The sequence below is a fragment of the Bacillus sp. NTK071 genome (assembly GCF_017303315.1).
Taxonomy (GTDB): Bacteria; Bacillota; Bacilli; order Bacillales; family Guptibacillaceae; genus Guptibacillus.
In genome coordinates this window covers 1-57,671 of record NZ_JAFKOI010000002.1, presented here as the reverse complement: position 1 = coordinate 57,671, position 57,671 = coordinate 1, and the positions used below count along the sequence as shown (strand labels likewise).

Below are 57,671 nucleotides of genomic sequence, written 5' to 3'. Positions count from 1 at the left end.
TAGGTCTGTAATACGCATATGTACACTTCCTTTAAAAATACGATTATCTTAACTGTAGCGAATATTAGAATCTCAATCAATCAGAAACAGAAATTCACAAAAAGCATCATTGCTCAATAAAAGTAAAAAAAGATAAATTTAAATTTGGTTGTGTGTTTTTTTAGTGAGATTATGATAGGATATCTGCAACATTAATCGAAATTTTAATAATCGTTACACTAATTTTATTCGATATGATATAGTAGTACGTAAAAGCGTCAAAGCATATGGAGGAGATAGGATGAGATACTTAACAGCAGGAGAATCACACGGACCACAATTAACGACAATACTAGAAGGACTTCCGTCAGGGCTTGAGCTAGTAGCGGAGGATATAAATACAGAACTAGCGAGGCGTCAACTTGGTTATGGTCGTGGACGTCGCATGCAAATTGAGAAAGATCAAGTTCAAATCTTAAGCGGTGTACGACATGCTAAATCAACTGGAGCCCCCATTGCACTAGTTGTTGAAAATAAAGATTGGACGCACTGGAAGAATTATATGGGTGCTGAGCCGTTAACCAAAGAACAGGAAGACAATATGAAGCGACAGATCTCGCGTCCTCGTCCAGGGCATGCTGATTTAAATGGTGCTATTAAATACGGTCATCGTGATATGAGAAATGTACTGGAGCGTTCTTCAGCCAGAGAAACAACGGTTAGAGTTGCAGCTGGAGCAGTAGCAAAGAAATTGCTTAAGACACTTGGCATTCAAGTAGCAGGGCATGTACGAATGATTGGTGGCGTTGAAAGCAACTATGATGGCGGCATGTCGCTTGAAGAAATGCAACGTGTTTCAGAAGAATCTCCAGTTCGTAGTCTTGATGATGAAGCAGGAAAGAAAATGATGACAGCCATTGATGATGCAAAAAGCAATGGTGATTCTATAGGTGGGATTGTAGAGGTTGTTGTTGAAGGTTTACCGGTTGGACTTGGCAGTCATGTTCATTATGATCGTAAACTAGATTTCAAAATAGCTGGAGCAATCATGAGTATCAATGCGTTTAAAGGTGTTGAATTTGGTATTGGATTTGAAGCTGCTAAGAAGCCAGGAAGTGAAGTTCATGATGAAATTCAATGGTCAAAGGAAGAGGGCTATACGCGTAAGACTAATAACCTTGGAGGTTTCGAAGGTGGAATGACGACAGGTATGCCAATCGTTGTAAAAGGTGTGATGAAGCCCATACCAACCTTATACAAACCTCTCCAAAGTGTTGACATTGATACAAAAGAACCATTTGCTGCAAGCATTGAGCGTTCTGATAGCTGTGCTGTGCCTGCTGCAAGTGTAGTAGCAGAGAATGTTGTAGCATGGGAAGTTGCATGCTCAATTCTTGATAAATTTGGTCATGATCGGATTGAAGAAATTTCTGAAGCGCTTAACCAGCACAGGAAATACAGCCGGGAGTTTTAATGGTGGATACGATTAGGATCGAAACGAGCGGTGGTAGTTACCCAGTTCATATCGGAAAAGGTATACGGTCGAAATGGAGAGAACTAATAAACAATTATGCTTCATATTCTAATTTCTTTATTATTACGGATGAAGCTGTTCAAGCGCACTACTTGTCATCCATTCTGGGAAAAGAGAAGCTCGCTTATTTTGTAGTTCCATCTGGAGAAGAGTCGAAATCCTTTGAACAATATCATAAATGTATGACCGCGTTGCTTGAGGCGGATCTAGATCGAAAGTCATGTATCATTTCACTTGGAGGCGGTGTAGTTGGCGATCTCGCAGGCTTCGCCGCAGCTACATATATGAGAGGTATCGACTTTATCCAGATGCCAACAACACTGCTCGCACATGATTCAAGTGTCGGTGGAAAAACAGGTATTAATCATGAATTAGGTAAGAACTTAATTGGTGCTTTTCACCAACCAGCTGCTGTTATTTATGATATCGAATGTTTACGCACTTTACCTGGTAAAGAGTGGCGCTCAGGATTTAGTGAAGTGATTAAGCACGCACTGATTCATGATGAGATATTCTTGAACTGGCTGTTAGACCGAAGAAAAGACGTTCAGAATTATTCTGATGATGAGCTTCAATTCATGATAATGAAAGGCATAAACGTTAAAGGTGACATTGTTAAAGAAGATGAGCGTGAGACAGGCGTAAGGGCTTATTTAAACTTTGGGCATACGCTTGGACACGCGATAGAAGCTGAGCTAGGATATGGAAAGATGACACATGGTGAAGCTGTAGCTATTGGAATGATCTATGCTCTCAGACTGAGTGAGGAATACTTTCAAACAAAGCTTCGTATGGATGAATTAAGGGTGTGGTTCCAAGAGTTAGGTCTTCCTGTAGAAGTCCCTCGTGAACTTAACATGATGAAGCTACTTCAACGGATGAAGAAAGATAAGAAAGCTGAGAATAAGAGTTTACAATTTGTCTTGCTTAAGAGAATTGGTACTCCTATTAAAGTGAGCATTGATGATGAAACTGCACTTAAGCTACTTGAAGTAAGTGTTGAAAGGAGCGTCTGACTGTGATTAGAGGGATACGGGGGGCAACGACTGTTAATGTAAATGAAAAGAATGCTATTGTTGAAGCGACTACAAAGCTATTGAAAGAAACAATCGAACAAAACAAAGTAACACCAGATTTGGTTGCATCTATTCACTTTACAATGACCAGGGATTTGGATGCTGTTTTCCCTGCTGAAGCGGTTAGGTTATTTGACGGATGGGCAAATGTCCCACTTCTATGTTCATCTGAAATTGATGTAGAGGGATCTTTACCATTTTGTATCAGAATATTAATGACAGTGAATACAACTCAAGGACAAGATGAAGTTCAACATGTCTATTTAGAAAAGGCTGTTTCGCTTCGTCCAGATCTTGCAAGTTGACAAATATTCATCATCATACTAGGATAGTAATAAGTTTAGAGCAGAGGCAATACAGGAATGACGAGTTGAGAGAGCTGAGAATAGGATAGTTGAGTTGAGGAGAGCTTAGAGGGATACGTTTATTCACCCCCTGAGGTTATTCAGGGGGTTTTTATATACCCTTTTTCGGTATTGTGATAATTCAGACGAATGTAGTCTGTTCTTTGTCATACCACATTTTTCATCCTCGGAATGCTCAACATTCCCATTCTCCATTACTTATTATGGAGAGGTGAGAACGTTGACTACAGATTATTCTTCTTTTCAAAGGGATGCCCTAACATATGGAACGATCCCGCTAATGAAGTCGTACTTTCTCGATACGACAACACCCATTCAAATTTTTCAAAACATTGGCAAGCGTGCCAGTTTTCTTTTAGAGAGCAGCGATCAGGAATCAAGATGGTCTCGCTATTCATTTATTGGCGTTGATCCCGTGTTCTCGTTAATTGAACAACAAGGGCTAGTTAACGTAGTGGATGCGGAAGGCAAAAGTATACTTGAACGTAAGGACTTCCAATCAGGAGTTCAGGCTTTATTTGAGTACTTGAATCCTAAGCTTCCCGATACGTCTTTTCCTTTTTATGGAGGAGCGGTAGGTTATATAGGATACGACGCGGTTAGTCAATTTGATAAAGTTCCTATTCATAAAGATCGTGATGAAGATATGCCGTTATTTCACTTTATTGTTTGTGAGAATCTATTAATTTATGACCATCATTTAAAAAGACTGACCATTTGTCACCATGCTAGATTGAACGAAAATTCTAATGTGGAGCAGGTTTACCAAAATGCTTTCGAAGTTATGGATGAACTTGTTTCAATTGCGTCTAAGCAAACGCAAGGAGACGCGATGCACTTACCTGATGAATCTAATGATGAAGTTGACTTCTCTCAAGTTAAATCTAATTATGAAAAGCACCAATTTTTAGAAGATGTTGAGAAGATCAAGAAATACATTGAAGAAGGTGACGTATTTCAAGCAGTCCTTTCACAGCGGTTCCAAAAAGATGTTTCTATTAAAGGTCTCGATTTATACAGGGTGCTTCGGATTATTAACCCTTCACCATATATGTTCTATTTGAAAATGAATAATGTTGAAATTATTGGTAGTTCACCTGAGAAGCTAGTACAGGTTAGGGATGGAAAGGTAGAAATCGATCCAATAGCAGGTACGAGAAAACGTGGAAGGACGGAGGAGGAAGATCAAGCACTAGCTGAAGAGTTACTCCTTGATGAGAAAGAGCGTGCGGAACATTATATGCTCGTAGATCTTGCGAGAAACGATGTTGGTAGAGTTTCTGAATATGGAAGCGTCTCTGTCCCACAGTTAATGGATATCGGTAAGTTCTCACACGTCATGCATATTATTTCAAAAGTTACTGGCGTTTTAGCTCCTAGATTTACTAGTCTTGACGCAGTGGTTGCCTCTTTCCCGGCAGGTACAGTATCCGGCGCTCCGAAAGTAAGGGCAATGCAAATTCTTAATGAATTAGAACCAACTTCGAGATCCATTTATTCAGGAGCGATCGGCTATATTGGCTTTGATGGAAATATAGATTCATGCATCGCAATTCGAACAATGGTGATCAAAGATGGCACAGCTTACGTACAGGCAGGAGCGGGAATTGTAGCTGATTCTATCCCAGAAAATGAGTGGGAAGAGACGCGTAATAAAGCAAGTGCACTTATTAAAGCCATTCAGGTAGCTGAAGCGATTTTCGACAAAAAGGAGGAGCGGTTAAATGTTTAAAGAACAGTTACAGAGAATGATCGCAGGAGAGACACTATCTGAATCAATGGCAGAGCAAATAATGGATGTCATTATGGAAGGAAAAGCAGATGATGCGCAAATTGCTAGTTTCCTAACGATTCTTGAAATGAGAGGCGAGACGGTTGATGAACTGACTGGTTTTGTTAGATCGTTACGTAACCATGTCATACAACTTGACCATGGGGGGCTTCCCCTTATTGATACATGTGGTACCGGTGGAGATGGGCAATCGACCTTTAATATTTCAACCGCTTCAGCTATTCTTGTATCAAGTCTTGGAGTTAAAGTAGCGAAACATGGCAATAGAGCTGTTTCTTCTAAAAGTGGAAGTGCGGATGTATTAGATGAACTAGCTATCCCAACTCAATCTTCTCGTGATGATGCAATTCAAACACTGAAAGAGAGAAATATGTGTTTCTTGTTTGCACCAAATTATCATACCGCAATGAAACATGCTGTAAATGCCCGCAAAGCAATCGGTTTTCGAACGGTATTTAATAGCCTTGGCCCATTAGCTAATCCAGCTGGAAGTCAGTCACAGTTAATTGGTGTATACAGCCATGAAAAGGCATTGAAAATGGCGGAGGCTCTAAAACGTCTTGGCACAAAGCGGGCGTTGTTTGTTACAGGTGGTGAAGGTATGGATGAATGCTCGATCTCGACTTATACAGATTTTGTTGAGTTGAAAGATGAGGAAGTTTTCACATACCGTCATACGCCAGAAGATGTAGGACTACTTTCATGTAACCAAAATGATTTAAGAGTTGATACTTCGAAAGAGAGTGCTACGATTATCAAGCAAATTTTCAATGGCGATGGGAATGAAGCGAGTACAGGAATTGTACTTTATAATGCGGGAGCAGCGCTCTATCTTGCTGGTGCAAGTGACTCGATTAAAGAGGGTGTTCAGATGGCAAGCGACGCAATCAAAAATGGTACTGCAAGAAATCAACTGAATCTCTTACGTGAGGAAAAGGAGTTGAATGTTCATGCTTGATCGAATAATAGAAGTAAAGCACGAAGAAATGGCGCGGTTTAACATGCCTGAAGATCAAAAATTCAACAATGTATCATTTATTGAAAGTTTACAAAATCCAACACATGAACTTGGCCTTATTGCGGAAGTGAAGAAAGCTTCTCCGTCGAAGGGAATCATAAATGACAATTTTGATCCGGTGGAGGTGGCTGAGGCGTATGAAAAAGCGGGTGCCGATGCCATTTCAGTATTAACTGATGAGACGTTTTTCAAAGGGTCAAACTCTTTCTTAACAGAAGTTAAGAAACATGTGAATTTACCGATCCTAAGAAAAGACTTTATTATCGATGAAAGACAGATCGAAGAAAGCAAACGTATAGGGGCGGACGCGATTCTATTGATCGTAAGAACGCTTGGTGTTCAAAAAACGAAAGAGTTCTATCAGCTTGCAGCTTCTTTCGATTTAGAATGTTTGGTTGAAGTTCATTCAGAAGAAGAATTGAAGGAACTAACCGCTTCTTTTACACCTGCTGTAATAGGAGTTAACAACCGCAATCTATCAACTTTTGAAACATCGACAAAGCAAACACATTTGCTTAGTCACTTTATACCTGAATCAACTTTGATGATTAGTGAGAGTGGAATTTCGACTTATAAGGACATTCAGGATGTTAAGAGCGCAGGGGCTTCAGCTGTACTTGTTGGTGAAGCATTAATGCGCGGTGGCACATATGAAGCAGGGATTAGAAGATTGTTTGGTGAAACAGTACATGAAAACGCCTGAACTTAAATTATGCGGAAATCGTTCCTTAAAGGATTGGCAAACAGTTAGGTTAAGTGGTGTTCAGTACGCTGGGTTTATTTTTGCGGATAGCATTCGCCGTGTTTCAAATGAAGAGGTTGCTGTATGGCTTAAAAATTATCCACCAGAAAAGCCGATGAAAATTGTAGGGGTCTTTGTTAACCCCGAGCTTGAAGAGTTGGCTCAAACCGTAAGCGAGGTTCCCTTAGATATCATACAGCTGCACGGCAAAGAAACTCCAGCATTTGTAGCGAAAATCAAGCAAATGACTGGAAAGCAAGTTTGGAAAGTGCTCCATCACGGTGATGGTGCTCTTGCTAATATGTCGCGGTATTCAGAGGCAGTTGATGGTTACCTCGTCGACACGAAGCTTCCTGGACAATGGGGAGGGACTGGAAAGCGATTTGATTGGAAGGCGATTCCTGAATATCAATTCGAAGCCGAAAACCAAAATGTTCCTTTGTTTATTGCAGGAGGCGTTAATCCAGATAATGTTAATGAGTTAATTGAATACAATCCTGATGGTATTGATGTTTCAAGCGGAATCGAAATAGATGATAGGAAAGATGAGAATAAGATTAACCGAATGAAAGAAAGGCTGGGATAAAGATGTCAACAATGGTACCTGATCAGCGCGGTAGATACGGAAGATTTGGTGGAAAATACGTACCTGAAACAGCAATGTATGCACTAGAAGAATTAGAGCAATCATTAGATGAAGCAATGGCTGACGAACAGTTTATGGCAAACTACCACGAAGAATTGAAAAAGTACTCTGGGCGACCAACACCTATTACGCATGCAGAAAATTTATCCAAACGCCTGGGTGGAGCACAAATTTATTTAAAGCGAGAAGATCTTAACCATACGGGTGCACATAAACTAAACAATGCTATTGGACAGGCACTTCTTGCAGTACGAATGGGTAAAGAAAAAATAGTAGCGGAAACAGGAGCCGGACAGCATGGTGTAGCTGCCGCAACAGTTGCTGCACGATTTGGTCTAGAGTGTAAAGTATTCATGGGTGAAGAAGATATTAGACGTCAAGAATTGAATGTCTTTCGGATGAAGCTTCTTGGAGCTGAAGTGGTTCCTGTATCATCTGGTAGTAAGACGCTGAAAGATGCTACAAATGAAGCTATTCGCTATTGGGTAGCAAATGTGGAAGATACGTTTTATTTAATAGGCTCAGTTGTAGGACCACATCCATATCCTAAAATGGTTCGCGACTTCCAAAGAGTGATTGGAGACGAATCACGAGAGCAAATGACTGATCTTCCTAATAAAGTCATCGCTTGTGTTGGGGGTGGGAGTAACGCAATGGGAATGTTCTATCCATTTCTTCAGGATGATGTTCAATTAGTTGGAGTAGAGGCTGCAGGTAAAGGAATCCATACTGGTGAACATGCAGCAACACTATCAGAAGGACGACTTGGAGTTATTCATGGTTCTATCACGTATCTACTTCAAAATGAGACTGGACAAATTCAGGAACCGCATTCCATCTCAGCTGGTCTGGATTATCCGGGTATCGGGCCTGAACATGCTTATTTATCGGAGACTGGTAGAGTGACGTATACTGGTATCACTGATATGGAAGCACTTGATGCTTTGAAAGTATTATCAGAAGAAGAGGGTATTATTCCAGCAATTGAAAGTGCACATGCCCTATCAGAAGCGATTAAACAAGCGCCTGACATGGCAACAAATGAAACGATCCTTGTATGCCTATCAGGTAGAGGAGATAAAGACGTTCACACGATTATGGAACATCTTGGAGGTGAGGTTGATGAATAAACGTTTCGAAAAACATGTAGATGGACGCAGCGATTTATTCATCCCGTTTATTGTAGCGGGAGATCCAACTGAGGAAGCAACAATTAAGCTTGCTCTCATGCTACAAGAAGAAGGTGCGAATGCTATTGAACTTGGAATTCCTTATTCTGACCCGTTAGCGGATGGCCCAGTTATTCAACGGGCCTCTATTCGGGCGCTTGAGCATGGGATGAGTTTAGAGAAAGCTATGGATATCGTTCCAAAAATGCGCGAACGCGGACTTGAAATTCCTGTGATTGTATTTACTTATTACAATCTTTTGTTACAATTAGGAGAAGAACGCTTCTTCGCTTTAGTGCGTGAAAATAACATCGATGGACTTTTAGTGCCTGATCTTCCTTTTGAAGAGAGTGAAGAATGGAGAGAAAGCTGTAAAATGAACGATACGGCTCTTATCTCGCTAGTAGCTCCTACAACATCTGATAAGCGTCTTACTGCAATTGCTAATGAAGCATCAGGTTTTCTCTATTGTGTTTCATCACTCGGTGTTACAGGGACACGTACAGATTTTCATTCGTCTGTCTTCGAATTCATTGATCGCGTAAAATCCCGAAGTCCTATTCCTGTCGCTGTTGGTTTTGGGGTCTCAGCTCCAGAGCAGGTAGCAAAACTTAAAGAATACTGTGATGGAGTGATCGTTGGGAGTGCCATTGTTCGTCAAATCGAAGCGCAAGTTGATGGTTTAACAAATGAAGAAACACAGGTAGAAGCGATCGATCATATTCGTTCATATATTCGCGATTTGATTTCACCATATGAGAAACTGAAAATTAATACGTGAGGTGCACGCATGATTCCAAAACAACAATTGAAGGGTCTTACCCCTTACAAGCCAGGTAAACCAATTGAAGAAGTGAAAAAAGAACTTGGACTAAAAGAAGTTGTGAAATTAGCTTCGAATGAGAATCCTTATGGCTCATCTCAAGCTGTTAAAGAAGCCATTCAGAAAGAATTAACACAATTGAATATCTATCCAGATGGATATGCATCCGATTTACGAACAGCAGTAAGTGAACATCTTAATGTTAATGAAGATCAAATTGTATTTGGTAACGGTTCTGATGAAGTAGTACAGATGATTTGCAGAACGTATCTTGAAAAGGGAACCAATACGGTTATGGCAACACCTACTTTTCCACAATATCGACATAATGCAGTGATCGAGGATGCTGAGATTCGTGAGGTACCATTGCAAGATGGAAAACATCAGTTAAGCAATATGCTTGATGAGATAGACGAAAACACTCGCGTTATATGGGTTTGTTCACCAAACAACCCTACAGGAGAGCATGTACCTGAGAAAGATTTAATATCTTTCTTGGACCAAGTACCAAAGCATGTTCTTATTGTAGTTGATGAAGCTTATAAAGAATATGTAACAGCTCAAGACTTTCCAGATACGTTAGCTGTATTAAATAACTATAATAACCTTGTTGTACTTCGAACTTTCTCAAAAGCATACGGCATTGCAGCTCTTCGCGTAGGTTTCGGTGTAGCGAATTCTGAAGTGGTAGCAGCAATAGAACCATCGAGAGAGCCGTTTAACACATCTCGCGTTGCTCAAGCAGCTGCCACTGCTGCCTTGGGTGACCAGAACTTTATTGATATGTGCCGTGTGGAGAACGAGAAGGGGCGTTCACTTTATTATGAATTTTGTGAGCAGTACGATTTAGAAGTATATCAATCACAGGGGAATTTCGTATTAATAGATTTTGGTATACCAGCGGATGAAGTTTTTAATTATCTATTGAAGAATGGATACATTGTTCGATCAGGATCGGCTCTAGGATTCCCAACATCTGTAAGAATTACTGTTGGTTCCGAAGAACAGAATAGAGAAATTATTAGCTGTCTTACTCAATTATTAGTTGAACGTAGAAAGGTCCAGTCATGAGTAAACAAGTTGCTGTGATTGGTCTCGGTTTAATAGGAGGTTCGATTGCGCTAGCAATCAAAAATAACCACGAAGATGCATGGATAACTGGTTTTGATGTGAATCAAAATCAGCTCCAACTTGCAAAAGCTCTTCGAGTCGTTGATGAGACAGCTTCTTCACTGGAAGAAGCTGTCCAATCAGCCGACTTTATTATGATTGCTGCACCCGTTGTTCAAACGGAACACATTTTGGCGCAATTGAGTGAGATTTCATTAAAAAGCAAGGTTATTATATCTGATGTTGGTAGCACAAAACATTCGATTGTGAAACATGCAAAAAGTATTTTGCATCCATCGATAACGTTTATTGGTGGGCATCCTATGGCTGGATCACATAAAACAGGTGTTTCTGCCGCAAAATCTCATCTATTTGAGAATGCTTTTTATATCCTTACTCCTGATCAAGGTGTTCAAGAAGAGGACCTCAGTAAGCTCATGGACTTGTTAAGTGGAACGAATGCAACGTTTGTCGAGTTAGAAGCAGAAGAGCATGACTATCTGGTAGGCTTAATTAGTCATTTTCCACATATTCTTGCAGCAAGCCTTGTGAATTTTGTCAGTGAGAGTAATAATAATCAACGTTTTAATGTAGCTAGATTTGCGGCAGGTGGGTTTCGTGACATTACCCGGATCGCATCTGCGAGTCCCGTGATGTGGCGAGACATTCTATTACGAAATAAAAAAGTATTGCTACAAATGACGGATGATTTAAAACTAGAACTTGACCGCATACGAAGCTACATTGACCAAGAAGATGGCGACAAAATTTTTGATTATTTTGCAGATGCCAAAGATTTTCGTGACGGTTTACCAGTTCGATCAAGAGGCGCTATTCCGGCGTTTTATGACTTGTTTCTAGACGTTCAAGATCAACCTGGGGTCATTGCAGCTGTTACACAAAAACTTGCGGGTGAAGAAATTTCGATTACCAATATTCGTATTATCGAAACGCGTGAAGATATCATGGGAGTTTTGCGAATTAGCTTCAGATCAGAACTTGACCGAGATAATGCTAAAGCTGTCCTTGAACGTGATTTCGATACGTATGTTGATGATAAATAAGGAGATCGTTAGTATGGAAACGATAATGAAAGCAAATAAACTTCAAGGTAGTATCACTATTCCAGGCGATAAATCTATCTCTCACCGCGCCGTCATGTTTGGATCGATTGCGGAAGGCACAACTCATATTACGAATTTTTTAACAGGTGCTGATTGTTTAAGTACAATTGCATGTTTTAAACAAATGGGTGTAAATATTAAACAGGATGGAGCTTCTGTAGTTGTAGAGGGTTTAGGAATAGATGGATTACAAGAACCTTCACGGCTTCTTGATGTTGGGAATTCCGGTACTACATTCCGTCTCATGATGGGCTTACTAGCAGGGAGACCCTATCACTCAGTACTTTCAGGTGACGAGTCAATTGCCAAAAGGCCAATGAACCGTGTATCAATTCCCTTATTGAAAATGGGTGCTAGTGTAGACGGCAGAAGCAATGGCACATATGCCCCTATTTCAATTAGAGGTGGAAACCTAAATGGTATTACATATACTTCACCTGTAGCAAGTGCTCAGGTGAAATCAGCTATTCTGCTAGCAGGCATTCAAGCGACTGGTGTCACGACAGTACATGAACCACATTTGTCACGTAATCATACTGAGAATATGCTTGAAAGCTTTGGTGTTGAAGTGAAGCGTGATGGTCGATCTGTTAGCGTAAAGGGTGGACAGAAGCTGAGGGCTATAAATGTCGAAGTACCTGGTGATATTTCATCTGCTGCTTTCTTCCTTGTAGCCGGTGCGATTGTGCCGGATAGTACGATAACTCTTTTGAACGTTGGAATAAACCAAACCCGAGCTGGAATTCTTGATGTATTAGAGAATATGGGGGCATCACTATCTATTCTAAATAGAAGGATCGTAAATCAAGAAGAAGTGGCTGATTTAACAATCAAAACAAGTAAACTTACTGGGTCAACCATTAAGGGAGATATGATTCCTCGTTTAATTGATGAGATTCCAATTATTGCACTTCTAGCTACACAGGCAAATGGTAGAACAGTGATTAAAGATGCTGCAGAATTAAAAGTGAAGGAAACTAATCGAATTGATGCAGTTGTTGATGAGCTACAGAAGCTTGGAGCTTCAGTTACGGCTACAAACGATGGAATGGTGATTGATGGGCCTACACCTCTCCATGGAGCAGCAGTATCTAGCCTTGGCGACCACCGTATCGGGATGATGCTTGCAATTGCTGGATGTATAACAGAAGGCAAGGTTGAACTAGCCATGCCAGAAGCTATTAAGGTTTCTTATCCTGAATTTTTTGAACATTTGAAGCAGTTGAGAACAGGTTCATAGGGACCTGTTCTTTTATTAGAGTTATTTAAAGATCGATTCACAAAAACAATCCTAATTTTCGGAACAATCTGTTGATTTTCTAAAATTACCTGTTATACTAAGAATAGTAATGGTTTCTCTCCACTCCTATCCATATTTATTTTGTCCCTGTGTTTTGAAAGCGCTAACATGCGCTTTCTACACAGGGAATTTTTTCATTGTGATCCTTTAAGGTGAGACATATTCACCTTCCCTAGCACATAGCCTGTCAGTACTAAGGCAGGTATGGGGAGGAACCAATATGAAACATCTATTTGAAAACGTTTCTATTAATGGCACTAACTATAAATTGGTTACTGATTCGAAAATAACTTACAAAACAACCGATGGAAGATTAGAAAAAGGAATTAGCTGCTCTTTTGATCAACTCCTGATGAAACCTGGGAAAATCCTGTTCGTAGAAGGTCTAGGTTCAAAATCTGAGGATGATTTTTTTGAAGAAATGAAACAATTCATTATGCGTGGAGCAACCACAATCCTTACAATCATGACTCTCCATCACGAGCGGACATTTGAGCAAGAACTTAATGAATCTATTTGTTCACTTACTAAAAGTCCAATTGATTACGTAATCGGAATACGGATGGATGCGTCGAACCTTACACCAGAAGTAATTAGAAAATGCGCTCGTTACCATATTCCTTTCGTAATCGCTGAGTTTAAAACAGAGGAAAGCTGGAATGATATTGTGTTAGAATGGATCATTCAAGCTAATTTTCCATATAGGTCAGTCATAATACCAGATTTTTCATTTCTTAGAACTTTTCCAAAAGATAAGGTCGATCAAGAGCGCTTAAGACTATTATGTGAGGCACAACTAAAGGGACTTGATGCTTCCTTTTATCAAAATATAATAAATAAGAAAGAACTATCACCTGAATTGATGAAAAGAACTGGCCTCTATCCCATGAAAGGATGTTTAGCATCTGGCTCAGATTTTGATTATAATCTCTATAAACAGAATTCAGGCAATCAAGTTGAAGAAGAGCAAAATCTTGATTATGATGGAAGAGACCCAATCATTTCAGGACTTCGTGGAGAATTACTTAAAGTAAACGATAACATTATGATGAAAGTAGGCTACGGTAAACACCTAAATATTCATAAACCATCGTTTTTTACTGCGGATCACCGAAATAAAATAAGAAGTGTTAGAAGGAGTTTTGGAGCGTGGAGCGTCTTAAACAAGCTGTCTCGTTAATTGAGTCAGGAAATTTTGAAAAGGGATTAGAAGAACTTAAGGAAGTTCGTAAGGAAGCTGATCACGAAGGATTGTACGATCTATCCAACATTTATTACAGTCTTGGGTTAATTGAGGACTCAAGAGATGTAGTTGAGGAATTATTGATTCATTACCCGAAAGAGGGAGAATTGCTCGTCCAGGCGGCTGAATGCTATGTAGATCTTGAGCAGGAGCAGGACGCCATCGCTGCTCTTAATAAAATAGATGCGAACGACGCTGCCTATCCTCCTGCCCTTTTGTTACTTGCAGACTTGTACCAAACAGAAGGATTGGAAGAGGTAGCTGAACAAAAACTACTTGAGGCCAAGCGAATTTCACCGGACGAGCCGATCATTGATTTTGGTCTTGGGGAATTCTATTTAACTCAGGGACATCATCTTAAAGCTGTTCCTTATTACGAATCAGTTCTAGGTACCAAAGGTGAGTTAGCTAATGAGAATATCGAACTTAGACTCGCTGAGGCGCTGAGTGGAAGTGGTCAATTTGAAGAAGCCCTAACTTTTTATGAAAAGGGGTTAGAGAACGGGCGTGAAATTAATGCGCTATTTGGATATGGATTCACTGCGCTACAAATCAGTGAGTATCGAAAGGCGATTAACGCTTTTAACGAATTAAAAGACCTAGACCCGCAATATAGTACCCTTTATCCGTACCTTGCTAGAGCTTATGAAGAAGAAGGTGCGACTACTGAAGCGATTCAAACGCTTGTTCAAGGTATTAAAGTAGATGAATTTAACGAAGAGCTATATTTACAAGCAAGCAGGTTAAGCTATAAAACACATGATAACAAAAGTGGTGAGCAATATTTACGTGAGTTACTTGCCATTAATCCGACACACATTGAAGCAGCGAAAACACTGGCTACTTTCCTTAGAACAGAGGAGCGGTATGAAGATATTATTGACTTGCTTAACAATATTGAAGAAGGAGATCAGAGTGATCCTTATCTCGACTGGTCAGCTGCAACAGCTTATGCACAGATGGAAGAGTATAAAGATGCCATAAAACGTTACGAAAACGCATATACTTATTTCAAAAACGATCCTATTTTTCTTGAAGAGTATGGTTTATTCTTAATTGAGGAAGGCCGCCGTGAGGAAGCTGTAGAGGCATTTAAGCTTGCTTTGAAGCTTGATCCAACGTTAGTACACCTTGAAGAAGAAATCCTCAGATTTGGTGAAGAAACATTTAACGAGGAATAAAGACGGTGTAGAAGGAAATTTATCTTCAATGACGAATTCTTAAATTAGGAAAATCTCAGGGAGGAATCGCTATGAGCAGCTCCGTTTCTGTCGTTGAAAAGAAGGACTTTCTTAAATGGTTTCTTAAAAATTATCAGGTTAAAAAACGTGAATGTGTTTGGCTATTAAATTATTTAATTAGTGATGAAGTGCTAATGGGGAATGTTCACTTTGTTGAAAATGCTGAATTCTGTCCTAAAGCGCTGGTTATTTCAACTCATTGTGTTGAAAATGCACCATTCCGTTTTTACAAACATAATATTATTACAACAGATCCAGAAAAGTCTTTTCATGACATTCGCCTGAATCAGGACGAGCCTATTTACATTCAGCTCAATTTTAAAAGTAAGAATGTATCTCCACAATATGTTGCTGTTCTGGAAGAAAATCCATTCTTGCCAGAGAACATGGCTGCAGATAAGAAATATTCCTTCCTGGCTGAAATGGTTCTTGATGAATCATTTACCCGATTTAAACGGGATTCAATTCTTAAACAAATTGATGAGGCTTTGGATCAAAATGATGAGGTAACATTTCAGAATCTAAGTAAACAACTAAATAACCTCTAACCCTTGAATCTTTTCAAGGGTTTTTTTATACTTTAAATTGGTTCAGATGCGAGCAAGAGGGGGAGACAAACTTGATTCGTAAATTGAAGGCAGCTGATATTGAAGACGTAATTGGTATGGAAACTGGTATTGAAGACGACTATGTCATTCGTATTTTCTCTAAACTAATTGAGGAAGACTACATGCTAGGTTATTTTGAAGGAGATACACTCGTTGGAATAGCTGGAATCACCATCTTTGAAGAAGAAGTTGCTGTCTTGGGTCGACTACGTACCCATATGAATTATCGTGGCAGAGGAATTGCTTCTACGTTAATGAAACAACTTAAGGAAGAGGCTTTCCATTCTTTAGGCATGCAATGGGTAGGATATGCGACAGAAAAGCATAATAAAGCGGGCAATCGATTGGCACGCAATCTACAGATGAATTTCGAAGCCACTATTGTATCATCACGTATAAGTCCTAATGCAGTAGCAGGTACATATGATACTCAACCCTATCGATTTGATTTTTCTAGAGAAAGTAAGAATAAATATCTGGAAGAGTTTAGTCAGAATGAGGATCTTCCATTTTTCCCTCATTCAATATATTATCCCCTCCCCTATGTACCTACGTTAACAACTAGTTATTTAGATACAATCGAAATGTATCAAAATGACCTGGGAACCTTTATGATAATGAAAGAAGAGAAAGGAGCTTCATATCTTCATGTCAAGGTTTGGAACGAACGAACGTTACATAGTAAAGAGATGTGGCAAATTGTGAACGCTGAGGCGGAAAGAGAAGCAAGGTCAATTTGGATTGACCTTCCAACATATCAAGCAAAATCGCTTGAAGCACAATCACACCAGACCATTTGGCACTTATACGGAATAAAAAGGAGCTAGTAAATATGAGATGGACCGAATCAGATATCGCGATTTACGAAAAAGAAAGAGAGTACGTGGATACAGCAGTCCTCCCACTTATACCTATTTCAATGACATCAAGTGTTAAAACGACTGTATCAATGGGAGAATACATATCGATCATTTCCGGAGAATTAGAAAGACAGCTAAAAGGGCGGCTTCTATTAATGCCTGCGTTCACCTATCTCCAAACAGAAAATAGCGAATCGCGAGTTGAACGACTTAAGCAGGTAGAGGAAGAGCTTTACCAGGGTGGGATCAAACACATTATCACATTATCGGCGGATGTTGATTGGAAACAGTCTGAAGCCAAGTTATCTAGCGCCCTATTATGGATGCCTGCTATCCCTCTTGAACACATGGACGAACAATATAAAATGGAAACGGTGTCAGCTCAAGTTAAACAAGTTCTACAATTTGTCACAAATACATGGCAAAGTAATACAAATAGTTGATTTGAGGCATACTAATAACCAATCCGAATATTGACAGAGCGAGAGTGACTACGCTATCATAGGAATGTCCTAGTTATATGTGTTTACTATTTATGTCCGGCTGGACTGACTTCATAGGATAGGGGGGAAACCAATGGCGAAGAAAAATGAAGTAACAAGACGCCAATTTCTAAACTACAGCCTGACTGGTGTAGGCGGATTTATGGCAGCAGGAATGCTGATGCCAATGGTTCGTTTTGCAATTGATCCATTGTTAAAAGAAGGAGCCAAGCAGGATTTTGTTCCTGTTATGGACACAAGTGAGATTACGAATAAACCAGTTCGTAAGGAATTCAAAATTGACCAGGTTGATGGTTGGTATGAATCTGAAGTAACGCAATCCGCCTGGGTTTACAAAGATGAAAAAGACGAAATTGTCGCACTTTCACCTGTATGTAAACATTTGGGTTGTACGGTTGACTGGTCTTCTAATGCTGCTTATCCTGATCAGTTTTATTGTCCGTGCCACGGTGGCCGTTACACAAAAGATGGTGTCAATGTAAAAGGAACACCACCTCTTGCGCCGCTTGATGTTTACAACAAGAAAGTCCAAGATGGAAAACTTTACCTCGGAAAACCTGAACCACGTTAGGGGGCGTAATCTATGTTAAATAAAATCTATGATTGGGTAGATGAACGCTTAGATATTACGCCAATGTGGCGCGATATTGCAGATCACGAAGTGCCTGAGCACGTTAATCCGGCTCATCACTTTTCAGCGTTTGTTTATTGTTTTGGAGGATTAACGTTCTTTATTACCGTTATCCAAATCCTATCCGGGATGTTCCTTACAATGTATTATGTACCTGACATTGTAAATGCCTGGGAGTCTGTTTACTACCTTCAAAATGAAGTAGCATTCGGACAAATTGTTAGAGGAATGCACCATTGGGGAGCCAGTCTCGTTATCGTTATGATGTTTCTACATACCCTTCGCGTATTCTTTACCGGCTCTTACAAAAAACCTCGTGAGTTAAACTGGGTTGTTGGTGTTTTGATTTTCTTCGTAATGCTTGGTCTAGGGTTCACTGGATATCTCTTGCCATGGGATATGAAAGCGCTATTCGCAACGAAAGTTGGTCTTGAAATTGCGGTTACTGTTCCTGTCATTGGAGAGTGGGCGAAAACCCTTCTTGCCGGAGGAGAAATCATCGGCGCACAAACACTCGCACGTTTCTTTGCGATTCATGTTTTCTTCTTGCCAGCAGCTCTTCTTGGATTGCTAGCAGCTCACTTTATCATGATTCGTAAACAGGGTATATCTGGCCCGTTGTAAAATTCGTTTAAGAACTTATTACTAATTAACGACACAATTTTTTATACGAAGGAGGGGGACAGATGCATCGCGGAAAAGGAATGAAGTTTGTAGGCGACTCGCGTATCCCTGCGCAGAGAAAGCCTAACATTCCAAAAGATTATTCAGAGTACCCCGGCAAAACAGAAGCGTTTTGGCCGAACTTCTTATTAAAAGAGTGGATGGTTGGTGCTGTATTCCTAATCGGTTATCTAGCACTAACAATTGCACATCCATCTCCGCTTGAGCGTGTAGCCGATCCTACGGATGCAACTTATACACCGCTTCCTGACTGGTACTTCCTGTTTCTATACCAGCTCTTGAAGTATAAATTTGCGGCCGGTGACTATACACTAGTTGGTACGGTTATTATGCCAGGACTTGCATTTGGTGCACTTCTTCTCGCTCCATGGCTTGATCGTGGACCAGAAAGAAGACCTGCTAAGCGTCCAGTTGCAACTGCTCTTATGCTACTCGGATTGATTTCAACAGTTTATCTTACATGGGAATCTGTTGTAACTCATGACTGGGAAAAAGCAGCAAAGCAAGGTGAAATCGTTGAAGCAGAAGTAGACAAAGAATCAGAAGGTTACGCAATTTATTCAGGACAATCTTGTATTGGGTGTCACGGTGACAGCCTTCAAGGTGGATCTGGTCCATCGCTTCTAGAAACAAAGCAAACGAAAGAGTCTATCATGGACATTGCTGTAAACGGAATTGGTGGTATGCCAGCTAACGCTTTCAAAGGTACTGATGAAGAACGTGAAAAGCTAGCTGAATTTATTGTCGAAACTGCTAAAGCAAATCAATAATATGTTGAAAAAGCTGACTCCCTAGTCAGCTTTTTTTTCACTTCTACATCATTGGATTAAGAAAATGAAAAGGAGATACCGATGATTTATCAACTTTTTTATTTATTGAAATCAAAGCCCTTTCTATGGTTGTTGCTTTTAATTAATGTACCTGGAACTATTTACGGCTATTATTGGTATGGTTGGCAGTTAGAAGATACGAAACCGATTTTTCTCCTTTTTGTTCCTGATAGTCCAACGGCAAGTCTTTTCTTTTGCTTTGTTCTCATAGCATTTTTATTTGGGAAAAACTGGCCACTAATGGAAGCTTTGGCTGCCGTGACGTTATTTAAATATGGGATCTGGGCTGTTGTTATGAATATGATGGTTATGGTCGTTACCGGACAATTGTCTCCCATAGCGCTTATGTTAATCTTTTCTCACCTTGGTATGGCGATTGAGGGATTATTATTTGCGCCATTTTACAAAATCAAACCATGGCACCTTATTGCCGTAGCAATATGGACGTTCCATAATGATGTAATAGATTATGTATTTGGTCAGATGCCTCGTTACTCCATTCTTAGTGAGTATACAACAGCAATAGGGTATTTCACGTTCTGGCTTACCGTTGTTTCACTCGCACTTGTTTATTTCCTATCCGTTCGCAAAGGACATTTTAAGCTACCTATTCGTTAAAAGGAAGTGGTCTACTCTTGTCCCTATCTTCATACATTGAAGTAGAATGAAGGAGGGACAAGGGATGGGTAGACGATGGCTCCTTTTGGTAATTATACTTATGATGTTCCCCGTTAATGTACATGCTTCTGATACTGACACTAAACAAGTCTGGAATGATATAGCTGCAAATGTACTTGAGTTTGGAAAACAGGAAAAGTTTGATCGAGCGAAAATAATGCTTGAAGAATTTGCACAAGCATTCCCTGGTGAAGCTGGAGATGAGCTAACAACTACGGAGTTAAGAGTTGTTCTAAACGCTCATGATCGAGCGATGCAATCGATAACAGCAGTGGATAAAGCGAATGAACAAAGAATTCAAGCATTAACAGAATTTCGTCTTGCTGTTGATGCCTTAGTTTCAACAGATCAACCAATGTGGCGTCAAATGGATGATAAACTTCTCCAGTTAATTGATGAAATGAGTATAGCGATTGAGCACGGTGATGTGGATGTTTATGAAGCGAGTAAAAAGCGATTTCTTGGAACGTATAGCATTATTAAGCCAGCAACGGCGATTGATTTGTCTGTTGAAACGCAACAGCGATTAGATTCTCATATTGCTTTCATAGAACGATATGCGTCGGGTAAAGATAAGAACCTTGTCGGTCAACTTCAGACAATGCATGATGATTTTGAGAAAGCGTTCGATAAAAGCAAAGAGGAAGATGAGGCATCAATTCTTTGGATGATCGTGTCAATAGGAGGTATTATCACCTTAACATTAGCTTATGTGGTCTTTCTTAAATACCGTGGAGAAAAGGAAATGAAAAAAAGCAAACAGGTTGATAAAATTTGAAGATCTTGTGAACCTGAAACTGTGTAATTGACTTTTTATATAAATTTGACTAAAATTGACGTTAATAACATAGTCATAAAGTAATTACACATGTGATGGAGGAATGGAAATGGCTAGTTTTCTAATCTATTTTGCACTACTTTTAATCATTCCACTATGGGCTCAGAGTAGAGTGAAAAGCGCGTATAAAAAATATTCTAAAGTTCCTAATTCATCTGGTATGACGGGTGCACAAGTAGCTCGGAAAATTCTTGATGAGAATGGGTTATATTCTGTAAGCGTTGAAGAAGTTCGAGGACATCTTTCCGATCATTATGATCCTCGTTCAAAAACAGTAAGGTTATCATCCGGAAATTTTCATGGCGTCTCTGTAGCAGGCGCGGCAATTGCAGCACATGAAGTGGGTCACGCCATTCAAGATGAAGAAGACTATGCACCACTTCGCTTCCGACATACACTTGTTCCGGTTGCAAATCTCGGTTCAAACTTTAGTTATTTCATTATTCTAGCTGGTATTCTGATGTCGTCTGCTAACTTCATATTACTTGGGATTATATTTATGAGCGCAGCAGTTCTATTTCAGATGGTAACATTGCCTGTTGAGTTTAATGCATCAAACCGAGCGATGGAACAGATTGTATCAACAGGAGTTATTCGAAATGACGAAGAAAGAGAAACGAAAAAAGTACTAAACGCAGCAGCTTTAACTTATGTTGCAGCAGCGGTAGTTGCTCTTCTTGAATTAGCACGTTTTGTGTTTATCTTTATAGGAATGAACGAAGATTAAAGAGAAATCTCGCCTGTTAGTTTAGGCGAGATTTTTTGTTTCAATCTTCAATTGGATTTTTATTCTCATCAAGTGTAAACCCTTCACCGAGCACATCATGAACATCATTTACAGCAACGAAAGCGTGTGGGTCAACTTCACGAATAATGTTCTTAAGCCGAACAATTTCATTACGAGCGACGACGCAGTATAGTACTTCCTTTTGTAGACCTGAAAAGCTACCTTTACCGTTTAATACAGTGGCGCCTCGGTCCATCTGATTCATGATTGTCTCAGCAATTTCTTTGTTGCTTTCAGAAATTATCATCGCCGCTTTTGCTGCATAAGCACCTTGTTGAATGAAGTCGATTACGCGTGCAGCTACGAAAACAGCAAGGAGTGTATACATAGCTTCTTTATAATTTAAATAAACTAGGGAAAGTGCAATAACACAAAAGTCAAAGGCGAACATTGTTCGTCCCATACTCCAGCCAATATATTTAGAGCCAAGTCTCGCGATTATGTCCACACCCCCTGTAGTGCCTCCGTAACGAAAAATAATCCCTAGCCCAACTCCTACAAAAACTCCTGCAAAAAGTGCAGCAAGTGTTAAATCATCCTGTAATGGGATCGAAAGTGCTGAGTAGTGCTGGAAAATCCATAAAAAGACCGATAATGAAACCGTTCCAATAATGGTATAGATAAATGATTTTCTTCCAAGTAACCGCCAACCTATTAGAAAAAGTGGGAGGTTAAGAGCTAAATTTGAAATGGCGGGATCGATATCAAATAGAAAATATAATAACAGTGTAATACCTGTAAATCCACCTTCAGCTAAATTATTCTCCATATTAAAATGAACAAGTCCAAAAGCGAATATTGCAGAGCCAAGTAGAATGAAGAATGTGTTTTTACTCCGAATTCCTTCCATATATCGTACTCCTTTCCTAAAATGACAACCAACAGATCTCATTATAATCAAATACCGAGCAGACAGCAATTTCATTCTGTTATACTCACATTAGGTTAATCCATAGATACACCGGTTAAATATTTGTCAAACGAACTTCTTTTAGCTAACATAATAACAGATACGAAAGGTGGACTAGCCTATGTCGAATAAGACAATTAAAGAGATGCAGAATGAAGTAGACCAATACATAAGTCAGTTTAAAGAAGGATATTTTAGCCCGCTTGCTATGCTTGCTAGAATGACAGAAGAACTGGGAGAACTTGCACGTGAAGTGAATCATTATCATGGTGAGAAACCAAAGAAAACTTCTGAAGAAGAGCGAACAATTGAGGAAGAGATGGGCGATCTTTTGTTTGTTTTAACGTGTTTTGCGAATTCGATGGATATTGATTTAGATGAGGCATTCAAAAGGGTAATGACAAAGTTTAATACAAGAGATAAAGATCGCTGGACAAAGATTGAAGAGGAGAGTGAAAAACGATGAATGAAGTGAAGATTGTCATCGCTGGACCTAGAGGTAATATGGGAAGGGAAGCTGTAAAGCTCGTGGATCGTACAGAACATTTTAGCCTAACAGCTGTCGTAGATAGCAAGCTTTCAGGACAAACTGTTAAGGATATTGAGGGGCTTCCTTCAATCGAAGCTCCGGTCTATACAGACCTAGATCGTTGTCTTTCAGAAGTAGAGTGTGATGTACTTATTGATCTAACAACCCCTGAATATGGTAAGAAACACATGGAGATAGCTTTTGATCATGGTGTTCGTCCTGTAGTTGGAACCACTGGATTTTCAAATGAAGATGTTCAGGAGCTATCAGAAATAGCTGAGAAAAAGGGCTTAGGAGCAATTATTGCTCCGAATTTTGCTATAGGTGCTGTTTTAATGATGAAATTTTCTGCAATGGCGGCAAAGTATTTCCCGGATGTAGAGATTATTGAGCAACACCACGACCGTAAGCTTGATGCTCCTTCAGGAACAGCAGTGAAAACGGCAAAAATGATTTCTGAAGTTCGAGAAGCAAAGGTGCAAGGACATGAAGATGAGCGGGAAGATATGGATGGAGCAAGAGGAGCAGACTATGAAGGTATGAGAATTCATAGCGTTCGCTTACCCGGTTTAGTAGCACACCAAGAGGTTTTGTTTGGTGGAGAAGGACAAACATTGAAAATTCGTCACGACTCAATGCATAGAGGGTCATTTATGCCCGGTGTACAACTGGCTGTTGAAACCGTTTTGAATATTGATCAGCTAGTTTATGGTCTTGAAAATATTATGGAGTAGGGGATGATCAAATGAAAATCGCTTTAATCGCACACGATAAGAAAAAGGACGATTTAGTGCGTTTTGCTCTTGCTTATAAGTTAATTCTCGATCCTCACGAGCTTTTTGCTACAGGAACTACAGGGAAACGCATCATTGATGAGACGGGACTCCGAGTACACCGTTTTCAATCTGGACCACTTGGTGGCGATCAACAAATTGGAGCCATGATTGCAGAGAACGATATGGACGCAGTGATTTTCTTTCGAGATCCCCTTACTGCACAGCCGCATGAGCCAGATATTACAGCGCTTATTCGACTGTGTGATGTATACGATATTCCGCTGGCAACAAATATGGGCAGTGCAGAATTACTTGTTCATGCTCTTGGAAGAGGAGAACTGGATTGGAGAGACATTATACATGGAAGAAATAACCAAACTTGATATACTTGCATTCGGCGCTCACGCTGATGATGTTGAAATTGGTATGGCTGGCACATTAAAGAAGCTTTCTGAAGAAGGGAAGCGTACAGGAATTTGTGATTTAACAGAAGCTGAGCTTTCTTCAAATGGGACGATTTTTGTTAGACATCATGAAGCCAAAACAGCATCAGATATTCTTTCAGTAGGTATCCGCTATAATCTTGGATTCCCCGATCGTGGTCTGTCAATTTCAGACGATATGATCAAAGAAGTAGTGAAATTAATTCGAAATACACAGCCAACCGCTGTTTTTGTACCATACTATGAGGATAGGCACCCAGACCACGGTCATGCTGCAACTCTTGTTGAGGAAGCTGTTTTCTCTGCGGGAATTCGCAAATATCGTCCAGAATTAGGATCTGCCCATAAGGTGACTCACGTTTACTATTACTTTATTAACGGTTTCCATAAACCTGATTTCACGATTAATATTACGAACCAAATTGAAGCGAAAAGACAGGCACTTGAAGCATATGAAAGTCAGTTCACATTAAATACAGGGAGTGTCTCCACCCCGTTAACGAATGGTTACGTTGATAAGGTTATTTATCGTGAATACTTATACGGAAAAGAATCTGGAGTAGAATATGCAGAAGGATTTATGGCTAAGAATCTAATATGTATGGAAGAACTCCCGTTAGGAGAAAGAAAATGACACTTAAAATCGGTATAACCTGCTATCCAACTGTTGGGGGTTCTGGAGTTATTGCAACTGAGTTAGGCAAGATGCTTGCAGAAAAGGGACACGAAGTTCACTTTATTACGAGTAGCGTTCCTTTCCGGTTGGATACGTTTCACCCCAATATTTATTTCCATGAAGTTGAAGTTAATCAATACGCTGTATTTCGTTATCCGCCATATGATTTAACACTTGCTAGTAAGATGGCAGAGGTGATTCAACGCGAGAACCTTGATTTACTTCACGTCCATTATGCAGTCCCACATGCTGTCTGTGCTTTTCTAGCAAAGGAAATGGTAGGAAGAGACATTAAAATTGTTACAACATTGCATGGTACAGATATTACTGTCCTTGGTTACGATCCATCATTAACAGAGTTGATCAGGTTCGGTATAGAGAAGTCAGATCGAGTCACAGCAGTATCTGATGATCTAGTAGAGCAGACACATCGCTTGCTTGAAACAGATAAGGAAATTGACACCGTTTATAACTTTGTGGATGAGCGGGTTTATTATCCAAAAGCTCCTGCTGATTTGAGAAAAGGTTATAACATTGATGAAAATGAAAAGGTAATCGTGCATATATCAAACTTTAGAGCTGTTAAGCGGGTACCTGATGTCATCGAAGTTTTTAATAGAATTCAAAAGGAGATGCCTGCTAAGCTTTTGCTTATTGGTGATGGACCAGAAATACAGGTAGCTTGTCGTTTAGTAAATGACCTTGGGTTAAAAGATCGAGTGAAATTCCTAGGTAAACAGGAAAATGTAGCTGAAATTCTTTCTATATGCGATTTGAAACTATTACTTTCAGAGAAAGAGAGCTTTGGTCTGGTTGCATTAGAAGCTATGGCGTGCGGTGTTCCTGCGGTTGGAACGAATATAGGTGGCATTCCAGAAGTAATTGAACATGGAGTAAATGGGTTTATTGCAGAAGTTGGGGACATTGAACAGATTGCTTCTTATGCAATGCGTTTGCTCTCTGATGATAAACTTCATAAGCAAATGAGCTTAAGCGCTGTGGAGGCTGTCGAAACGAAGTTTGCTTCGAATCTAATTCTCGAACAGTACGAAGCATTGTATTACAAGACGCTTCAAGGAGCACTTACTTGATTGGCTTAAAAGGGGATGCTTTTGAATCCTGTTTGAATGTGCTAAATGTCCTTACGAAAGCAGGTTATGATGCATATATCGTTGGGGGAGCTGTAAGAAATGCGTTACTTGGTTTACCTGTATCGGATTTCGATTTGGCTACATCTGCAAAACCTGAAGAGATTGTTAAACTATTTGATAAGGTAGTGCCGACTGGAATAGAGCACGGTACGGTTACGGTCTTATACATGAGCGATGCTTTTGAAGTGACTACTTTTCGAGCAGATAAGAAGTACACAAATTTCAGACATCCATCAGGCGTTTCATATTTAGGATCCATTGAAGGGGATCTTGCAAGAAGAGACTTTACCATCAACAGTATGGCCCTTTCTAAAGAGGGAGAATTAATTGATCTACATGGTGGCCAGACAGACTTAGAGTTCAAACTTATTCGAACTGTTGGCAATCCAGAAGACCGTTTCAGAGAAGATGCCTTAAGAATGCTTCGTGCCATTCGGTTTATAAGTATTCTGGGCTTCTCTTTGGAGCCAAAGACGGAAGAAGCTCTTACTGAAAATGCCCATCTCCTAAAACACGTTGCGGTAGAACGCCTTCAAACAGAGTTTTCTAAACTATTGGCCGGTAAAGCCGTTAACTCAGCTTTGATACAGCTTGTTTTGTCTCGTGTGCATCATTTCTTACCTGGCTTAAGTAAAATGCCGTCTATGCTTAATAAAAATGTAGATCTGTCAATTCTTGAAACGGAAATCGAACGCTGGGCTTGGCTTTCTAGTTATGCAGAAAATCCTGTTACATTCATGAAAGAGTGGCGGTTGTCAAACAGCATTATAAAACAGGCCGAACGTCTTATTACTATCTCATTGGAAGTCCAGCATGACGGGTGGAGTAATCGCACTGTATATGATGCCTTTCCAAATGCTAAATCTTGCGAACGGCTGCTTGCAGTCATTGATCAACGTGAACCAGACTTTACAAAAATAGATCGAATCATTTCAAAACTTGTTATAACATCCCGAGAGATGCTCGCCGTAACCGGTAATGATTTAATAAGTTGGGATCAAACGAATCCAGGCCCGTGGGTTGGTGAAGCGATTAGGGAAATTGAGCTTGCTGTTATTACAGGAAAGATAAAGAATGAGAAATCCAGCATTAGAAGGTGGCTTAAACAGTGGCGGACTCAATAAGGCAGCAGCTGCTGCAAATGCTTGAAGACCATGCAGAAAATTATGTTTCAGGTCAAATGATTAGTGAAACATTAAATGTTTCCAGAACGGCTATTTGGAAGCACGTTTCAGAACTACGAAAAAACGGATATGAAGTGGAAGCTGTTCAAAAGAAGGGGTATCGAATTGTGTCCAGGCCGGATATGCTTAGTCGAGAAGAAATTGGGTTGAAATTAACTACCGAATTTTTAGGTAAAACCATTCATACTTATCCTTCCGTCGAATCTACACAATTCATTGCACATGACCTTGCTCATCGAGGTGCAGTTGATGGGACGATTGTAGTAGCAGATGAACAAACTGCGGGGAAAGGTAGGCTTGGTCGATCATGGCATTCTCCGTCAGGTAGTGGGATCTGGACAAGTCTTATTCTTCGTCCTAAACTTCCGCCGCAACGAGCGCCACAGTTTACTCTTATTGCTGCGGTAAGCGTTGTTCACGCCATTCGCAAGCAAACTGGTGTTGAGGCAGAAATTAAATGGCCCAATGACATCTTAATCAACGGCAAGAAAGTAGTTGGTATTCTAACTGAATTGCAGGCTGAAGCTGACCAAATTAAGTCAATCATTATTGGAATGGGCATAAATGTTAACGCCTCGACAGATGATTTTCCAGAGGACTTACATACAGCAACTTCACTTAAAATTGAATGTGGTCATGATGTGAATCGATCTGCCCTTCTTGCAGCAATACTTAATGAACTTGAAACATTATATGAAGAATACTTAACTAACGGCTTCCGTATGATTAAACTCCTATGGGAGAGTTATGCCGTTAGTCTCGGCAGAAGAATTAAAGCAAGAACGCTTAATGGCGTGATTGAAGGGCTAGCGAAAGGTATTACCGAAGAAGGCGTACTTTTACTTGAAGATGAGAATGGGAAGCTTCACCATATCTATTCTGCAGATATTGAAATCTGTTAATTGCTTCCCACTTTTATAGAATTATCTGCTATACTACTAGTGAAAGGGCGGTATCTGTTTAGAACCGCACCATTAATTTCTTTTGAAAAAAATAGTCTGCCTTGATCCAAATGGACTGGGACAGAGGGATGAAACCGTTATGTAACCTCCTTTTGGAGTGTTGCGGCGAGTCTGTGTGTGTTCACAGACTGATAAGGTAACCCCTGTCAGCCGCAATGCTCTATTAGGAGGTTTTTTGTGCGGTTCGATGTTCCTCTGAATAAGGAGGAAAATGACATGAAGACTACTACTAATTTCAAGCAAATGAAAGAGAGCAATCAGCCGATCGCAATGCTTACTGCTTATGATTACCCTTCAGCAAAGCTTTCTGAAGCAGCGGGAATTGATCTTATCCTAGTTGGCGATTCTGTAGGAATGGTTGCGCTAGGGTATGATTCTACAGTACCTGTGACAATGGATGATATGGTTCTCCACACGAAGGCTGTGAAACGGGGTGCTCCAAATACGTTTATCGTGACTGATATGCCTTTCTTGACTTATCATAGCAGTTTCTATGAAACGCTATCCAATGCAGGGAGAATGCTCCAGGAAGCCGGTGCACATGCTGTAAAGCTTGAAGGCGGAGCGGAGGTAATTATGCATATTCAGAAGCTAACAACTGCAGGAATACCTGTTATGGGACATCTTGGACTTACACCGCAATCGGTTGGTGTACTTGGAGGATATAAAGTACAGGCAAGAGAATCTGAAAGCGCAAGACTTTTGGTGGAAGAAGCAAAAGCAATTGAAAAAGCTGGAGCCTTTTCTCTAGTACTTGAATGCGTCCCTCAACAGCTAACAGAAATTGTATCAAAAGAACTTTCCATACCAGTAATTGGGATTGGTGCAGGTATATCTGCTGATGGACAGGTTCTTGTCTATCATGATGTTATTGGGTATGCTTCAGAACACGTTCCGAAGTTTGTTAAACAATATGCGAACATTGGTGAAACAATAAATGAAGCGATCCAAACATATGTGGCCGATGTCAAAGGTCAACAATTTCCTGAACAAAAACATTCTTTTAATATGAAAAATGAACAGTTAGATGGGATGTACGGGAGGGTTCGATCATGAGAATTATTCAAACGATTAAAGAAATGCATGAAACATCAAAATACATGATGAGGCAAGGGAAAACAATTGGTTTTGTCCCTACAATGGGATTTCTACATGAAGGACATATCAGTCTTGTAGATGAAGCAAATGAGCAAAATGATTGCGTTGTCATGAGTATCTTTGTTAATCCTTTGCAGTTCGGACCGAATGAAGATTTCGATCGATATCCAAGAGATTTAAAGCGTGATGAAGAGCTTGCAATTGAAGCTGGAGTAGACATACTCTTTTATCCTCATGTAGATGAAATGTATCCAAAAGAGCGCACCACTATGTTAAGTGTGAAGGAACGAGTTGATACATTATGCGGAAAATCACGGCCAGGACACTTTGATGGAGTAGCAACAGTTGTTCTTAAATTACTTCAGATTGTACTACCCGACAGAGCTTATTTCGGTATGAAAGATGCCCAGCAGGTTGCTGTTATTAAGGGACTTATAGACGATTTTAACGTCCCAGTTGAAATTGTTCCATGTCCCATTGTAAGGGAACACGATGGGCTTGCAAAGAGTTCGCGTAATGTTTATCTTACTCCGTTAGAACGGAAAGAAGCCATTCAACTCTCAAGCGGTTTACATGCAGCGGTGAGAGCGATCGCTGATGGAGAGAAACAATCTATAAATATCAAGGCTATGGTAAAAGAGTATTTAGAACAAACTTCCGGAGTAATTGATTATATTGAAGTGCTATCCTATCCTGAATTACGACCAGTAAATACGATAGAAGACGATGTAATCGTTGCCCTTGCAGTTCAATTCTCTGCGGCTAGACTTATTGATAATACAATTGCTTATAGTGAAATAGCGATAGGAGTGTAACCATGTTTGTTACAATGATGAAGGGTAAAATTCATAGAGCACGAGTTACTGAAGCCAATTTAAATTATGTAGGAAGCATTACAATTGATGAAGATATCATTGAGGCGGTTGGAATGTTACCGAATGAGAAAGTTCAAATTGTTAATAATAATAATGGGGCAAGGCTTGAAACGTATATTATTCCAGGTGAACGGGGATCAGGTGTGGTGTGTTTAAATGGAGCGGCTGCACGCCTTGTTCAACAGGGAGATGTTATTATTATTGTCGCATATGGAATGATGAGTGAGGAAGAAGCAAGACAATTTACTCCACGTGTCGCAATTATGAATGAACATAATCACATCATCGATATGATTGGTGCTGAACCTGCTGGAACAATTTTATAGTGCAAATGCTCTGGACCTTGTCCAGAGCATTTTTTAATAAGAAAAGTATAGTGGTATTAGAAATTATTTTCCGTTCTTCCTAAAAAATGATAAAGTTATAAAAGTGAACAGTGATGGGTTGAAGTAACTGAGGTGAAAATGAATGAATCGATATACAATAATAGACTTTGAAACAACTGGGAATTCTCCCAAAAATGGAGATCGTATTATCCAAATAGGATTGGCTATCGTTGAGGGAGGAACTATTGTTGACCGCTATTCCTCATTTGTGAACCCTGAACAGCCGATACCAGTTTTTATTCAACAGCTTACAGGGATAAAAGAGGATGACCTTAAAGATGCCCCATTGTTTGAAGAAGTTGCACCAGAACTTCTCAAACGCCTTGATGGAGCTTATTTTGTCGCACATAATGTGCGGTTTGATCTTAATTTCATGAACGCGCAACTCGATGCAAGCGGATATGATCCATTTTCAGGTCCGATAATTGATACAGTTGAGTTAGCAAGAATTCTACTTCCAACAGCAGAAGCGTATAAGTTATCTTGGCTTGCCGAGTTTTTAAACTTTAAACATGATAATCCACACCAGGCCGATAGTGATGCAGAAGTAACAGCTGAGCTACTTTTATATTTATTTGATAAGTTAGAGTCGCTTCCAATCGTTACATTACAGCAGCTAACAGAACTAGTTCCAAGGTTATACAGCGATATTGAAGTTGTACTGAATGAAACGATTGATGAAAAACAGCGAACAATTGAACCTGAAGGCAACTTTGAAGTGTTTCGGGAAATTGCCATTAAACGTCAGGATGAACTAGCAGACATTACGCCTATGAAAGAAGCGATTCCATTCGAATCTGCTCAAGCCGAGTTTGAGAAGAAGATGGCAGAGATCATTCCGGGTTTTGAAGTACGAGCAGGACAAACCGATATGATGAAGCAGGTTGCCCTTGCTTTCGATACAAACCAGCATGCATTAATTGAGGCAGGAACAGGTATAGGGAAATCGCTTGGATATTTACTTCCTGGAGTTGTCCATGCGAAGAACACAGGGAAGCCCGTGGTAGTAAGTACGCATACAATCCAATTACAAGAGCAGTTGTTACAAAGAGATATCCCTTTTCTCCGAGACATTCTTCCTTTTGAATTCGGTGCTACGATTATTAAGGGTAGAAGTAATTACCTTGACTTAACAAGGTTTGAGCAACAGCTATACCGAGTCGAAGAAGATAATTACGATACGATATTGACGAAAGCACAGATTCTCGTTTGGCTACTCGAAACAGATTATGGTGATGTAGAAGAATTAAATTTGTCAAGCGGAGGGAAAATCTTTTGGCAACAGGTCAAAAGTGATGCAGCTGTATCTGCTAATCATCGCTCACCATGGTTCTCACGAGATTTCTATCATAGAAGAAAACGGTTTGCGTTGAATGCAGACCTCATAATTACAAACCATGCTCTCTTATTTAGCGATTTAATAAATGAACATCAACTATTGCCTGCTTATCAACAAGCTGTCATTGATGAGGCACATCATTTAGAGGATATTGCCACGGAGTTCTTTGGTGTAAAAACGGATTATTTTTCAATTCTGCAGGGCTTTGTTCGAATGGGATTGAAAGATGGAGATGGCATCTACGGAAAAATCAATAGTATTTTGAAAGACGTTGAAGTAGAAATAAAGGAATATAAAGCAGAAATTGATGCGTATGTGAAAACGATTCTTGGCGATTTAGACGAGCTTTTTCGTATGCTTCATAGGTATGTGTTGAAAAATATGAATCGCTCTAATGAGATTGGTCGTTTAAGTTATCGCATATCTAATGAGAGCGGTGCTGCCTGGGAAGCGATACAAGAAGCTGCACACAGGCTTGTCTTTTATTTAAAAGACCTTGATAAAGCGCTGAAAAAATTAGAAAAAGAATTGGATCTGAAAGAAGATGAATTAACGCGTGAACAGCTTAATGCTGTCGCTGATTTTAAAGGCATTCATTCCTCGGTTCTTGAGGAGCTATCAAAAGTAGATTATTTACTTCTTAACGAAAATGAGAACGATGTTAAATGGGTAGAAATTGATCCGAAAGGCGCTTTGAATTCAGCGTTTCTATTCAGCAGGCCTGTTGAAGTAGGCAACGTCCTTTCGAGTGAATACTTCGGTAAGAAAAAGAGTATTTTGCTCACTTCAGCCACACTTACGGTTAGAAATTCCTTTGATTATATTATCAATCGTCTTGGCCTCGAAGAATTTGGTCCACTTATACACCGTTATGAGTCACCATTTGATTATAGTGAACAGGCGCGATTAATGATCCCAACCGACATTCCGATGATTAAAGACGTATCAGATAGTCAATTCGTCGAACATATAACAAATGCCATTCTACAAATTGCGCGCGTAACCCGCGGACGGATGCTTGTTCTGTTTACTTCTTATGACATGCTTCGAAAAGCACATCATCGTATGAAAGAATTAATAGAACATGATGAACTGACACTAATTAGTCAGGGAGTTGATAGCGGAAGCCGAGTGAGGCTTACGAAGAATTTTAAAGAAAGTGAAGATGCGATTCTTTTTGGAACAAGTAGCTTTTGGGAAGGGGTAGATATACCTGGTGAAGATTTAAGCTGTTTAATTATCGTTCGATTACCATTCTCCCCACCAGATAATCCTGTTTTCCAAGCTAGATCAGAGCTATTAAAAGAATCAGGGGGAAATCCATTTATGGAGCTCTCTCTTCCTGAGGCAATTATCCGGTTTAAACAAGGATTCGGTAGGCTTGTCCGCTCACAACGAGATCGAGGAGCTGTTTTCGTTTTCGATCGACGTATCATTTCAACACGTTACGGACGTTCTTTTGTTAAATCTCTACCTGATGTGCCCCTCCTTGAAGGAAGCGTAGAAGAGTTAGTAAATGAGCTGGATCTTTGGTTATAAAGCATTCATTCGTCACAAACTAATCCTTAGGGAGGTATTGTGATGAAGAATTTCGTTGCGCTATGTAGTTTATTACTTGTTCTATCTTTAAATAGTGCCAGTGCAGAAGCCTCTATTGAATCGGTTGATTTGCATTTAGGAAATCATGAAATTGCCATTACTTTTCTTGATTTATCTGTAGGTGAAGCGATTTTGCTCCAACGATCAGAAGGCGGATCTGTGTTAATTAATACAGGTAGTTCTTCATCTGAGCAGGAGCTTATTGATCGTCTACAAATGTTTAATGTAAAAGATATTAGTAAAGTTTTCTTAACGAATGCAGATGAAGTTTATACAGGTAATTTCAAAACGTTACTTCGGTATTTTAATGTCAATGAATTGTTGATTACTGAACCTCTCCAAAAGTCTCTTGTTTCGCCTATTCCATCTCAAATTGTCCAAACGAAAGTGAAAGACAAACAAAAGATTAAACTGATGGAGGATGTTAGTGCAGAAATAATAAACATATCTAAGGCGGGAGAAGTCACATATATGCTATCCTTAGGAAGTCAACATTTATTAATGATGGGTGAAACAGATATGGAATTGGAAGAATCGATTGCTTCTTCGGGACGAACGGTAGAAGTATTGAAAGTTGCAAACTTTGGTTCTGGTAATGGCACTTCAGCTGAATTCCTCAGTGCAATCGATCCTCAAATGGCTGTTATTTTTCGCCACAAAAATATTGATGTAAGTGAATCTGTGCTTGAACGTTTAAGTGAAACTTGGACAGACGTTTATTACCCTTATCGAATCGGAAGTGTCACACTAAGGTTCCAGAACGATCGATACGATGTCATTACGCTTCCAACTAAAGAAACAAGGTAAACTTTCTTACGATTATATGTTGCAAAATACCGCAACTTATTGAAAAATAGGGTTAGAAAACGATGGCTATTATCATTGAGCTTTCTACTAGGAAAGTTTATTAAACAGAGCTAAAGTAAAGGAGCCTGCGCATGGGCGCAGGCAATGTTGGAAGTGGGGCACTATTAGTAGTGCACCGCTTTTGGCGGTACTTATAGTTTGTCTCTTACCAGTTCAACTATAAGTAGTAAATTTAGGGGTGAGTGGATCTCATTGAAGCTTATCTATGCAGAGATTAAATAACTTACTAAACAGGGAGTTGGCAGAAATGGAAAGTAACATAGAAGTATTGTCGACTGTTAAAGTCAGCAAGTCACTTGATATTTATAAAATTGTAGACTCATTAAATCGAACGTTAAAAGAAAAGGATCTAATGTTCGGTCTTGCACTTGATGAAGAAGACCAGGAACAGATGATCTTTACGATTTATCGTACATAATCGGATGAACGTGATGAAAGTAATAGGAATTATTGCTAGTGTTATTTTTGTATTATTGATTTGGCAAGGGGTTTCATTTTATCACTCCGTTCTTGATCACCCTAACCAGCTTGAAGAAAAAGCTACACAAAGAGCACAGTCAGAATCTGTAATATCTACAATAGATGAAGCGATCCAATATCATGGTACAAAAGAGGCTTTTGTTGTATTAAAAGGTCCAAATAAAAATGGTGAAGAAGTATTTGTGTTCGTACCTGAAAAGAAAGCACCACTCGTAACTAAGAAAACCAATGAGGGTGTGACCTCTGAGACAATTAAAAACAAGATCTCGGAACAGTTCTCTCCTAAGGAGGTTATTGGTATTAAACCGGGTATCGAAACGAATAAAGAGGATCAGCAGGTTCTTGTTTGGGAAGCCACTTTTATCGATACCGATAATCGCTACACGTTTGCTTATTATTATTTTAGCAATGGAGAATACTGGCGGTCGAGAACGATTAGACAAAGTTAAGGACAATGGGAGGAATCAATATGAATTTATCAAAGCGAGTCGCGGCTCTTACGCCATCTGCTACACTGGAAATTACAGCGAAAGCGAAAGCGTTAAAAGCAGAAGGGCACGATGTAATCGCACTTGGTGCAGGGGAACCAGACTTCAATACACCTTCACACATTTTAGAAGCAGCTAAAAAAGCAATGGATGAAGGATTAACAAAGTATACACCGGCTGGTGGTATTGTTCCACTTAAGGAAAGTATCATATCAAAGTTTGAGCAAGACCAAAATCTTTCCTATAATCCTGAAGAAATTATCGTATGCACAGGAGCAAAGCATGCACTATATACGTTATTTCAAGTTATTCTTGATGAAGGTGATGAAGTCATCATCCCAACACCATACTGGGTAAGTTATCCTGAACAGGTAAAGCTTGCGGGGGGTCATCCAGTTTATGTGGAGGGAAAAGAGGATCAATCATTTAAAGTGACAGTTGATCAACTCGAGAAAGCTGTATCAACTAGAACAAAGGCTGTCATCATTAACTCACCTTCAAACCCAACTGGTTCTATTTATACACCTGAAGAATTGAAGGAAATTGGTGCGTTTTGCTTAAAGCATGACATTATGATTGTTTCAGACGAAATATACGAGAAGCTTGTATATGATGGAGCAGAGCATACTTCAATTGCTCAGCTTTCTGATGAATTAAAGCAACAAACCATTATCATTAACGGAGTTTCAAAATCACATTCTATGACAGGTTGGAGAATTGGGTACGCTGCAGGTAGAAAAGAAATCATTAAAGCTATGACAAACCTTGCAAGTCATTCAACATCAAACCCTACCTCCATTTCTCAATATGCAGCACTTGCGGCATATGAAGGGTCACAAAAGCCTGTTGTAGAAATGAAAGAAGCTTTTGAAGAAAGACTCAATACCGTTTACGATCAGTTGAGTAGCATTCCAGGATTTACTTGTGTTAAGCCACAAGGCGCTTTCTATCTTTTCCCTAATGCAAAAGAAGCGGCAGAGAAAACTGGGTTCAATTCTGTCGATGACTTTGTAAAAGGACTTCTTGAAGAAGAGAAGGTCGCTCTTGTACCAGGATCCGGTTTTGGATCCCCTGATAACGTGAGACTTTCTTATGCTACTTCTTTAGATGTTATTCAAGAAGCTATACATCGAATTGAGCGGTTTGTTAAAGCGAAACAAGCTGTCTAAGCAAGTTGTTGTCTAATCAAATAATCGGTATAATATAGATTGAACATTTCGATTTGAAAACATTAACAATATAAAGCGATCATACGATGCAAGACATCTACCGAAAATGTCAATTGGAGGTAGGTGTTCGGTGCGATCGCTTTTCTTAATTAGTTGGAGGGAAATTAGCAGTGAAAACAACGATTTCAAATGTAGATAAACAGGTTGAACAATCTGTAACAATTGGTGCATGGCTACATAATAAGCGTTCTAGTGGTAAGATTCAGTTTCTACAACTTCGTGATGGAACTGGATTTATTCAAGGCGTTATGGTAAAAAAAGAAGTTTCAGAAGAGGCATGGGAAGCAGCGAAGAACCTGACACAAGAGTCTTCTGTATGGGTAACTGGAATTGTTCGTGAAGATGATCGTTCACAATCAGGTTATGAACTTACAGTTACCAACGTTGAATTAATTCATGAAGCTATTGACTACCCAATTACACCAAAAGAGCACGGAACAGAATTTTTGATGGATAACCGCCATCTTTGGATCCGTTCGCGCCGTCAAAATGCTATTCTACGTATTCGTAACGAAATTATCCGTGCAACGTACCAATTCTTTAATGAGAATGATTTCGTTAAAATCGATCCGCCAATTTTAACAGGTAGTTCTGCTGAAGGAACAACGGATTTGTTCCATACAAAATATTTTGAGGAAGATGCTTATCTTTCACAAAGTGGTCAGCTTTATATGGAAGCTGCTGCAATGGCGTTTGGAAGAGTATTTTCGTTTGGGCCAACATTCCGAGCAGAAAAGTCCAAGACACGTCGTCATTTAATTGAGTTCTGGATGATTGAACCTGAGATGGCGTTTATGAATCATGAGGAGAGTCTTGAAGTTCAAGAACAGTATGTAAGCTTCCTTGTTCAGTCTGTATTAGATAACTGTCAAATGGAGCTTAAAACACTTGAACGTGATTTATCAAAACTAGAAGCAATTAAAGCACCTTTCCCACGTATTTCATACGATGATGCGATTACCCTTCTTAAGGATAAAGGTTTTACAGACATCGAGTGGGGAGAAGACTTTGGTGCCCCACATGAAACGGCGATTGCAGAAAGCTTTGAGAAGCCAGTTTTCATTACAAACTATCCAAAAGATATTAAAGCATTCTATATGAAACCAGATCCTGAGCGTGAAGACGTTGTGTTGTGTGCAGATTTAATTGCACCTGAAGGTTATGGTGAAATTATTGGCGGAAGTCAAAGAATTGATGACCTTGCGCTTCTTGAGCAGCGTTATGAGGAACATGGCCTAACGGATGATGCATACAAATGGTACCTTGAACTTCGTCGTTATGGTTCAGTTCCACATTCCGGTTTCGGCCTAGGATTAGAAAGAACAGTTGCATGGCTTTCTGGTGTGGAACATGTTCGTGAAACAATTCCATTCCCGCGCCTTTTAAATCGTCTTTATCCGTGATAGAATAACAAAGCTGACGCTTCTTTCTTAGTGAAAGAGGCGTCTTTATCTAAGAGAGTGTTGTATTCGTATTTAGAAAATCATAAAGGTAGAAATGAATAGAGGATATAGGAATTCGAGGCATCTATAGTGCTCTAAATTTTTATACTCCCTTCACGAATTACCCACATGCTATAATGAAAGGTAGAGGTGGATGGGATGAAGAAGGAACACATGATTCAAATATTGAATGAAGGTCATTTCTCAGTACCGAGACTGCTGCTAAATTACTACGCTAGAATTGGTCTACATGAGGAAGATACTTTTTTTCTAATTAAACTACACAGCTTTATTGAACAGGGAAACTCATTTCCTACACCAGAAGAGCTTGCATCAGCTATGACTTATTCACCGCAAGCGTGTTTAGATAAAATCCAACAGTTAATGCAGAAAGGTGTACTTACTATTGAAGAACACCGAAACGAAGACAAGAACTATTATTCAGAAGCATATTCCCTTATTCCACTTTGGGATCGCATTTTTGGTGCAATAGAACAAGAAGAGGCAGAAAAATCTGCAGCCAGAAACATAGAAAGTGAAGAAAGTCTATATACGCTTTTTGAACGTGAATTTGCTAGACCTCTTTCACCGATTGAATGTGAAACGCTAGCTATGTGGATTGATGGAGATAAACATGACTCAGAACTTATTAAAGCAGCTCTAAAAGAGTCTGTCCTTGCCGGTAAACTTAACTTTCGGTATATTGATCGCATATTATTTGAATGGAAACGAAACGGAATTAAAACAGTGGATCAAGCGAGGTCCTATGGCGAGAAATTTAGGAAACATCAGTATGACAAAAAAACACCGGTTTCTAAACCTGATTCCAAAAATGATTCAGGCCAAAGTGCCCCAATTTATAACTGGCTTGGTCGATAGAAAATAGCGTAAAGCGGAAGCTAAACTTCCGCTTTTTTTTATATAATATGTTAGCATCCATTGTTGATTTCTCGATTTTTGACTCATTCGAGTGAAGCCTTAGTTTCACTCGCCTTTCAGAAAAGCTGAAAGGTCGCTGTGTGATGGCCAATCGCAGGGCCTAAATGAGCCAAAAATCAACACCACTCATTAACATAGCCTTTTTATAAGAAAGGAATGCTGAAATTGCTTACAAAAGTCCAAATCAGAAGTGTTCTTGACACAATGGGTGAGATGTTCCCTGATGCCCATTGTGAGTTAAATCATTCTACCCCGTTTGAACTTGCTATCGCCGTTGTATTATCGGCTCAGTGTACGGATGCACTTGTAAATAAAGTCACCCCAGGGTTGTTTGCTAAATACAAGGGACCAGAAGACTTTCTTGAGGTACCTATTGAAGAGTTAGAGAATGACATCAGACGAATCGGTCTTTTTAGAAATAAGGCAAAAAACATTAAAAAGCTTGCTCGTACAGTCGTAGAACAATATAAAGGGAGATTGCCTGAAACGAGAGAAGAGCTTATGGAGCTTTCAGGCGTAGGACGTAAGACGGCGAATGTCATAGCATCAGTAGCCTTTGATGTGCCAGCCATTGCCGTTGATACGCATGTTGAGCGAGTTAGCAAAAGACTTGGTATATGCAGGTGGAAGGATTCTGTCCTCGAAGTCGAAAAAACATTAATGAGGAAAATACCTAAAGAAGAGTGGTCTGTGTCTCATCACCGATTCATATTCTTTGGAAGGTACCATTGTAAAGCACAGTCACCACAATGCGATATATGTCCATTGCTTGATCTCTGTCGTGAAGGTCAAAAGCGAATGAAGCAGCGAGTACGAAATGGAAGATAAAAAAGTAGTTTTATCTAACGAATTACACCACTCATTCTTTTTCATGGAATCTGATTGGATTGGGATATTAAAGCAACGTGATGGACGGCTTCCGTTTTCTTTTGAAGTCATGCACCAACGAGGAAATGATTCAGATAAACCTTGGGATGCACCAGATACTTATCTAAACCAGTATTTCATAGAGTGGAAAGTACTTAAGCCTCAACTGGCTAAACTATTCGGAGAGCGAGGTAGATGTCATGTAACAACTGAAATGACCGCACAAATCGGGTATTTTCTTGAAGCCTTATTTTGGATAAACGGTCTACGTGCATGCCCGGGTATTTGGAAAGAGATATTCGATACTCTCGCTGTTAAGCCATTAAATGGAAAGGAACGCATACAATATCTTTTTGATCAACCAGGTCATTATGTATCATTTATCCAGCTAGATGAAATGATAGGGGAGATACATAAGAAGTGGAGAGTAAAATGTGTTGGATGACTATATAAAGTAACGCTGAAGAAGGAAATTGACCATTAGAAAAGCCAAACCTTAGAAGGTTTGGCTTTTCTCTAGTTTTGAAACAATTATTCATTTTGGTTTTTGGGTGTCGTACTGTTTGAAGCGGGTGCGTTGGATTGACTGTTAGAACTAGTTCCATCATTACCTGAATCAGACCCTGAGTTTCCACTTCCAGAACCTGTATCAGCGCCGTTACCATTTTCAGACCCCGCGTTACCCTGGCCATCATTTTGACCGCCATTATTACCTTCATTTGGTGTTCCACTATTATCCTCAGCAGGAGGTTGTTCTTCTTCTCCCTGATTCGCATTACCATTTTGCTCGCCATTACCAGTAGTATCACCTTCTCCACTACCATCTTCAGGAGGAGTGCCTTCTTCGTCAGTGTTCTCTTCAGGCTCTGGCTCTGGTTCAGCTTCTGCTGGAACGGAAACAGAGGTTTCAGCAGGTTTAGTAGAGACGCCTGCTTCAGTAACAGCTGTTACTTTAAACTTATATTCGCTACCTTTTTCTACATTTTCAATGGCAAAGCTGGTGTCTCCTGTATCAGTTAAGGATTGATATCCACTACCGTTAACGCTCATCTCAACTTTGTATGTGAATTTCTTATCCTCACCAGGCTGCCAAGAAAGTGCAATGCTATTTGAGTCTGCGTTGTATTGCGCAGATAATCCAGTGACCCCATCAGGTTGTTTATACTTCTCAGATGTTTTCTCTGGCGTATGTCCTTTTACAAATAGCTCATACACAATTTTATCTTTAGGTGTGTAATCACTAGGAAGTAAGCCGGTACTTTTCTCAACCCCAACTTCTACAACAGAGTCAGGTTTTTTAAAGTCAGCTGTATTAATTCCTTCAGACACCTTACTCATAATTTCTTTAAATAAGAGTTTTGAAGTATCGTCTTCGCCTTTTCCTGAGTCAAGATAATGAGCATTTGGCTTATTAAAACCAGTCCAAACGGCCATAGAATACTCGGTAGTATAACCTGCAAACCAAGCATCTTTAACAATTCCAGAGGTAGGAAAACCTTGCTTTTGGATTGTGTCTGCGTCATGGTTCGTCGTACCTGTTTTACCAGCAACAGGAAGACCGGATATTTTAGCATCTGTTCCTGTTCCTGTATCTACTACTGATTTCAACATATCGCTAATCATGTAAGCTGTGTAGTCATTCATTGCTTTCACTGATTCTGGCTCAAGATTCATTTCTTTGCCGTTAGGGAAAACAACTTTTCGTACTGTATGTGGCTTGTTGTAAGTTCCTCCATTACCGAATGCAGCATAAGCCCCTGACATTTGGAGTGGCGACGTACTAAATGTACCTATCGCTGCAGTAGGAACCATGTCTTCATCTTCTAGTCCCATACCTAGCTTATTAGCAAATTCCTGAGCTGGTTTTTCTCCTACTTCAAGGAATGTGTTAACAGCAGGAACGTTGTAGGACATTTCAAGCGCTCTTCTCATAGAAACCTGTCCACGATAGTTTCTGTCCCAGTTACGGATGTTTGCTTCGCCAATTTTAAGCGGTTCATCTTTAATGGACCGTCCAGTTGACCACTGCATATTGTCAATTGCTGGACCGTAAGCAATGATTGGCTTTGCTGTAGATCCAGGTTGGAATTTACCAGTTGTCGCATACGTTATTACGTTTTCATCTTTACGTGTTTCGCCAATTGCACGAATAGAACCAGTTTTGGTATCAAGTAGCACGAGACCTGATCGCATGTCTTCATTAGAATAAGGGTAGTTTGCGATTACATCCGTTGTAATGTCCTGCGCACGTGTATCAAGGGTCGTATAGATCTTAAGGCCCCCAGAGTAGATATCTTTTTCAGAAATATCGTCACGCTCTCTTAATTCTTTTACAACTTGATCCATGAAGACCTTATACTGATCACTTTCTGTGGCTTCCTTTTTTGTGACAATCATATCTTCTACTTTTTCAGCCTGGTATTTATCTAATTCTTCACCAGTAATAACGCCTTGTTTTTCCATAAGACTTAGAACAATGTTTTTGCGCTTTGTTGCAGCGTCAGGATTTTCATAAGGGTTATAGTAACTAGGTCGCTGTGGAAGACCTGCAAGCAATGCAGCTTCACCAGGAGTCAAATCTTCTTCAGTAAGGTTCTTGCCAAAGTAAGTATCAGCAGCAGCGACGACACCCCAAGCACCATTTCCGAAATAGATCTTATTCAAATACATTTCAAGAATTTGATCTTTCGAATATTCCTGTTCAAGTTTAACGGATAAATAAGCTTCCTGTACTTTCCGTTCTAACGATTTTTCGGATGTAAGCAATGAGTTTTTAATTACTTGTTGTGTAATTGTACTTGCACCCTCAGCGCCAAAGCCCTGTGTGATGTTCGCTAAGACGGCACCACCAATTCGTCTAGGGTCAATCCCAAAATGCTCGTAGAAGCGAGTATCTTCCACAGAAACAAATGCTTCTTTAAGCACATCTGGAATTTCATCAAACTTTGCAACTTCTCTAGCACCAGTACCAGCTAGAGTTTGAACTTCTTCATCACTCTTATCGAGGATAACAGAAGATTGTGGGTTAGCGAGGTCATCTGGATCGAGCTCTGGTGCATTATTAATATAAGCTATTGCTGTAATGCCTCCAGCTGCAATTCCAACTAGAAATAATATAAGAAGTGTTAGAAAGATTTTCTTGAAAATTCCGCTTTTGCCTCGCTTTTTAGAAGGAGGTTTTTTCTTGCTGTTTGATTTACGTCGTTCTTGACGAGATTGATAATCACTCATAACCATTCCTGCCTTTCAAGCCTGTACTCTTTATAGGATTCGAAACAATCCATTATTTTATGAATAGAAACAGAACTTCATTAATTGAAATACATTTTATCAATAATCTTCATATAGTCAATGCGAGGTTGAAAGGTATATGGAATCAATATACCTTGTTTCTCTATGTCTTCCTTCTTAATAGATTTCCTGCCACCAAATTCCATATCTTCCCAGTGCTTAAAGAGGTGAGATGCATCCAAATAAAACACCTGGTCTGTGATAGAAAAGCGAAGCAGCACGAAGCAAATACCATTCTGCTCATGAACTTGCTTCATATGTGTGATTTGATGTTCATGGAAGTTACTCAAAGGGAAAGAGGTTTTATTGCGTGTCTCTTTCGCTTCAAAATCAATGTATCTTCCATTATAAACACCGTTGTAATCGGTCGTAGAAGCTTGTTTAAAATATGCTTCTTTAATGACGGCAGCACTTCTTTTCGGATAATCCACGTTCACGATTTGAACGGGAGTAGGCTTCTTGTGTATAACAGCTTTACCTGTTGAGAGATAATACGTATTACTCTGGTTAATATCTTCTTCAAGTGTCATTCCACGATTGCTGTATGATTTTTGTTTCTGGCTTGCGAGCTGATTCTGGGCCGAAGGGACGTAGGGCTTTCCATTCGGATATCGAATCGGCATTATAATCATCCTTTCTTATGTAAAACGTGCACTGAATCTATTCTACTTTAATTATAACGAGTTGTACGACAAAAATGTTTCAAGCAGGTGAAAAATAAATGAAGAATGACAACTTAATTCAAACAATTGAAGAAATCAAGAAAATAACAGCAACCTGGAATGTTGATAATATTTCACGTACCGTATTTTATAACAATTTTTATAACCAACACCCTGAAATCAAGTGGGCGTTCCTTGCGTCTATGGTTTCTCGAAATGCTGGTTGGAGTATGAGCGATTTAAAAGGTGAATGGTTTCCAAGAGTATTAGAAGAGGATCAATTGAAGCATCTTTTTCTAGCATATGAACGCGCTAATTGGACGATCTTTCACGATGCAGTACCTCAGCTTCTCCTCTATGCAAGAAGCAAAGAATGCAATGAATCTGTTATGCACTACTGCAGGGCATTTAACGTTTCAGAATTTATGCTTGGGGAGTGGGAATCTTTCTTTTTAACGCGTGATGAGGAACGACTAATGGTTGCACTTATTATTAATGAACAACATGTAATTGAAGTACCTATATTGCAACACCACCTTTATGCAAAAAAAGTGTTTCGTTCGATGGTTTTTACAGTGCAAGACTGGTTTCACTTCAGTACTGTGTTGTTTCCTACAGTAAAAGGAAGTCTATATGGTTTGTCAGTAAGCGGCTTCCGACATACGAGAAATCGAATAGAGTTAGGTAAAAAACTTGGTTCGCTTTTATTTCATCCCCTATATTTTAAGGAATTTTATCATTTTTCAGCAACAGTTTGTCCAACAGGATCACGATATGATTATGAACGGTATATGGGGAAAAGGCGAGAAGGTCCGATGTTAAGGATGGTTTACCCGATTATTCAGCATCACCAAGAAGAGAAGACAGACTGGTATATGGGCCAGCGTTACGTTCAAAAGCTCCTGAATAATGAAGTAACGCTGCCCGACAAGCTTGAAGTTACAGAATGGTACGAAGGGAAAAGAAGTCAAATCAGAATCGGAATTGAATTTCAGAATTTATTGAAGCAAAAGCGCAGGGGTTAACTCTGCGATTAAGTTGAAGGGCGGTCTGGACCTTCAATTTTTTTATTGCCATAACCTGTTCTTGTTTCTTCTTGATTAGGTTGTCTTTTTCTAGCTGTTTTTTCTAACTTCTGCTTTTTGCTCATTGAATCTCACCTCCTCTTATTAGTGTGAGCAGATGTTACAAAATCATTCTTTCAGCGTGTCGAATTCATCTCCCTTTAGCGGTAAACCACTACCTTTGCCGAAACGGTTCTAGTTTTGTCAGTGAAGAAGGCAATGACTTAAGACAGGGCGAATATATCCAATACAATATAACAGGCTAAGGGCCTGTGATTGACAGAAGGGATGGGATTGCATGTTATTAAAAACGAAGCAGGTTTCAGATGAACTTGGTGTAAACCCTACTACTGTTCAGCGCTGGGTTAAGTATTTTGAGTTATCGTGTGAGAAAAATGAACTAGGGCACTTCTTATTCACCAATGATACCTTGGAGGAGTTAAAATCAATTAAAAATGATTTGCGAAGGGGTTATTCAATGGAGAAAATTAAAGCGGGCTCAACTGAAAAATCATCTGACATTAAGGTCATTTCTCAAGAAAGATTTGAACAACGACTTGATCGCTTTAGTGTTAGATTAGAGCAACTTGAGCGTCAGTTAGAGGAAAAAGCTAATGAAGTAATTACAGTGCAAGTTCTTCAGCATCGGTCTGAACTAGATGAACTTGTAAAGAAAGTAACTTCTTTAGAAGAGAAATTAATAGAACTTGAAGATCATACATCTATTCAGGAGGCAGTAGGTCAGTCGTCGGGCAAAGTAAAGCGTCCATGGATCATGAGTTTATTCAGCTTCTAGCAACTGTATAATGGTTCACTTCTGGCCTTATGTCCAATTGGGATATAAGGTTTTTTGTTTGTCATCTTAGACTTGTTCTAGAATAGGTACTCTTTATGAAAATTGTTAAGATTCTATGTTAGGATAGATTTGATAGGAGTGACTGTTATGAAACAAACCGATAAGCTATTACGATTAACGAAAGAGTTATTAGAAATGAATGAAGAAGCACGACATCAATATGCGACAAGGACGAATTTGGATGAATATGAAGTTAATTTCTATGAGGAAGTAAAACCCTTTGCCGATCGAACACTTGCGCTTCTAAAGGAATGGGAACCACTCGCAAGAGAATGGGTGATGGAGAATAAGCCAAAGTATTTGTATCCCATTCAAATTAAAAATACGTTTGAAAATCTCGAAATGGTATCCGTTGTTGCATGGCAAAAAGATACTGGACCTAAGAAGTTTAATGAGCGTGTCCAATCAATTGAGTATGTTCTTGAAAAGTTACTTGAACAGGCCGAATAAACGAGCATACAGCTCGTTTAATTTTTTGAGGGAACTTAGGAATTCTATGTGAAATTTAATTAAATTTCACATACCGTATTACATGTATAAAAATTCCCAACGTTGAGAAACACTATAGAAAAAGGGAGTGACACTATGACAGCTTATTTATGTCCAAGGTGTAAAACAAATCGAATGAGATTTAATAAAATCGAACAACGCGCAACCTCTGTAAAGCTTGATCCTGAATCTGGAGAAGTCGTATCGGTTATGGAAGAAGGTGCAACAGATCCATTTCATTTAGCGTATAAAGGTCCAGAAATGCGCATTCAGTGTGCAGCGTGTGGAGAAATTGGTGATGAAGAAACATTCATTCAATTTGCACGTTCTCATCCTCGGTCTAGTACTTAACTTATGGTCCTCCTGAATTCGTGGTATAGTGGAAAAGCAGGAGGGGATTGAATGTTTGATCCAACGATTTATGAGAACGTGAAAGTAGTTCTAGAAGGAGAATTGTATGATCGAGATCTTGAGGGAGAGATCTCGATTATTGATCGAAAGGATCTTGTTGACCTTGCATCACTATCACGTGTGTATGAAGTGCAATTCAATGAGAATCCACATGTTAAAGTTACCATTGGACTTTATGCCGATCTTGCAAGCTTTAGCGCTGAACAGCTTCAGCTTGAAAATGGCAACCCGGGTTGTGAAATTAGAATTAGTTTTGACGTGTCGATCTCAGATACAGAGGAATGTGTTGATATTGAGGAAGATATAAGAAGTATTTGGGGTTATCGGCCATCAATTCAACAGACGGTTTCTTTTGTTCATGATCAAGAGGAAGAACTAACTAGTCACATTAAACTAGAATTTAATCGACGAATTAATGAAGATCAAATAAGTGACCTTTCAGAACTTATCGAATATGCCGTTCAAACATCACAATTGCTTAACGAATAAGAAGGAGGCGGATTTCTCCGCCTCCTATAACCATGCTATTCGCTTAATAATTAGTAGCTTCCGCCGCCCATTTGCTGTTCAGCCATTTGGACAAGGCGCTTTGTGATTTCTCCTCCAACAGAACCGTTAGAGCGAGCTGTGGAGTCTGGACCAAGTTGTACGCCAAATTCGCTAGCAATTTCGTACTTCATTTGATCTAAAGCTTGTTGTACACCAGGGACTACCAGATTGTTTGAACTATTATTGTTTGCCATGTTGTGTACACCTCCTTGACTAATATAATGCTCAGTAACGTAAATTCATATACAAAAAGATAAGAGGAACATAATGGTAGAATAACAACTATTGAATTCTGAATATTTTGAAGGATTACGCTAGTTAACATCGAATTATTTACATAATGATATGTGTACTGGAGGAGATGACAAGGTGGAGCGTTTCGTTAAGAAGTCTGGTTTGTATCAAAACCCTGATAAGAGAAGGTGGGAGTATTGGATGGTTTCACAAGAGAACAAAGTTCTTGTTTCCTGGATATGCTGGAGTGCACCGCAGGATATAGTAGAGAAGTGGAAAGTATCTCATGCATGCTAACTATAGACCGCTTTTAGCGGTTTTTTATTTTAGTAGAATTATAAAAGATAATTATATAAGAGTAAGTCATACGAATCATAATTAAATAGTTGTATTAAATTTGCTCCTCATTAGCTATAATAGTGTTCGGATCAGGTCTTTTGTACTAGACATCACATTCTAATTTAATACGAACACTCTAAATAGCATGAAAGAAAGAGGAGCATCCATGATTCGAAAAAAGATTTGGCTTATTCCAGTTGTTGTCATTATGACAGCCTTTCTATTTCCTGAAACGTTATTAGCTCAACAACCCCCAGACATTAAAAGTGAAACCGCTATTCTAATTGATGGGAAGACAGGTCAAATCCTCTTTGAGAAGAATAGTCAAAAAGAAATGTACCCAGCGAGCATTACAAAAATTGTAACAGCATTAATGGCAGTAGAATCTGGGAAAATGAGTGATTCAACAGAAGTGAGTAAGAAAGCTCGAGAAGTGGATGGAACGAGAGTATATCTCGAAGAGGGTGAAATAGTACCATTAGAACAATTAGTGAAAGGTATGCTCGTTAACTCAGGAAACGATGCTGCTATTGCAATTGCCGAACATTTGAGCGGGAGTGTCGACTCTTTTGCAGATGATATGAATACGTTTGTAAAAGAGGAAGTAGGAGTGGAAAATAGTCATTTCACAAATCCCCATGGCTTATTTGACGTCCAGCATGTAACGACTGCCGAAGATATGGCGAAGATTACTCAGTATGCAATGAAAAATCAGCAATTCAAATCTATATTTGGTGTTAAAGAACTTGAATGGAGCGGTGAAGATTGGAATACGACCTTAATTAATCATCATCGTTTATTGCTTGATTATGTTTTTGTAACTGGTGGAAAGAATGGATTTGTATCAGAATCAGGATTTACCCTTGTTACTACAGCGACTAAAGGAAATCAGGAATTAATTGCTGTTACGATGAAAGCAACCGATGATCAAATTGCTTATCAAGATACGCTAACTCTTTTGAATTACGGTTTTGACGCTTTTTCTCCAGTCGTTTTTGAAGAAGGAACTGAGCTAGCAGAACGAGAAGGTAAGGAATATTTTTTAGCAGAAGATCTAACGCTTTTTCAGCAGGATAATCAAGCGGTGGAGATTTCCGTTAATGATTCTGGAAGGTTGGAGAGTGATACTGGTTCCATCCAATCAGTACTTGATTCTGAGTGGCTATCTAGTTCTAATACAGAGTCTACTTCTTCGAAAGATGCTACTAAGGTAGCGTCCACAACAAATGAAAAAGAAAAAGATCCCTTTTCAATATCGAGCAAGTTGATATTTTATATTGGTATTAGCGTTTTTACACTAATAATGATTGCACTATTTATTGGGAGTAAACCAAACAAAAGAAGGTCAAGAACTTTTCCATATTGATAGGAAGTGCCAAATCACATACAAAAAAGGACCCTTGTGGTCCTTTTTTCTAATCATTTAAAAAGAATGATAAACATTTAACTGCTGTCATACCCTGGCCAACGGAAGAAGCAATACTTGATAAAAGAGGGCGTGTGCAAACGTCTCCTGCAGCATAGACATAAGGAAGTGACGTTTGCCCTTCTGAAGCACAGGTTATATACCCTTCATGATCAAGAGAGATCCCATCTTTAAATGCATATGTATTCGGTTCAACACCGATTCGAATGAAAACTCCTTCCACTGAAATTGTGGATCTACTGTCATTAGTAGACAGTGTTATTTGTTTTCTACTACCACCTTGTATTTCTGTCACAATCGTATTGGTAATTACGTTAATATTGTCATGTTGTATGACTGGATCCTTAAATTCTTTTCTAGCTTTAAATTGTTCGGAACGATGGATTAAAGATACATTAGCTCCTGCTTCTGCTAGTAAAAGAGCACCCTCAAAAGCACGGTCTCCTCCTCCAATAACAGCTACATCTTTTCCACTGAATTTATCTTTGTCTCTTGTAGCAGAGTACACTTCATTTCTATCGATCATCTTTTGTTCACCAGGTACCCTTAATTTTCTTGGTGAAGAGCCAGTTGCCACAAGTATTGAACGAAACTGGTAGATTGCATTCGTATTAGTGAAAAGCAATTTCTCACCCCAATTAATCGATTCAACTATAGTACCAATTTCAAAATTGAAGTCAATATTCTGAGCGTGCTGCTTAAACTGCTCTTGGAGCTCAAGTCCGTTTTCTACGATCATACCAGGGTAGTCTATAATCTTGTTATGAATGTCTGATAATTGTCCACCAAGCTCTGTTCGTGCCTCAAGTAAGAGGTGATTAAGTCCCAAACGCTTCGCCCATATCGCAGCTGAAATGCCAGCTGGTCCTCCGCCAATAATGAGTAAATCGACTATCTTTTTCTGAATCACAGGTTTCTCCTCACTTCCATGTTGAAAGCCACTTCTCGAATTCTAACCAATTATTCACACGAGGAACATCGACTTGCTTATTATATTCATAGTTCATTGCCACTGCAGTTCTACCTGTTTCATTAAATGCAATCAAATTATGTGGTGCATCATCAAAAAGCAAATCTCCTCGAATCATTTCTTTTCGATGGGAGAAGATTAAATTCTTCTTTCCTATAAAGGGAAGGTGCTTTTCTACCCACAATTCTTTCTCAGTGTATGCGTATGTACGGCTACTTGTAACAATAAGGACATCATAATGCTGACTGATCCGTTTTAATACGTCAATCGCGTTTGGTAGAGGTTCAAGGTGCAGAAACAAACCAGCTTTATCTAGATAATCGTAAATTTTCTTCCCACATTCAGCTTTAACATAGTCTTCTGATCGCCAGCACTTAAGCTTCTCAACAGATAAATTATCATTATAGTCTTCGTTGTATCGTTTATGCCATTCAGACATAAGATCGCAAATAACGGAGTCCATATCAATTAGTAACGTTTTCATTAGCTCACTTCTTTCATATCACATTCCACTTTACTATAACAGTGAACAGTATTCGCGACAATTCTTCATAAAGAAAGCAAGAACCTTATGGTCCTTGCTCTGTTTATTAGCATTTAACGAAAGCTGTTCCTACGATGATAAGTAGGATAAAAAGTACAACAATGAGCGCAAACCCATTTCCTGCAGGGCGGCAAGGCATGCCATACCCAGCTCCAGCTACAGGCTGATAAGGTTCATTTCCATAAGGTGCATTGTTTGCATGGTACATATAAGGTCCCCCTTTAATTTCTCTTTCTTTACCACTGTATGTATTCGTCTAAAAAAGATATAGGCAAGAGCGGAGGGGGAGTAGAAATTAGGTGAAAAACTAGAAAAGAATAGCTACATTAAGAGCTAATTCCTTTGTCTTTCACCTGTTGTCTTATGAAGTTAAATCGATAATCATCTGTTAGTTCTTTAACTTCCTTACTCAAGAACAAGATTGCGATAACGTTTGGTACAACAAACAATGCCAGAGTAATATCAACTAGTTCCCAGATAAATTGAAGGCCACCTATAGCACCTACAAAAATAGAAAGGATATAAATAAATCTCATTACTTTTGAAAAAGGTATTCCGAATAAATATTCTGCCTGTTTCTCTCCATAGAAGACAAGGACGCCAATCGTGCTGATGACAAAGATTAATAATAAAGAAGAAACGAAAATGGGTCCCCATGTTGGTCCCATTAATCCTGAGAATGCATCTGAAACCATATCAGCTGCATTTGCAGGTTTGACATCCTTCCATGCGCCTGACAGTAGTACTGTGAATGCAGTGATTGTACAAAGCACAATAGTATCAATAAAGACGCTGAAGATTCCCCATAATCCTTGTCTGCAGGGGTGTGGCGTATGTGCAGCAGAATGGGCAATCGATGCTGTACCCATTCCAGCTTCATTAGAATAAAGTCCTCTCGCAAGACCCCAACGAACAGCCGCTGCAAACCCTGCACCGGCAAATCCACCAGCTGCTGAAATAGGTTGAAAAGCATGGATGAAAATTAACTTCATTACCTCAGGGAATTGATCAATATTGATTGCCATTACACCTATAGCACCTGCAATATATGTAACAACCATAAAAGGAACAATCTTTTCTGCAACAGCGCCGATCCTCTTGATACCACCAAATACAACGATGGAGATCAAGACAATTAAAATAGCTCCAGTTACCCAAGTAGGCAAACCAAATGAGCTTTCGGTAAGGGTTGAAATGGAGTTCGTTTGTACCATCACACCTGGAATAATTTCAATCATTAGTCCAAACGCAAATAGCGATGAAGCGAATTTCCATCCTAGTCCTTTTTTTATGTAGTACATTGGTCCGCCAACGTATTCCCCATCTTCTTTTTCTTCTCGGTATTTAATACCAAGAACAATTTCAGAGAACTTAGTGGACATACCAATAATGGAGACAACCCACATCCAGAAGATAGCGCCAGGTCCACCAAAAGCTATTGCAACTGGTACGCCGACAATGTTTGTCGCACCTGCAGTGGAAGCGAGTGCTGATGCAAACGCCTGAAAAGGAGATATAGTTCCATCGCCTTTTTCTTTCTGAAATATCTTGCCGATTGTATGTTTTAAAGCATGTGGGAAGAATATAATTTGAAAAAATCCCAGGCGGATCGTTAAAAACAAACCACCCCCAAGTAGCAAAATCATCATAGGATAGCCCCAGATGAAAGCAGAAAATTCAGTAACAGCATTTAAAATACTATCCATAATAACATCTCTCCCTATTTTAGGTTATATAGTTAATATCCAATAAGTGGGAGCGCGAAACGTCATTTCCGTCATCCTTCAAAAATGAGCACATAGACATAGGCTCAATGAAAGAAAAGAGTTATTTCGAATCACTCGTTATAGCAGCTATTTTGATTAACAGTGCCACGACATAAAGAAACAGCCGGAAGATCCGGCTGTTGGTTAGTGAGCCTGTGGAGGTTTGTTATCTTGAGACGGCTGAGCGCTAAGCTGGTTTTTAACTTCTTGAATTTCATTTGCTTGAGCAGCAGCAGCAGGCTGGTAATAGCCTTTCTGCTTGGCGTATTGATATAAGTTGTATTGTCTTTGCTCATCTGTGTTTCGAATTTGTTGCAATGCTTCACGAAGTTGCTGATTATCAGCTTGTGAAATAACATTACCATAGCCGCTTAAGCTACTGTTTAATACGGATAAATAATCATTAACCATATCTTTTTCGTTCATAAGATCCCTCCTTAACTTAAAAATCCCATTAACTGTTGTTTCGTATTTCGTGCATCCTGTGCATCATTTTGTAACATTTGCTTTAATTCTGGACACGTGCAAGATTGGGCGTATGAATCAAGTTTGTTGGCGAGCGTTTCATGTCCACCAATCATATGACGAAGATTTTGAAGTTCAAGTTCGTTTAATTGCGCCATCAAGATTCCCTCCTTAAATTCAATCTTTTTTATTATGAAGAAAAGGGAGGATTATATACACAATTAAGCAATCACATTTCGTTCATTTGAGTATTGCTTATACTTTTCCTTGCTCATGATATCGTGGAGGATTTGAACGACGTTCCAAACATCTTCATATGAAGAATATAGAGCAATTGGGGCCAACCGAATAACATTCGGAGAGCGGAAATCAGGGACGACTCCATTTGCTTTTAACGCCTTGCAAATTCTGGCTGCTTCAGAATGTTCAAGACATACATGTCCACCACGCTGTTCATCTTCCGTTGGATTTGCTATTGAGAATCCAAAAGGACTTAGTGTATCTTCTGTAAGGTTCATGAGGTAACGAGTTAATGACAATGATTTGCTACGGATTGACTCGATCCCGGCCTGTTGGAAGAGCTCTAAAGAACCAATTAATGGTGCCATACTAAAGATATGAGGTGTACCGATTTGATAAGCACCAGCAGATGTTGCGTGATCTAGGTCATGACTCATATCAAACTGCACTTCTTTTTTTGAACTGAACCACCCAGCTAGACCAGGTCGCATTCCAAGATGTTTCTCGTGAACAAAAAGCCCACCAACACCACCAGGTCCGCTATTTAAATATTTGTATGTACACCATACGGCAAAATCAATACCCCATTCATGCAATTCATGTGGAACTACACCAATTGAATGAGCAAGATCAAAACCAATAATAATGTTTTTTTGGTGTGCAGCTTCAGTTAATGCCTTTATATCCAAAAGCTGTCCACTTCGGTATAGTACAGAAGGGAGAAGGATAAGAGCAACGTCATCATCCATTGCATTAATAATATCCTTTTCATTAATGGTTCTCCCGTCATCACTCTTTACTTGCATTAAGTGAAGGTCTGGTGATAAACCATGAAGCGTGAGCTGACTTTTAATAGCATAGACATCAGATGGGAATGTTAGAGAATCAGCCAGAATTTTTGTTTTGTTTCCCTCAGGCTTGTAGAAAGTGGACAACATTTGATGAAGGTTCGTCGTAATGGATCCTGTTGTGATGGTTTCTTTTGGAAGGGCTCCGATTAGTGAAGAAGTCATTTTTCCGATTTTCTCAGCCATATAGAACCATGGTTCGTTACCTTCAGTCCAACCATCTATTCCATTTACCTTCCAATCATTTAATGATTGAAGGAGGGATGCTTCAGCTTTTTTGGAGAGTAAACCTAATGAATTACCATCCATATAAATGGTATTTGGTTGTAAATAGAATTCTTTTCTAAAGTCTGAAAGTGGATCTTTATTATCAAATTCTTTTGCATACCTAATACTCTGTGATAAACTCATAATACTCAGCTCCTTTTATACAACTAATCGTATGAAAGGCTTGCGTCTCTGTCAACGCTTTCAACCTTAACTTGGCGCATTGCTAGAATGTAAATGAAAAAATCTATAAGTTTTTTTAGAATAATGATTGACTTCTTAAGATGTTCAATGATATTATATAAAACGTCGCTGATACACAACAAAGCACATGCGGGTGTGGCGGAATTGGCAGACGCGCTAGACTTAGGATCTAGTGTCTTACGACGTGGGGGTTCAAGTACCTTCACCCGCACCATATAATTTGCGCCCGTAGCTCAATTGGATAGAGCGTCTGACTACGGATCAGAAGGTTAGGGATTCGACTTCTCTCGGGCGCACCATACATAATGTAAGTGGCGGTGTAGCTCAGCTGGCTAGAGCGTACGGTTCATACCCGTGAGGTCGTGGGTTCGATCCCCTCCGCCGCTACCAATTACAATTTCATCGTGGAGGGGTAGCGAAGTGGCTAAACGCGGCGGACTGTAAATCCGCTCCCTCCGGGTTCGGCGGTTCGAATCCGTCCCCCTCCACCATCAATGGGCTATAGCCAAGCGGTAAGGCAACGGATTTTGATTCCGTCATGCGCTGGTTCGAATCCAGCTAGCCCAGCCATAATGCGGGTGTAGTTTAGTGGTAAAACCTCAGCCTTCCAAGCTGATGTCGTGGGTTCGATCCCCATCACCCGCTCCATAAATTTCTACAAGATTCATTATGAAAGTGACTTCCTGTAGAAAGCAAAACGTGGTATACTATCAATTAGTTGCCAATTATATCATGCGCCTTTAGCTCAGCAGGATAGAGCAACAGCCTTCTAAGCTGTGGGTCAGAGGTTCGAATCCTCTAAGGCGCATACGAATTAGAAAAACCTCTGAGTGTTATACACTCAGAGGTTTTTTTGAATTATAATAAGCCTAGTGAATGATATGCTTTTTAAGTTAAAACCGAACATTATAAAAGAATGTTCGTATTTTATTAACTTTTACAAGGCATTTCCGCACAGATCATTTGATTAATATTGAAAATATGCTAATATATCCGTAGAAACCATACATTGCAGTAACTGACGACAAAGTGTGGAACTAACCACAGGGGAGCTGCCATGTACATTGCCGGTCGTCTGGGCAAAGAGTTAAATACTTCACTCTTTACCATTGTTCAGGAGGAATTAATATGATTAATGACGAGAAATTGTTAGACGGTAGAGCCGTAGCGAATCGCATAAAGGAAAAATTAAAAACAAGAGTTAGCGTTATTAAGGAGCGAGGCGTAACACCAAGCCTAGTTACTATTCTTGTTGGAGACGATCCTTCGTCTGAAACGTATGTTAGGATGAAAGGGAACGCATGTGAACGTGTAGGAATTACTTCAAGGAAAATTCATCTGTCTAAAGAGACAACAACTGAAGAATTAGTAAAAACGATATCAGATTTAAATGAAGATAACTCTGTCCATGGTATTTTACTTCAACATCCTGTGCCATCTCAAATTGACGAGAGATTAGCATTTGAAACGATTTCAATTGATAAGGATGTTGATGGAGTAACTAGTGCAGGTTACGGACAAACAGCACTTGGGTTTGGAACATATCCTTCTTGTACACCTGCAGCCATTATGAGAATCATGGAAGATTATGATATTCAAGTTGAAGGAAAACATGCAGTAGTGGTGGGGAGAAGTCCTATTCTCGGCAAGCCTGTATCTGCTTTACTTTTAAATCAAAATGCAACTGTGACAACCTGTCATTCGAGAACAAAGGATTTAGCATCCCATGTACGTCAGGCTGACATTGTCGTAGCAGCTGTTGGTAAACCAGAATTTATCAAAGGCGAATGGATCAAGAAAGGTGCCATTGTTCTTGATGCTGGATACAACAAAGGGAATATTGGTGATGTTGAATATGAACAGGCAGCAGAAAATGCTTCTTACATTACACCTGTTCCTGGTGGCGTAGGTCCCGTAACGATTGCTATGCTACTAAATCATACGGTTGATGCAGCAGAGAAAACGCTCAACTAAATTATCGAGTAGTAATACTAAATACAAAAGTGGTTATATTGTGATTGGGATTGAAGTTGTCGAACGTCATATGCGATCGTAACGAGTATAGGCCAGCCGAGAGCTGGCTTTTTTATTATGAATTGATTCGAAGTGTAATGAGAGTAAAATACGCGTATTTCATGTAGAATTGTAAAGAGATTAGCAAGTAATGTTGGAGGAACGAAAATGAATTGTTTTATTGTTATGCAAGGTGATACATATAGAGAAGAGAAAGAGGCATGTGTCATTTGGTCGCCAAAAGAAGATAAAAGCGGCAATGAACCTCATTCTTGGAAACGATTGAAAGAAGTACATGCCGGTGATCAATTATTTCACTATGTTAGGGGCAACATTGTTGCCGTTAGTATTGCAAAGAAAGATTGCAAAGAGGCGCCTAAACCATCTACCTTACCCTATCATCATAAGCCAAATGAAGGGTATCTAGTGAAGTTAGAGTATCATGAATTGGATATACCGGTTAATGTGAAGGAGCAGTTTCATGAAATTTATCCTTTCTTACCTCTTAAGTATGCACCGTTTCAGGATGATGCTAACGGGAATCCAGGCTATTTGTATCCATGTAATGAGGAATTAACTATTAAATTACTTGAGCTCATTAGTGAGTCGAATTTTTATCGAGTAGATGAAGAACAATTAGAATTAACCATTGATGAGGTAAGGAAAATTGAACGGAACACATTAGTCCCGTTAATTACAGAAATAGAATCTGAAGCGAAAACAAAAATGCGGTGGGGCGAGCAAAAATTCAGGAAAGATCTGATGCCACTTTGGGAAGACAAGTGTGCGATTTGTGGAATTAACTTACCGGAATTATTAAAAGCAAGCAGATCAAAACCATGGAAAGATAGCACAAACCAAGAGCGATTGGATCCATATAACGGGTTACTCCTATGTAGTAACCATGATGCGCTTTATCATGAAGGATTAATAGCATTTGATGGACAAGGACGGTTGCACATTTCTTCTGTCATTAAGGAAGAGGATTTTGAGATGTATGGATTAATCCCTCGTGCAAAAATTCAGATTCATCCTGAGAATAAAGTGTATCTCAAGTGGCATAAACGGAACATTTTTAGCAGGGATGACGAGGATGAATTAAGCTAATATTTTCAAAAGAGGCTGGGACATAAGTAAATAACCATGAGAAAGACCCGAACAATTCATTTGAATCAGATCGGGTCTTTCGTAATTTACAGATAGGAAACAACC

The 57,671-nt window shown here is 39.5% G+C and carries 63 protein-coding genes, 7 tRNA genes and 1 riboswitch (1 of these 71 running past the window's edge); of the genes, 58 read left to right on the top strand and 12 right to left on the bottom strand.

Features of this window, described 5'->3' with window-relative positions:
* Positions 1-18 carry the 5' portion of an amidase gene (locus tag JI666_RS04460; protein WP_206889402.1) on the bottom strand. Its footprint begins 1,404 nt before the window's first position, so 18 of the gene's 1,422 nt are visible here — the first part of the coding sequence; its start codon is at positions 16-18; its stop codon lies off the left edge, out of view.
* A 262-nt stretch (positions 19-280) separates the two neighbouring features.
* Between JI666_RS04460 and aroC the strand changes: the two genes are divergently transcribed.
* From aroC to JI666_RS04345, 23 genes are all read left to right on the top strand, one after another.
* The gene (gene aroC / locus JI666_RS04455) at positions 281-1,453 is read left to right on the top strand and encodes a chorismate synthase (RefSeq protein WP_206889401.1); all 1,173 of its coding nucleotides are present in this window, start codon (positions 281-283) and stop codon (positions 1,451-1,453) included.
* Positions 1,453-2,529 (top strand): 3-dehydroquinate synthase, encoded by a 1,077-nt coding sequence (gene aroB, locus JI666_RS04450; RefSeq protein WP_206889398.1) that lies wholly within the window; start codon positions 1,453-1,455, stop codon positions 2,527-2,529. Before aroC ends, aroB begins: the two co-directional genes overlap by 1 nt.
* A 2-nt stretch (positions 2,530-2,531) precedes the next feature.
* Positions 2,532-2,894, top strand: a complete 363-nt coding sequence (gene aroH / locus JI666_RS04445; RefSeq protein WP_206889397.1) for a chorismate mutase — start codon at positions 2,532-2,534, stop codon at positions 2,892-2,894.
* A 280-nt stretch (positions 2,895-3,174) separates the two neighbouring features.
* Positions 3,175-4,686 carry an anthranilate synthase component I gene (gene trpE / locus JI666_RS04440; protein WP_206889396.1) on the top strand — a complete coding sequence of 504 codons (1,512 nt, stop codon included), beginning with the start codon at positions 3,175-3,177 and terminating at the stop codon, positions 4,684-4,686.
* Positions 4,679-5,704: an anthranilate phosphoribosyltransferase gene (gene trpD / locus JI666_RS04435; protein WP_206889395.1), complete on the top strand. Its 1,026-nt coding sequence runs from the start codon at positions 4,679-4,681 to the stop codon at positions 5,702-5,704. The genes trpE and trpD overlap by 8 nt, the downstream gene beginning before the upstream one ends.
* A complete protein-coding gene (trpC, locus tag JI666_RS04430; RefSeq protein ID WP_206889394.1) occupies positions 5,697-6,467 on the top strand; it encodes an indole-3-glycerol phosphate synthase TrpC in 771 nt (256 codons plus the stop codon). The genes trpD and trpC overlap by 8 nt, the downstream gene beginning before the upstream one ends.
* Positions 6,442-7,092 carry a phosphoribosylanthranilate isomerase gene (locus tag JI666_RS04425; RefSeq protein WP_349769298.1) on the top strand — a complete coding sequence of 217 codons (651 nt, stop codon included), beginning with the start codon at positions 6,442-6,444 and terminating at the stop codon, positions 7,090-7,092. Before trpC ends, JI666_RS04425 begins: the two co-directional genes overlap by 26 nt.
* A 2-nt stretch (positions 7,093-7,094) precedes the next feature.
* A complete protein-coding gene (gene trpB / locus JI666_RS04420; protein ID WP_206889393.1) occupies positions 7,095-8,282 on the top strand; it encodes a tryptophan synthase subunit beta in 1,188 nt (395 codons plus the stop codon).
* The gene (gene trpA, locus JI666_RS04415) at positions 8,275-9,102 is read left to right on the top strand and encodes a tryptophan synthase subunit alpha (protein ID WP_206889392.1); all 828 of its coding nucleotides are present in this window, start codon (positions 8,275-8,277) and stop codon (positions 9,100-9,102) included. Before trpB ends, trpA begins: the two co-directional genes overlap by 8 nt.
* Positions 9,103-9,111: 9 nt before the next feature.
* Complete coding sequence (gene hisC / locus JI666_RS04410) at positions 9,112-10,215, top strand: histidinol-phosphate transaminase (RefSeq protein WP_206889391.1); 1,104 nt, start codon at positions 9,112-9,114, stop codon at positions 10,213-10,215.
* Positions 10,212-11,318, top strand: a complete 1,107-nt coding sequence (locus tag JI666_RS04405; protein ID WP_206889390.1) for a prephenate dehydrogenase — start codon at positions 10,212-10,214, stop codon at positions 11,316-11,318. Before hisC ends, JI666_RS04405 begins: the two co-directional genes overlap by 4 nt.
* A 13-nt stretch (positions 11,319-11,331) precedes the next feature.
* Positions 11,332-12,618, top strand: coding sequence for a 3-phosphoshikimate 1-carboxyvinyltransferase (gene aroA / locus JI666_RS04400; protein ID WP_206889389.1), 1,287 nt, complete (start codon positions 11,332-11,334; stop codon positions 12,616-12,618).
* Positions 12,619-12,898: 280 nt separating this feature from the next.
* A complete protein-coding gene (locus JI666_RS04395) occupies positions 12,899-13,858 on the top strand; it encodes a hypothetical protein (protein WP_206889388.1) in 960 nt (319 codons plus the stop codon).
* Positions 13,828-15,102 (top strand): tetratricopeptide repeat protein, encoded by a 1,275-nt coding sequence (locus JI666_RS04390; protein WP_136947260.1) that lies wholly within the window; start codon positions 13,828-13,830, stop codon positions 15,100-15,102. Before JI666_RS04395 ends, JI666_RS04390 begins: the two co-directional genes overlap by 31 nt.
* A gap of 71 nt (positions 15,103-15,173) precedes the next feature.
* Positions 15,174-15,710 carry a ReoY family proteolytic degradation factor gene (locus JI666_RS04385; protein ID WP_136947259.1) on the top strand — a complete coding sequence of 179 codons (537 nt, stop codon included), beginning with the start codon at positions 15,174-15,176 and terminating at the stop codon, positions 15,708-15,710.
* Positions 15,711-15,781: 71 nt separating this feature from the next.
* On the top strand, positions 15,782-16,597 hold the full coding sequence (locus JI666_RS04380) for a GNAT family N-acetyltransferase (protein ID WP_206889387.1): 816 nt from the start codon (positions 15,782-15,784) through the stop codon (positions 16,595-16,597).
* Positions 16,598-16,602: 5 nt separating this feature from the next.
* Positions 16,603-17,073 carry a YpiF family protein gene (locus JI666_RS04375; protein WP_206889385.1) on the top strand — a complete coding sequence of 157 codons (471 nt, stop codon included), beginning with the start codon at positions 16,603-16,605 and terminating at the stop codon, positions 17,071-17,073.
* 133 nt (positions 17,074-17,206) lie between these two features.
* Positions 17,207-17,704 (top strand): ubiquinol-cytochrome c reductase iron-sulfur subunit, encoded by a 498-nt coding sequence (locus tag JI666_RS04370; protein WP_206889383.1) that lies wholly within the window; start codon positions 17,207-17,209, stop codon positions 17,702-17,704.
* A 12-nt stretch (positions 17,705-17,716) separates the two neighbouring features.
* Positions 17,717-18,388 carry a menaquinol-cytochrome c reductase cytochrome b subunit gene (qcrB, locus tag JI666_RS04365; protein ID WP_206889381.1) on the top strand — a complete coding sequence of 224 codons (672 nt, stop codon included), beginning with the start codon at positions 17,717-17,719 and terminating at the stop codon, positions 18,386-18,388.
* Positions 18,389-18,450: 62 nt separating this feature from the next.
* Positions 18,451-19,218 (top strand): menaquinol-cytochrome c reductase cytochrome b/c subunit, encoded by a 768-nt coding sequence (locus tag JI666_RS04360; protein ID WP_206889379.1) that lies wholly within the window; start codon positions 18,451-18,453, stop codon positions 19,216-19,218.
* Positions 19,219-19,302: 84 nt separating this feature from the next.
* A complete protein-coding gene (gene lhaT / locus JI666_RS04355) occupies positions 19,303-19,896 on the top strand; it encodes a lipoprotein heptaprenylglyceryl N-acetyltransferase LhaT (protein ID WP_206890349.1) in 594 nt (197 codons plus the stop codon).
* A gap of 64 nt (positions 19,897-19,960) precedes the next feature.
* Positions 19,961-20,734, top strand: a complete 774-nt coding sequence (locus tag JI666_RS04350) for a sporulation protein YpjB (RefSeq protein WP_206889377.1) — start codon at positions 19,961-19,963, stop codon at positions 20,732-20,734.
* A gap of 109 nt (positions 20,735-20,843) precedes the next feature.
* Positions 20,844-21,521 carry a zinc metallopeptidase gene (locus JI666_RS04345; RefSeq protein ID WP_206889376.1) on the top strand — a complete coding sequence of 226 codons (678 nt, stop codon included), beginning with the start codon at positions 20,844-20,846 and terminating at the stop codon, positions 21,519-21,521.
* Between the two features lie 40 nt (positions 21,522-21,561).
* On the opposite strand, the gene JI666_RS04340 is transcribed toward JI666_RS04345, so the two are convergent.
* Positions 21,562-22,431, bottom strand: a complete 870-nt coding sequence (locus JI666_RS04340) for a YitT family protein (protein WP_206889374.1) — start codon at positions 22,429-22,431, stop codon at positions 21,562-21,564.
* A 181-nt stretch (positions 22,432-22,612) separates the two neighbouring features.
* Between JI666_RS04340 and JI666_RS04335 the strand changes: the two genes are divergently transcribed.
* The 19 genes from JI666_RS04335 (at position 22,613) to JI666_RS04245 (ending at position 40,266) form a co-directional block, all read left to right on the top strand.
* Positions 22,613-22,957 carry a nucleotide pyrophosphohydrolase gene (locus JI666_RS04335; protein ID WP_206889373.1) on the top strand — a complete coding sequence of 115 codons (345 nt, stop codon included), beginning with the start codon at positions 22,613-22,615 and terminating at the stop codon, positions 22,955-22,957.
* A complete protein-coding gene (gene dapB, locus JI666_RS04330) occupies positions 22,954-23,754 on the top strand; it encodes a 4-hydroxy-tetrahydrodipicolinate reductase (RefSeq protein WP_206889371.1) in 801 nt (266 codons plus the stop codon). The genes JI666_RS04335 and dapB overlap by 4 nt, the downstream gene beginning before the upstream one ends.
* A gap of 11 nt (positions 23,755-23,765) precedes the next feature.
* Complete coding sequence (mgsA, locus tag JI666_RS04325; RefSeq protein WP_206889369.1) at positions 23,766-24,179, top strand: methylglyoxal synthase; 414 nt, start codon at positions 23,766-23,768, stop codon at positions 24,177-24,179.
* Positions 24,166-24,873, top strand: coding sequence for a bacillithiol biosynthesis deacetylase BshB1 (bshB1, locus tag JI666_RS04320; protein WP_206890347.1), 708 nt, complete (start codon positions 24,166-24,168; stop codon positions 24,871-24,873). The genes mgsA and bshB1 overlap by 14 nt, the downstream gene beginning before the upstream one ends.
* Entirely contained in the window at positions 24,870-26,006 is a 1,137-nt protein-coding gene (gene bshA, locus JI666_RS04315) for an N-acetyl-alpha-D-glucosaminyl L-malate synthase BshA (protein WP_206889366.1), read from the top strand. Before bshB1 ends, bshA begins: the two co-directional genes overlap by 4 nt.
* Positions 26,003-27,190, top strand: a complete 1,188-nt coding sequence (locus JI666_RS04310) for a CCA tRNA nucleotidyltransferase (protein WP_206889364.1) — start codon at positions 26,003-26,005, stop codon at positions 27,188-27,190. Before bshA ends, JI666_RS04310 begins: the two co-directional genes overlap by 4 nt.
* Complete coding sequence (locus tag JI666_RS04305) at positions 27,175-28,152, top strand: biotin--[acetyl-CoA-carboxylase] ligase (protein WP_206889362.1); 978 nt, start codon at positions 27,175-27,177, stop codon at positions 28,150-28,152. The genes JI666_RS04310 and JI666_RS04305 overlap by 16 nt, the downstream gene beginning before the upstream one ends.
* 276 nt (positions 28,153-28,428) lie before the next feature.
* Positions 28,429-29,268 carry a 3-methyl-2-oxobutanoate hydroxymethyltransferase gene (gene panB / locus JI666_RS04300; protein WP_206889360.1) on the top strand — a complete coding sequence of 280 codons (840 nt, stop codon included), beginning with the start codon at positions 28,429-28,431 and terminating at the stop codon, positions 29,266-29,268.
* A complete protein-coding gene (gene panC / locus JI666_RS04295; protein WP_206889358.1) occupies positions 29,265-30,125 on the top strand; it encodes a pantoate--beta-alanine ligase in 861 nt (286 codons plus the stop codon). The genes panB and panC overlap by 4 nt, the downstream gene beginning before the upstream one ends.
* A 2-nt stretch (positions 30,126-30,127) precedes the next feature.
* On the top strand, positions 30,128-30,511 hold the full coding sequence (panD, locus tag JI666_RS04290) for an aspartate 1-decarboxylase (RefSeq protein ID WP_206889356.1): 384 nt from the start codon (positions 30,128-30,130) through the stop codon (positions 30,509-30,511).
* Positions 30,512-30,653: 142 nt separating this feature from the next.
* The gene (dinG, locus tag JI666_RS04285) at positions 30,654-33,449 is read left to right on the top strand and encodes an ATP-dependent DNA helicase DinG, 3'-5' exoribonuclease type (RefSeq protein ID WP_206889354.1); all 2,796 of its coding nucleotides are present in this window, start codon (positions 30,654-30,656) and stop codon (positions 33,447-33,449) included.
* Positions 33,450-33,491: 42 nt separating this feature from the next.
* A complete protein-coding gene (locus tag JI666_RS04280) occupies positions 33,492-34,316 on the top strand; it encodes a ComEC/Rec2 family competence protein (RefSeq protein WP_206889352.1) in 825 nt (274 codons plus the stop codon).
* A 307-nt stretch (positions 34,317-34,623) separates the two neighbouring features.
* On the top strand, positions 34,624-34,794 hold the full coding sequence (locus JI666_RS04275) for a YpmA family protein (protein ID WP_136947239.1): 171 nt from the start codon (positions 34,624-34,626) through the stop codon (positions 34,792-34,794).
* A 13-nt stretch (positions 34,795-34,807) separates the two neighbouring features.
* A complete protein-coding gene (locus JI666_RS04270) occupies positions 34,808-35,305 on the top strand; it encodes a cell wall elongation regulator TseB-like domain-containing protein (protein WP_206889351.1) in 498 nt (165 codons plus the stop codon).
* Positions 35,306-35,325: 20 nt separating this feature from the next.
* Positions 35,326-36,513: a pyridoxal phosphate-dependent aminotransferase gene (locus JI666_RS04265; protein ID WP_206889348.1), complete on the top strand. Its 1,188-nt coding sequence runs from the start codon at positions 35,326-35,328 to the stop codon at positions 36,511-36,513.
* A 170-nt stretch (positions 36,514-36,683) separates the two neighbouring features.
* Positions 36,684-37,976, top strand: coding sequence for an asparagine--tRNA ligase (gene asnS / locus JI666_RS04260; protein WP_206889345.1), 1,293 nt, complete (start codon positions 36,684-36,686; stop codon positions 37,974-37,976).
* Between the two features lie 198 nt (positions 37,977-38,174).
* Positions 38,175-38,894, top strand: coding sequence for a DnaD domain-containing protein (locus tag JI666_RS04255; protein WP_206889343.1), 720 nt, complete (start codon positions 38,175-38,177; stop codon positions 38,892-38,894).
* 225 nt (positions 38,895-39,119) lie between these two features.
* Entirely contained in the window at positions 39,120-39,782 is a 663-nt protein-coding gene (gene nth, locus JI666_RS04250; protein ID WP_206889341.1) for an endonuclease III, read from the top strand.
* Positions 39,772-40,266 carry a YpoC family protein gene (locus tag JI666_RS04245; protein ID WP_206889339.1) on the top strand — a complete coding sequence of 165 codons (495 nt, stop codon included), beginning with the start codon at positions 39,772-39,774 and terminating at the stop codon, positions 40,264-40,266. The genes nth and JI666_RS04245 overlap by 11 nt, the downstream gene beginning before the upstream one ends.
* Positions 40,267-40,352: 86 nt before the next feature.
* Here the strand turns inward: JI666_RS04245 and JI666_RS04240 are convergent, their stop codons facing one another.
* Both JI666_RS04240 and recU read right to left on the bottom strand, forming a co-directional pair.
* Positions 40,353-43,052 (bottom strand): PBP1A family penicillin-binding protein, encoded by a 2,700-nt coding sequence (locus tag JI666_RS04240; protein ID WP_206889337.1) that lies wholly within the window; start codon positions 43,050-43,052, stop codon positions 40,353-40,355.
* A gap of 80 nt (positions 43,053-43,132) precedes the next feature.
* Positions 43,133-43,735, bottom strand: a complete 603-nt coding sequence (gene recU, locus JI666_RS04235; RefSeq protein ID WP_206889335.1) for a Holliday junction resolvase RecU — start codon at positions 43,733-43,735, stop codon at positions 43,133-43,135.
* A gap of 98 nt (positions 43,736-43,833) precedes the next feature.
* Between recU and JI666_RS04230 the strand changes: the two genes are divergently transcribed.
* The 5 genes from JI666_RS04230 to JI666_RS04210 all read left to right on the top strand — a co-directional run bounded on the left by JI666_RS04230 (position 43,834) and on the right by JI666_RS04210 (position 47,083).
* Positions 43,834-44,799, top strand: a complete 966-nt coding sequence (locus JI666_RS04230) for a DUF2515 family protein (RefSeq protein WP_206889332.1) — start codon at positions 43,834-43,836, stop codon at positions 44,797-44,799.
* Between the two features lie 337 nt (positions 44,800-45,136).
* Positions 45,137-45,634 (top strand): MerR family transcriptional regulator, encoded by a 498-nt coding sequence (locus JI666_RS04225; protein ID WP_206889329.1) that lies wholly within the window; start codon positions 45,137-45,139, stop codon positions 45,632-45,634.
* Between the two features lie 147 nt (positions 45,635-45,781).
* Positions 45,782-46,144 carry a YppE family protein gene (locus JI666_RS04220; protein ID WP_206889328.1) on the top strand — a complete coding sequence of 121 codons (363 nt, stop codon included), beginning with the start codon at positions 45,782-45,784 and terminating at the stop codon, positions 46,142-46,144.
* Between the two features lie 135 nt (positions 46,145-46,279).
* Positions 46,280-46,534 (top strand): DNA alkylation repair protein, encoded by a 255-nt coding sequence (locus JI666_RS04215; RefSeq protein ID WP_206889327.1) that lies wholly within the window; start codon positions 46,280-46,282, stop codon positions 46,532-46,534.
* 51 nt (positions 46,535-46,585) lie between these two features.
* Complete coding sequence (locus JI666_RS04210; protein WP_206889326.1) at positions 46,586-47,083, top strand: hypothetical protein; 498 nt, start codon at positions 46,586-46,588, stop codon at positions 47,081-47,083.
* A 50-nt stretch (positions 47,084-47,133) separates the two neighbouring features.
* Here the strand turns inward: JI666_RS04210 and JI666_RS04205 are convergent, their stop codons facing one another.
* The gene (locus JI666_RS04205) at positions 47,134-47,337 is read right to left on the bottom strand and encodes an alpha/beta-type small acid-soluble spore protein (protein ID WP_098443926.1); all 204 of its coding nucleotides are present in this window, start codon (positions 47,335-47,337) and stop codon (positions 47,134-47,136) included.
* Positions 47,338-47,512: 175 nt separating this feature from the next.
* Between JI666_RS04205 and JI666_RS04200 the strand changes: the two genes are divergently transcribed.
* Positions 47,513-47,674 carry a hypothetical protein gene (locus JI666_RS04200; protein ID WP_206889325.1) on the top strand — a complete coding sequence of 54 codons (162 nt, stop codon included), beginning with the start codon at positions 47,513-47,515 and terminating at the stop codon, positions 47,672-47,674.
* Between the two features lie 208 nt (positions 47,675-47,882).
* A complete protein-coding gene (locus tag JI666_RS04195) occupies positions 47,883-49,082 on the top strand; it encodes a D-alanyl-D-alanine carboxypeptidase family protein (protein WP_206889324.1) in 1,200 nt (399 codons plus the stop codon).
* Positions 49,083-49,131: 49 nt separating this feature from the next.
* On the opposite strand, the gene JI666_RS04190 is transcribed toward JI666_RS04195, so the two are convergent.
* The 7 genes from JI666_RS04190 to kynU form a co-directional block, all read right to left on the bottom strand.
* Complete coding sequence (locus tag JI666_RS04190) at positions 49,132-50,052, bottom strand: NAD(P)/FAD-dependent oxidoreductase (RefSeq protein WP_349769297.1); 921 nt, start codon at positions 50,050-50,052, stop codon at positions 49,132-49,134.
* Between the two features lie 10 nt (positions 50,053-50,062).
* Complete coding sequence (locus tag JI666_RS04185; RefSeq protein WP_206889323.1) at positions 50,063-50,596, bottom strand: 5' nucleotidase, NT5C type; 534 nt, start codon at positions 50,594-50,596, stop codon at positions 50,063-50,065.
* 106 nt (positions 50,597-50,702) lie between these two features.
* Complete coding sequence (locus tag JI666_RS21605) at positions 50,703-50,864, bottom strand: YjcZ family sporulation protein (protein ID WP_276528442.1); 162 nt, start codon at positions 50,862-50,864, stop codon at positions 50,703-50,705.
* A 118-nt stretch (positions 50,865-50,982) separates the two neighbouring features.
* Positions 50,983-52,362, bottom strand: a complete 1,380-nt coding sequence (locus JI666_RS04175) for an alanine/glycine:cation symporter family protein (protein ID WP_206889321.1) — start codon at positions 52,360-52,362, stop codon at positions 50,983-50,985.
* A 204-nt stretch (positions 52,363-52,566) separates the two neighbouring features.
* Entirely contained in the window at positions 52,567-52,848 is a 282-nt protein-coding gene (locus JI666_RS04170; RefSeq protein ID WP_206889319.1) for a spore coat protein, read from the bottom strand.
* 11 nt (positions 52,849-52,859) lie between these two features.
* A complete protein-coding gene (locus JI666_RS04165) occupies positions 52,860-53,045 on the bottom strand; it encodes a hypothetical protein (protein ID WP_136947221.1) in 186 nt (61 codons plus the stop codon).
* A gap of 63 nt (positions 53,046-53,108) precedes the next feature.
* Positions 53,109-54,386: a kynureninase gene (gene kynU / locus JI666_RS04160; protein ID WP_206889316.1), complete on the bottom strand. Its 1,278-nt coding sequence runs from the start codon at positions 54,384-54,386 to the stop codon at positions 53,109-53,111.
* 189 nt (positions 54,387-54,575) lie between these two features.
* Here kynU and JI666_RS04155 point away from each other — a divergent pair.
* The 9 genes from JI666_RS04155 (at position 54,576) to JI666_RS04115 (ending at position 57,566) form a co-directional block, all read left to right on the top strand.
* Positions 54,576-54,660 (top strand) — tRNA-Leu (locus tag JI666_RS04155).
* Positions 54,661-54,668: 8 nt separating this feature from the next.
* Positions 54,669-54,745 (top strand) — tRNA-Arg (locus tag JI666_RS04150).
* Between the two features lie 14 nt (positions 54,746-54,759).
* A tRNA-Met gene (locus tag JI666_RS04145) sits at positions 54,760-54,836 on the top strand.
* Between the two features lie 16 nt (positions 54,837-54,852).
* Positions 54,853-54,937, top strand: a tRNA-Tyr gene (locus JI666_RS04140).
* A gap of 4 nt (positions 54,938-54,941) precedes the next feature.
* Positions 54,942-55,016, top strand: a tRNA-Gln gene (locus tag JI666_RS04135).
* A gap of 4 nt (positions 55,017-55,020) precedes the next feature.
* Positions 55,021-55,094, top strand: a tRNA-Gly gene (locus JI666_RS04130).
* Between the two features lie 86 nt (positions 55,095-55,180).
* Positions 55,181-55,254 (top strand) — tRNA-Arg (locus tag JI666_RS04125).
* A 196-nt stretch (positions 55,255-55,450) separates the two neighbouring features.
* Positions 55,451-55,534: riboswitch (ZMP/ZTP riboswitch) on the top strand.
* 40 nt (positions 55,535-55,574) lie between these two features.
* Positions 55,575-56,420 (top strand): bifunctional 5,10-methylenetetrahydrofolate dehydrogenase/5,10-methenyltetrahydrofolate cyclohydrolase, encoded by an 846-nt coding sequence (locus JI666_RS04120; protein WP_211201436.1) that lies wholly within the window; start codon positions 55,575-55,577, stop codon positions 56,418-56,420.
* Between the two features lie 207 nt (positions 56,421-56,627).
* A complete protein-coding gene (locus JI666_RS04115; RefSeq protein WP_206889314.1) occupies positions 56,628-57,566 on the top strand; it encodes an HNH endonuclease in 939 nt (312 codons plus the stop codon).
* Positions 57,567-57,671: the final 105 nt, after the last annotated feature.

What these genes read in the sequence shown, in the direction of transcription:
- JI666_RS04360 (WP_206889379.1), top strand. Translation starts at nt 18,451, where the DNA reads ATGCATCGCGGAAAAGGAATGAAGTTTGTAGGCGACTCGCGTATCCCT.
- JI666_RS04115 (WP_206889314.1), top strand. Translation starts at nt 56,628, where the DNA reads ATGAATTGTTTTATTGTTATGCAAGGTGATACATATAGAGAAGAGAAA.
- JI666_RS04405 (WP_206889390.1), top strand. Translation starts at nt 10,212, where the DNA reads ATGAGTAAACAAGTTGCTGTGATTGGTCTCGGTTTAATAGGAGGTTCG.
- kynU (WP_206889316.1), bottom strand. Translation starts at nt 54,386, where the DNA reads ATGAGTTTATCACAGAGTATTAGGTATGCAAAAGAATTTGATAATAAA.
- aroC (WP_206889401.1), top strand. Translation starts at nt 281, where the DNA reads ATGAGATACTTAACAGCAGGAGAATCACACGGACCACAATTAACGACA.
- panB (WP_206889360.1), top strand. Translation starts at nt 28,429, where the DNA reads ATGAAGACTACTACTAATTTCAAGCAAATGAAAGAGAGCAATCAGCCG.
- hisC (WP_206889391.1), top strand. Translation starts at nt 9,112, where the DNA reads ATGATTCCAAAACAACAATTGAAGGGTCTTACCCCTTACAAGCCAGGT.
- panC (WP_206889358.1), top strand. Translation starts at nt 29,265, where the DNA reads ATGAGAATTATTCAAACGATTAAAGAAATGCATGAAACATCAAAATAC.
- JI666_RS04225 (WP_206889329.1), top strand. Translation starts at nt 45,137, where the DNA reads ATGTTATTAAAAACGAAGCAGGTTTCAGATGAACTTGGTGTAAACCCT.
- recU (WP_206889335.1), bottom strand. Translation starts at nt 43,735, where the DNA reads ATGCCGATTCGATATCCGAATGGAAAGCCCTACGTCCCTTCGGCCCAG.
- JI666_RS04340 (WP_206889374.1), bottom strand. Translation starts at nt 22,431, where the DNA reads ATGGAAGGAATTCGGAGTAAAAACACATTCTTCATTCTACTTGGCTCT.
- JI666_RS04345 (WP_206889376.1), top strand. Translation starts at nt 20,844, where the DNA reads ATGGCTAGTTTTCTAATCTATTTTGCACTACTTTTAATCATTCCACTA.
- JI666_RS04395 (WP_206889388.1), top strand. Translation starts at nt 12,899, where the DNA reads ATGAAACATCTATTTGAAAACGTTTCTATTAATGGCACTAACTATAAA.
- JI666_RS04265 (WP_206889348.1), top strand. Translation starts at nt 35,326, where the DNA reads ATGAATTTATCAAAGCGAGTCGCGGCTCTTACGCCATCTGCTACACTG.
- panD (WP_206889356.1), top strand. Translation starts at nt 30,128, where the DNA reads ATGTTTGTTACAATGATGAAGGGTAAAATTCATAGAGCACGAGTTACT.
- qcrB (WP_206889381.1), top strand. Translation starts at nt 17,717, where the DNA reads ATGTTAAATAAAATCTATGATTGGGTAGATGAACGCTTAGATATTACG.
- JI666_RS04370 (WP_206889383.1), top strand. Translation starts at nt 17,207, where the DNA reads ATGGCGAAGAAAAATGAAGTAACAAGACGCCAATTTCTAAACTACAGC.
- JI666_RS04165 (WP_136947221.1), bottom strand. Translation starts at nt 53,045, where the DNA reads ATGGCGCAATTAAACGAACTTGAACTTCAAAATCTTCGTCATATGATT.
- trpC (WP_206889394.1), top strand. Translation starts at nt 5,697, where the DNA reads ATGCTTGATCGAATAATAGAAGTAAAGCACGAAGAAATGGCGCGGTTT.
- JI666_RS04175 (WP_206889321.1), bottom strand. Translation starts at nt 52,362, where the DNA reads ATGGATAGTATTTTAAATGCTGTTACTGAATTTTCTGCTTTCATCTGG.
- trpB (WP_206889393.1), top strand. Translation starts at nt 7,095, where the DNA reads ATGTCAACAATGGTACCTGATCAGCGCGGTAGATACGGAAGATTTGGT.
- JI666_RS04210 (WP_206889326.1), top strand. Translation starts at nt 46,586, where the DNA reads ATGTTTGATCCAACGATTTATGAGAACGTGAAAGTAGTTCTAGAAGGA.
- JI666_RS04385 (WP_136947259.1), top strand. Translation starts at nt 15,174, where the DNA reads ATGAGCAGCTCCGTTTCTGTCGTTGAAAAGAAGGACTTTCTTAAATGG.
- JI666_RS04280 (WP_206889352.1), top strand. Translation starts at nt 33,492, where the DNA reads ATGAAGAATTTCGTTGCGCTATGTAGTTTATTACTTGTTCTATCTTTA.
- JI666_RS04350 (WP_206889377.1), top strand. Translation starts at nt 19,961, where the DNA reads ATGGGTAGACGATGGCTCCTTTTGGTAATTATACTTATGATGTTCCCC.
- trpD (WP_206889395.1), top strand. Translation starts at nt 4,679, where the DNA reads ATGTTTAAAGAACAGTTACAGAGAATGATCGCAGGAGAGACACTATCT.
- JI666_RS04230 (WP_206889332.1), top strand. Translation starts at nt 43,834, where the DNA reads ATGAAGAATGACAACTTAATTCAAACAATTGAAGAAATCAAGAAAATA.
- JI666_RS21605 (WP_276528442.1), bottom strand. Translation starts at nt 50,864, where the DNA reads ATGTACCATGCAAACAATGCACCTTATGGAAATGAACCTTATCAGCCT.
- JI666_RS04275 (WP_136947239.1), top strand. Translation starts at nt 34,624, where the DNA reads ATGGAAAGTAACATAGAAGTATTGTCGACTGTTAAAGTCAGCAAGTCA.
- JI666_RS04170 (WP_206889319.1), bottom strand. Translation starts at nt 52,848, where the DNA reads ATGAACGAAAAAGATATGGTTAATGATTATTTATCCGTATTAAACAGT.
- JI666_RS04245 (WP_206889339.1), top strand. Translation starts at nt 39,772, where the DNA reads ATGGAAGATAAAAAAGTAGTTTTATCTAACGAATTACACCACTCATTC.
- dapB (WP_206889371.1), top strand. Translation starts at nt 22,954, where the DNA reads ATGAATGAAGTGAAGATTGTCATCGCTGGACCTAGAGGTAATATGGGA.
- JI666_RS04120 (WP_211201436.1), top strand. Translation starts at nt 55,575, where the DNA reads ATGATTAATGACGAGAAATTGTTAGACGGTAGAGCCGTAGCGAATCGC.
- JI666_RS04335 (WP_206889373.1), top strand. Translation starts at nt 22,613, where the DNA reads ATGTCGAATAAGACAATTAAAGAGATGCAGAATGAAGTAGACCAATAC.
- aroB (WP_206889398.1), top strand. Translation starts at nt 1,453, where the DNA reads ATGGTGGATACGATTAGGATCGAAACGAGCGGTGGTAGTTACCCAGTT.
- aroA (WP_206889389.1), top strand. Translation starts at nt 11,332, where the DNA reads ATGGAAACGATAATGAAAGCAAATAAACTTCAAGGTAGTATCACTATT.
- JI666_RS04375 (WP_206889385.1), top strand. Translation starts at nt 16,603, where the DNA reads ATGAGATGGACCGAATCAGATATCGCGATTTACGAAAAAGAAAGAGAG.
- JI666_RS04215 (WP_206889327.1), top strand. Translation starts at nt 46,280, where the DNA reads ATGACAGCTTATTTATGTCCAAGGTGTAAAACAAATCGAATGAGATTT.
- dinG (WP_206889354.1), top strand. Translation starts at nt 30,654, where the DNA reads ATGAATCGATATACAATAATAGACTTTGAAACAACTGGGAATTCTCCC.
- JI666_RS04195 (WP_206889324.1), top strand. Translation starts at nt 47,883, where the DNA reads ATGATTCGAAAAAAGATTTGGCTTATTCCAGTTGTTGTCATTATGACA.
- JI666_RS04270 (WP_206889351.1), top strand. Translation starts at nt 34,808, where the DNA reads ATGAAAGTAATAGGAATTATTGCTAGTGTTATTTTTGTATTATTGATT.
- JI666_RS04185 (WP_206889323.1), bottom strand. Translation starts at nt 50,596, where the DNA reads ATGAAAACGTTACTAATTGATATGGACTCCGTTATTTGCGATCTTATG.
- JI666_RS04240 (WP_206889337.1), bottom strand. Translation starts at nt 43,052, where the DNA reads ATGAGTGATTATCAATCTCGTCAAGAACGACGTAAATCAAACAGCAAG.
- JI666_RS04205 (WP_098443926.1), bottom strand. Translation starts at nt 47,337, where the DNA reads ATGGCAAACAATAATAGTTCAAACAATCTGGTAGTCCCTGGTGTACAA.
- JI666_RS04255 (WP_206889343.1), top strand. Translation starts at nt 38,175, where the DNA reads ATGAAGAAGGAACACATGATTCAAATATTGAATGAAGGTCATTTCTCA.
- bshA (WP_206889366.1), top strand. Translation starts at nt 24,870, where the DNA reads ATGACACTTAAAATCGGTATAACCTGCTATCCAACTGTTGGGGGTTCT.
- trpA (WP_206889392.1), top strand. Translation starts at nt 8,275, where the DNA reads ATGAATAAACGTTTCGAAAAACATGTAGATGGACGCAGCGATTTATTC.
- mgsA (WP_206889369.1), top strand. Translation starts at nt 23,766, where the DNA reads ATGAAAATCGCTTTAATCGCACACGATAAGAAAAAGGACGATTTAGTG.
- JI666_RS04220 (WP_206889328.1), top strand. Translation starts at nt 45,782, where the DNA reads ATGAAACAAACCGATAAGCTATTACGATTAACGAAAGAGTTATTAGAA.